The organism is Leclercia sp. UBA5076 (genome assembly GCF_002416465.1).
GTDB lineage: Bacteria > Pseudomonadota > Gammaproteobacteria > Enterobacterales > Enterobacteriaceae > Enterobacter.
The window spans coordinates 170,552-227,970 of record NZ_DIAO01000020.1; the positions used below are offsets into that span (position 1 = coordinate 170,552).

The 57,419-nt window shown below is 56.9% G+C and carries 52 protein-coding genes (2 of these 52 running past the window's edge); 25 read left to right on the plus strand and 27 right to left on the minus strand.

Annotated features, from left to right (window positions below):
• Positions 1-807: the 5' portion of a 2,3-bisphosphoglycerate-independent phosphoglycerate mutase gene (gpmM, locus tag B3X29_RS20795; protein WP_156653693.1), read on the minus strand. The gene continues 741 nt to the left of window position 1, outside the view; only the first 807 of its 1,548 coding nucleotides appear in the window; its start codon is at positions 805-807; its stop codon lies beyond the left edge, outside the window.
• Positions 808-1,055: 248 nt separating this feature from the next.
• Here gpmM and B3X29_RS20800 point away from each other — a divergent pair, with 248 nt between their 5' ends.
• The 5 genes from B3X29_RS20800 to cysE all read left to right on the plus strand — a co-directional run bounded on the left by B3X29_RS20800 (position 1,056) and on the right by cysE (position 4,173).
• A complete protein-coding gene (locus B3X29_RS20800) occupies positions 1,056-1,487 on the plus strand; it encodes a rhodanese-like domain-containing protein (RefSeq protein WP_103177737.1) in 432 nt (143 codons plus the stop codon).
• A gap of 14 nt (positions 1,488-1,501) precedes the next feature.
• Positions 1,502-1,753: a glutaredoxin 3 gene (gene grxC, locus B3X29_RS20805; RefSeq protein WP_103177738.1), complete on the plus strand. Its 252-nt coding sequence runs from the start codon at positions 1,502-1,504 to the stop codon at positions 1,751-1,753.
• Between the two features lie 32 nt (positions 1,754-1,785).
• A complete protein-coding gene (gene secB, locus B3X29_RS20810; protein WP_032615746.1) occupies positions 1,786-2,253 on the plus strand; it encodes a protein-export chaperone SecB in 468 nt (155 codons plus the stop codon).
• Positions 2,253-3,272, plus strand: coding sequence for an NAD(P)H-dependent glycerol-3-phosphate dehydrogenase (gene gpsA, locus B3X29_RS20815; RefSeq protein WP_159340407.1), 1,020 nt, complete (start codon positions 2,253-2,255; stop codon positions 3,270-3,272). Before secB ends, gpsA begins: the two co-directional genes overlap by 1 nt.
• Before the next feature lie 79 nt (positions 3,273-3,351).
• Positions 3,352-4,173: a serine O-acetyltransferase gene (cysE, locus tag B3X29_RS20820; RefSeq protein ID WP_159340406.1), complete on the plus strand. Its 822-nt coding sequence runs from the start codon at positions 3,352-3,354 to the stop codon at positions 4,171-4,173.
• A 39-nt stretch (positions 4,174-4,212) separates the two neighbouring features.
• Here cysE and trmL read toward each other — a convergent pair whose 3' ends face one another.
• From trmL to B3X29_RS20860, 8 genes are all read right to left on the minus strand, one after another.
• Positions 4,213-4,686: a tRNA (uridine(34)/cytosine(34)/5-carboxymethylaminomethyluridine(34)-2'-O)-methyltransferase TrmL gene (gene trmL, locus B3X29_RS20825; RefSeq protein ID WP_159340405.1), complete on the minus strand. Its 474-nt coding sequence runs from the start codon at positions 4,684-4,686 to the stop codon at positions 4,213-4,215.
• A gap of 86 nt (positions 4,687-4,772) precedes the next feature.
• A complete protein-coding gene (lldD, locus tag B3X29_RS20830; protein WP_103177742.1) occupies positions 4,773-5,960 on the minus strand; it encodes an FMN-dependent L-lactate dehydrogenase LldD in 1,188 nt (395 codons plus the stop codon).
• Complete coding sequence (gene lldR / locus B3X29_RS20835) at positions 5,960-6,730, minus strand: transcriptional regulator LldR (RefSeq protein ID WP_114316219.1); 771 nt, start codon at positions 6,728-6,730, stop codon at positions 5,960-5,962. Before lldR ends, lldD begins: the two co-directional genes overlap by 1 nt.
• Positions 6,727-8,382, minus strand: coding sequence for an L-lactate permease (gene lldP / locus B3X29_RS20840; protein ID WP_103177744.1), 1,656 nt, complete (start codon positions 8,380-8,382; stop codon positions 6,727-6,729). Before lldP ends, lldR begins: the two co-directional genes overlap by 4 nt.
• 271 nt (positions 8,383-8,653) lie before the next feature.
• The gene (locus B3X29_RS20845; protein WP_103177745.1) at positions 8,654-9,016 is read right to left on the minus strand and encodes a YibL family ribosome-associated protein; all 363 of its coding nucleotides are present in this window, start codon (positions 9,014-9,016) and stop codon (positions 8,654-8,656) included.
• A 59-nt stretch (positions 9,017-9,075) separates the two neighbouring features.
• Positions 9,076-9,666 carry a mannitol operon repressor MtlR gene (gene mtlR / locus B3X29_RS20850; protein ID WP_103177746.1) on the minus strand — a complete coding sequence of 197 codons (591 nt, stop codon included), beginning with the start codon at positions 9,664-9,666 and terminating at the stop codon, positions 9,076-9,078.
• On the minus strand, positions 9,663-10,811 hold the full coding sequence (mtlD, locus tag B3X29_RS20855) for a mannitol-1-phosphate 5-dehydrogenase (protein WP_103177747.1): 1,149 nt from the start codon (positions 10,809-10,811) through the stop codon (positions 9,663-9,665). Before mtlD ends, mtlR begins: the two co-directional genes overlap by 4 nt.
• 110 nt (positions 10,812-10,921) lie before the next feature.
• Complete coding sequence (locus B3X29_RS20860) at positions 10,922-12,829, minus strand: PTS mannitol transporter subunit IICBA (protein WP_103177748.1); 1,908 nt, start codon at positions 12,827-12,829, stop codon at positions 10,922-10,924.
• A gap of 658 nt (positions 12,830-13,487) precedes the next feature.
• Here B3X29_RS20860 and B3X29_RS20865 point away from each other — a divergent pair.
• From B3X29_RS20865 to selB, 5 genes are all read left to right on the plus strand, one after another.
• Positions 13,488-13,844, plus strand: a complete 357-nt coding sequence (locus B3X29_RS20865) for a DUF3302 domain-containing protein (protein ID WP_103177749.1) — start codon at positions 13,488-13,490, stop codon at positions 13,842-13,844.
• A gap of 2 nt (positions 13,845-13,846) precedes the next feature.
• Positions 13,847-14,983 carry an HlyD family secretion protein gene (locus B3X29_RS20870; RefSeq protein WP_156653696.1) on the plus strand — a complete coding sequence of 379 codons (1,137 nt, stop codon included), beginning with the start codon at positions 13,847-13,849 and terminating at the stop codon, positions 14,981-14,983.
• Positions 14,984-15,076: 93 nt separating this feature from the next.
• Positions 15,077-15,685 carry a glutathione S-transferase gene (locus B3X29_RS20875; protein WP_159340404.1) on the plus strand — a complete coding sequence of 203 codons (609 nt, stop codon included), beginning with the start codon at positions 15,077-15,079 and terminating at the stop codon, positions 15,683-15,685.
• Between the two features lie 103 nt (positions 15,686-15,788).
• Entirely contained in the window at positions 15,789-17,174 is a 1,386-nt protein-coding gene (gene selA / locus B3X29_RS20880) for an L-seryl-tRNA(Sec) selenium transferase (protein ID WP_159340403.1), read from the plus strand.
• Positions 17,171-19,027 carry a selenocysteine-specific translation elongation factor gene (gene selB / locus B3X29_RS20885; RefSeq protein ID WP_159340402.1) on the plus strand — a complete coding sequence of 619 codons (1,857 nt, stop codon included), beginning with the start codon at positions 17,171-17,173 and terminating at the stop codon, positions 19,025-19,027. The genes selA and selB overlap by 4 nt, the downstream gene beginning before the upstream one ends.
• On the opposite strand, the gene B3X29_RS20890 is transcribed toward selB, so the two are convergent.
• Complete coding sequence (locus B3X29_RS20890) at positions 19,024-19,911, minus strand: ROK family protein (protein ID WP_159340401.1); 888 nt, start codon at positions 19,909-19,911, stop codon at positions 19,024-19,026. The genes selB and B3X29_RS20890 overlap by 4 nt on opposite strands.
• A 166-nt stretch (positions 19,912-20,077) precedes the next feature.
• On the opposite strand from B3X29_RS20890, the gene aldB reads away from it, so the two are divergent.
• Entirely contained in the window at positions 20,078-21,616 is a 1,539-nt protein-coding gene (gene aldB, locus B3X29_RS20895; protein ID WP_103177755.1) for an aldehyde dehydrogenase AldB, read from the plus strand.
• Here aldB and B3X29_RS20900 read toward each other — a convergent pair.
• Positions 21,586-22,575 (minus strand): LysR family transcriptional regulator, encoded by a 990-nt coding sequence (locus tag B3X29_RS20900; protein ID WP_159340400.1) that lies wholly within the window; start codon positions 22,573-22,575, stop codon positions 21,586-21,588. The genes aldB and B3X29_RS20900 overlap by 31 nt on opposite strands.
• A gap of 119 nt (positions 22,576-22,694) precedes the next feature.
• On the opposite strand from B3X29_RS20900, the gene B3X29_RS20905 reads away from it, so the two are divergent.
• Positions 22,695-23,435, plus strand: coding sequence for a MipA/OmpV family protein (locus B3X29_RS20905; RefSeq protein WP_103177757.1), 741 nt, complete (start codon positions 22,695-22,697; stop codon positions 23,433-23,435).
• A gap of 50 nt (positions 23,436-23,485) precedes the next feature.
• Here the strand turns inward: B3X29_RS20905 and B3X29_RS20910 are convergent, their stop codons facing one another.
• Positions 23,486-25,453 (minus strand): glycoside hydrolase family 127 protein, encoded by a 1,968-nt coding sequence (locus B3X29_RS20910; protein ID WP_156655426.1) that lies wholly within the window; start codon positions 25,451-25,453, stop codon positions 23,486-23,488.
• Between the two features lie 10 nt (positions 25,454-25,463).
• Complete coding sequence (locus B3X29_RS20915) at positions 25,464-26,864, minus strand: MFS transporter (protein WP_159340399.1); 1,401 nt, start codon at positions 26,862-26,864, stop codon at positions 25,464-25,466.
• Positions 26,865-27,090: 226 nt separating this feature from the next.
• Between B3X29_RS20915 and B3X29_RS20920 the strand changes: the two genes are divergently transcribed.
• Both B3X29_RS20920 and B3X29_RS20925 read left to right on the plus strand, forming a co-directional pair.
• Positions 27,091-27,909: an AraC family transcriptional regulator gene (locus B3X29_RS20920; RefSeq protein ID WP_103177760.1), complete on the plus strand. Its 819-nt coding sequence runs from the start codon at positions 27,091-27,093 to the stop codon at positions 27,907-27,909.
• Positions 27,910-28,034: 125 nt separating this feature from the next.
• Positions 28,035-28,505, plus strand: a complete 471-nt coding sequence (locus B3X29_RS20925) for a 4Fe-4S dicluster domain-containing protein (protein WP_103824345.1) — start codon at positions 28,035-28,037, stop codon at positions 28,503-28,505.
• 4 nt (positions 28,506-28,509) lie between these two features.
• Here B3X29_RS20925 and avtA read toward each other — a convergent pair whose 3' ends face one another.
• On the minus strand, positions 28,510-29,766 hold the full coding sequence (avtA, locus tag B3X29_RS20930) for a valine--pyruvate transaminase (protein WP_103177762.1): 1,257 nt from the start codon (positions 29,764-29,766) through the stop codon (positions 28,510-28,512).
• Positions 29,767-29,938: 172 nt separating this feature from the next.
• Complete coding sequence (locus B3X29_RS20935) at positions 29,939-31,969, minus strand: alpha-amylase (protein WP_156653701.1); 2,031 nt, start codon at positions 31,967-31,969, stop codon at positions 29,939-29,941.
• A gap of 313 nt (positions 31,970-32,282) precedes the next feature.
• Here B3X29_RS20935 and B3X29_RS20940 point away from each other — a divergent pair, with 313 nt between their 5' ends.
• A complete protein-coding gene (locus B3X29_RS20940) occupies positions 32,283-33,110 on the plus strand; it encodes a protein bax (protein WP_103177764.1) in 828 nt (275 codons plus the stop codon).
• A gap of 39 nt (positions 33,111-33,149) precedes the next feature.
• Here B3X29_RS20940 and xylR read toward each other — a convergent pair whose 3' ends face one another.
• The 4 genes from xylR to xylF form a co-directional block, all read right to left on the minus strand.
• Positions 33,150-34,328, minus strand: coding sequence for a D-xylose utilization transcriptional activator XylR (xylR, locus tag B3X29_RS20945; protein WP_103177765.1), 1,179 nt, complete (start codon positions 34,326-34,328; stop codon positions 33,150-33,152).
• A 42-nt stretch (positions 34,329-34,370) separates the two neighbouring features.
• Complete coding sequence (xylH, locus tag B3X29_RS20950; RefSeq protein ID WP_159340398.1) at positions 34,371-35,552, minus strand: xylose ABC transporter permease XylH; 1,182 nt, start codon at positions 35,550-35,552, stop codon at positions 34,371-34,373.
• Positions 35,530-37,071, minus strand: coding sequence for a xylose ABC transporter ATP-binding protein (locus B3X29_RS20955; RefSeq protein ID WP_103177767.1), 1,542 nt, complete (start codon positions 37,069-37,071; stop codon positions 35,530-35,532). Before B3X29_RS20955 ends, xylH begins: the two co-directional genes overlap by 23 nt.
• 71 nt (positions 37,072-37,142) lie before the next feature.
• Positions 37,143-38,135, minus strand: a complete 993-nt coding sequence (xylF, locus tag B3X29_RS20960; protein WP_103177768.1) for a D-xylose ABC transporter substrate-binding protein — start codon at positions 38,133-38,135, stop codon at positions 37,143-37,145.
• 370 nt (positions 38,136-38,505) lie between these two features.
• Here xylF and xylA point away from each other — a divergent pair, with 370 nt between their 5' ends.
• The 3 genes from xylA (at position 38,506) to yiaA (ending at position 42,009) form a co-directional block, all read left to right on the plus strand.
• On the plus strand, positions 38,506-39,828 hold the full coding sequence (gene xylA, locus B3X29_RS20965) for a xylose isomerase (RefSeq protein WP_114316199.1): 1,323 nt from the start codon (positions 38,506-38,508) through the stop codon (positions 39,826-39,828).
• 101 nt (positions 39,829-39,929) lie between these two features.
• Positions 39,930-41,384, plus strand: coding sequence for a xylulokinase (gene xylB / locus B3X29_RS20970; protein ID WP_159340397.1), 1,455 nt, complete (start codon positions 39,930-39,932; stop codon positions 41,382-41,384).
• Between the two features lie 202 nt (positions 41,385-41,586).
• Entirely contained in the window at positions 41,587-42,009 is a 423-nt protein-coding gene (gene yiaA / locus B3X29_RS20975; RefSeq protein ID WP_409454956.1) for an inner membrane protein YiaA, read from the plus strand.
• A gap of 31 nt (positions 42,010-42,040) precedes the next feature.
• Here yiaA and B3X29_RS20980 read toward each other — a convergent pair whose 3' ends face one another.
• Positions 42,041-43,036: an acyltransferase gene (locus tag B3X29_RS20980; protein ID WP_159340395.1), complete on the minus strand. Its 996-nt coding sequence runs from the start codon at positions 43,034-43,036 to the stop codon at positions 42,041-42,043.
• Positions 43,037-43,219: 183 nt separating this feature from the next.
• On the opposite strand from B3X29_RS20980, the gene B3X29_RS20985 reads away from it, so the two are divergent.
• From B3X29_RS20985 to B3X29_RS21000, 4 genes are all read left to right on the plus strand, one after another.
• A complete protein-coding gene (locus B3X29_RS20985) occupies positions 43,220-43,522 on the plus strand; it encodes a YsaB family lipoprotein (protein WP_103177773.1) in 303 nt (100 codons plus the stop codon).
• Between the two features lie 159 nt (positions 43,523-43,681).
• On the plus strand, positions 43,682-44,593 hold the full coding sequence (gene glyQ / locus B3X29_RS20990) for a glycine--tRNA ligase subunit alpha (protein WP_003860141.1): 912 nt from the start codon (positions 43,682-43,684) through the stop codon (positions 44,591-44,593).
• A gap of 9 nt (positions 44,594-44,602) precedes the next feature.
• Entirely contained in the window at positions 44,603-46,672 is a 2,070-nt protein-coding gene (glyS, locus tag B3X29_RS20995) for a glycine--tRNA ligase subunit beta (protein ID WP_159340394.1), read from the plus strand.
• Positions 46,673-46,911: 239 nt separating this feature from the next.
• Entirely contained in the window at positions 46,912-48,531 is a 1,620-nt protein-coding gene (locus tag B3X29_RS21000; protein ID WP_159340393.1) for an ABC-F family ATP-binding cassette domain-containing protein, read from the plus strand.
• Positions 48,532-48,572: 41 nt separating this feature from the next.
• On the opposite strand, the gene B3X29_RS21005 is transcribed toward B3X29_RS21000, so the two are convergent.
• Positions 48,573-48,863 (minus strand): HTH-type transcriptional regulator, encoded by a 291-nt coding sequence (locus B3X29_RS21005; RefSeq protein ID WP_103177777.1) that lies wholly within the window; start codon positions 48,861-48,863, stop codon positions 48,573-48,575.
• A gap of 332 nt (positions 48,864-49,195) precedes the next feature.
• Here B3X29_RS21005 and B3X29_RS21010 point away from each other — a divergent pair, with 332 nt between their 5' ends.
• Both B3X29_RS21010 and cspE read left to right on the plus strand, forming a co-directional pair.
• Complete coding sequence (locus tag B3X29_RS21010) at positions 49,196-49,906, plus strand: DUF3053 domain-containing protein (protein WP_103177778.1); 711 nt, start codon at positions 49,196-49,198, stop codon at positions 49,904-49,906.
• Positions 49,907-50,254: 348 nt separating this feature from the next.
• The gene (cspE, locus tag B3X29_RS21015; protein ID WP_032615822.1) at positions 50,255-50,467 is read left to right on the plus strand and encodes a transcription antiterminator/RNA stability regulator CspE; all 213 of its coding nucleotides are present in this window, start codon (positions 50,255-50,257) and stop codon (positions 50,465-50,467) included.
• 54 nt (positions 50,468-50,521) lie between these two features.
• On the opposite strand, the gene ghrB is transcribed toward cspE, so the two are convergent.
• The 6 genes from ghrB to B3X29_RS21045 all read right to left on the minus strand — a co-directional run bounded on the left by ghrB (position 50,522) and on the right by B3X29_RS21045 (position 56,484).
• A complete protein-coding gene (gene ghrB / locus B3X29_RS21020) occupies positions 50,522-51,496 on the minus strand; it encodes a glyoxylate/hydroxypyruvate reductase GhrB (protein WP_159340392.1) in 975 nt (324 codons plus the stop codon).
• 27 nt (positions 51,497-51,523) lie between these two features.
• Complete coding sequence (locus tag B3X29_RS21025) at positions 51,524-52,804, minus strand: MFS transporter (RefSeq protein ID WP_103177780.1); 1,281 nt, start codon at positions 52,802-52,804, stop codon at positions 51,524-51,526.
• 96 nt (positions 52,805-52,900) lie between these two features.
• Positions 52,901-53,839, minus strand: coding sequence for a sugar kinase (locus tag B3X29_RS21030; protein WP_159340391.1), 939 nt, complete (start codon positions 53,837-53,839; stop codon positions 52,901-52,903).
• Between the two features lie 3 nt (positions 53,840-53,842).
• A complete protein-coding gene (locus tag B3X29_RS21035) occupies positions 53,843-54,592 on the minus strand; it encodes a sugar phosphate isomerase/epimerase family protein (protein WP_114385542.1) in 750 nt (249 codons plus the stop codon).
• 102 nt (positions 54,593-54,694) lie between these two features.
• Positions 54,695-55,711 carry a LacI family DNA-binding transcriptional regulator gene (locus tag B3X29_RS21040; protein WP_156653707.1) on the minus strand — a complete coding sequence of 339 codons (1,017 nt, stop codon included), beginning with the start codon at positions 55,709-55,711 and terminating at the stop codon, positions 54,695-54,697.
• A gap of 110 nt (positions 55,712-55,821) precedes the next feature.
• Positions 55,822-56,484, minus strand: a complete 663-nt coding sequence (locus B3X29_RS21045) for an OmpA family lipoprotein (protein WP_103177784.1) — start codon at positions 56,482-56,484, stop codon at positions 55,822-55,824.
• A gap of 168 nt (positions 56,485-56,652) precedes the next feature.
• Between B3X29_RS21045 and B3X29_RS21050 the strand changes: the two genes are divergently transcribed.
• On the plus strand, positions 56,653-57,419 hold the 5' portion of the coding sequence (locus B3X29_RS21050; RefSeq protein ID WP_159340390.1) for a molybdopterin guanine dinucleotide-containing S/N-oxide reductase. It continues 1,561 nt past the right edge of the window; 767 of the gene's 2,328 nt are visible here — the first part of the coding sequence; its start codon is at positions 56,653-56,655; its stop codon lies beyond the right edge, outside the window.

Below are 57,419 nucleotides of genomic sequence, written 5' to 3' on the forward strand. Positions count from 1 at the left end.
TTCGCGGGCGCGGTCAGCACGGAAGTTCATGAAAATCAGCGCATCGCCATCTTCCATCGCGGCATCAGCCTGGCCTTCAGCACGGATCACGGTCGCTTTCACGAATTCGTCGTTTTCATCGCGGGCATATGCGGCTGCCAGCGCGGCAACGGCGGTATCTGCCTGGAACTCGCCTTTGGCTTCTACCAGCAGATTGTAGGCCTGCTCTACGCGATCCCAACGGTTGTCGCGGTCCATGGCGTAGTAGCGGCCAATGATAGAGGCTACGCGGCCTTTGCCCAGTGCGGCAAACTTCTCTTCAAAGGCTTTCAGGGAGGATTCAGCGCTGCGTGGTGGGGTATCGCGGCCATCCAGGAAGGCGTGCAGATAGATTTTGTCTGCTCCTTTCTCTGCTGCCAGCTCCACCATCGCCATGATGTGATCTTCATGGCTGTGAACGCCGCCCGCGGAGAGCAGACCCATAATATGCACCGCTTTGCCCGCGGCCGCCGCTTTCTCAACCGCGCCAGTCAGCACCGGGTTAGCAAAGAAGGTGCGTTCTTTAATTTCAACATCCAGACGGGTCAGGTCCTGATAAACAATGCGGCCTGCGCCCAGGTTGACGTGTCCAACTTCGGAGTTGCCCATCTGGCGATCGGGCAGACCCACTTCCAGGCCGGAAGCATCAATCAGGGTGTGCGGACGTTTTGCCCACAGCGCATCCATGACCGGGGTTTTAGCGTTGAAAATGGCGTTATCCTGCTGATCTTCGCGATAGCCATAGCCGTCAAGAATCACCAGTACCATAGGTTTTTTAGAAACCGACATTGCGACAACCTCTTTGCTCAAAAGACAAAAAATTTGCGTAATTTTACTACAGCTGAATCGATCAAATAGCCGCAGAAGATCAAAGAAACCGCGGGGGCAGGGCTAAGGTTAGGCCATTTTTGCTCTTTTTTTTCGTGGCAGTACGCAGAAAATGGATTAGCTTATTGTCGCTGGCTGTATTTGCCACAACGCACAGGTATACTCCTGTCCTGGTTTTTTATTCACTTAGTCGGGAGTCGTTACCCCCCATGCAAGAAATTATGCAATTTGTCAGCCGCCACCCCATACTTTGTATCGCGTGGATTGGTCTACTGGCGGCAGTACTTTTCACCACGTTCAAAGGCCTCACCTCGAAAGTGAAGGTGATCAACCGCGGCGAAGCAACGCGTCTTATCAACAAAGAAGATGCAGTGGTTGTCGATCTGCGTCAGCGCGATGATTTCCGCAAAGGCCATATTGCAGGGGCGATTAACCTGCTGCCGACCGACATCAAAGCTAATAACCTTGGCGAACTGGAAAAGCATAAAGATAAACCGATTATTGTCGTTGACGGCACCGGTATGCAGGCTCAGGAGCCCGCAAACACGCTCGTCAAAGCTGGCTTTGAGAAAGTCACTGTCCTGAAGGACGGTATCTCTGGCTGGAGCGGCGAAAATCTGCCTCTGGTTCGCGGTAAGTAAACAGGAGTCTGAACATGGCCAATATCGAGATCTACACCAAAGCGACCTGTCCGTTCTGCCATCGTGCAAAAGCGCTGCTGGACAGCAAAGGCGTTACCTTCCAGGAACTGCCGATTGATGGCGACGCTGCAAAGCGTGAAGAGATGATTAAACGTAGTGGCCGTACGACGGTTCCGCAGATTTTTATCGATGCGCAGCACATTGGTGGCTGTGATGACTTGTATGCGCTTGACGCGCGTGGTGGACTCGATCCGCTGCTGCGCTAAGGCGTTTTAGGACAATTAAAAAGGGCTTTTCCATGTCAGAACAAAATAATACCGAGATGACTTTCCAGATCCAGCGCATCTACACCAAAGATGTCTCCTACGAAGCACCTAATGCGCCGCACGTTTTCCAGAAAGACTGGCAGCCAGAGGTTAAACTTGATCTGGATACCGCTTCCACCCAGCTGGCGGAAGATGTGTATGAAGTCGTGCTGCGTGTTACCGTAACCGCCTCTCTGGGCGAAGAGACTGCATTCCTGTGTGAAGTACAGCAGGGCGGCATCTTCTCTATCGGCGGCATCGAAGGTAATCAGATGGCGCATTGCCTGGGCGCATACTGCCCGAACATTCTGTTCCCGTATGCCCGCGAATGCATCACCAGCCTGGTTTCCCGTGGTACGTTCCCGCAACTGAACCTTGCGCCAGTGAACTTCGATGCGCTGTTCATGAACTATCTGCAGCAGCAAGCTGGCGAAGGTACTGAACAACATCAGGATGCCTGATGAGTACTGTCAATGCGTCAATGACTGTGATCGGTGCCGGCTCTTACGGCACCGCTCTTGCCATCACCCTGGCAAGAAATGGACACGAAGTGGTTCTCTGGGGCCACGATCCCAAACATATCGCGACGTTACAAGCCGATCGCTGCAACGTCGCGTTCCTCCCCGATGTGCCTTTCCCTGACTCACTGCATCTTGAAAGCGATCTTGCGACGGCGCTTGCCGCCAGCCGCAATATTCTGATCGTGGTGCCAAGCCACGTGTTTGGCCAGGTGCTGCGACAGATTAAACCGCTGATGCGTGACGATGCGCGTGTGGTATGGGCGACTAAAGGGCTGGAAGCCGAAACCGGACGCCTGTTACAGGATGTCGCCCGCGAAGCGCTGGGCGATGCCATTCCGCTGGCGGTGATCTCCGGCCCAACCTTTGCGAAAGAGCTGGCGGCAGGGCTGCCGACGGCCATTTCACTTGCCTCGACCGATGAGGCCTTCGCTGACGATCTGCAGCAGCTGCTGCACTGCGGTAAGAGCTTTCGCGTTTACAGCAACCCCGATTTTATCGGCGTACAGCTGGGCGGTGCGGTGAAGAACGTTATCGCTATCGGCGCGGGCATGTCCGACGGCATCGGCTTTGGCGCCAACGCACGTACCGCTCTGATCACCCGTGGTTTAACTGAAATGTCCCGTCTTGGCGCGGCGCTCGGTGCCGAACCGGCCACCTTTATGGGGATGGCAGGGTTAGGCGATCTGGTGCTGACCTGTACCGACAACCAGTCCCGTAACCGTCGTTTTGGCATGATGCTCGGCCAGGGCATGGATGTGATCGGCGCGCAGGAGAAGATCGGCCAGGTGGTGGAAGGCTACCGCAATACCAAAGAAGTCCGCGAGCTGGCACACCGCTTTGGTGTCGAAATGCCAATAACCGAGGAAATTTATCAGGTATTGTATTGCGGAAAAAATGCGCGCGAGGCAGCATTGACCTTATTAGGTCGTGCACGCAAGGACGAGCGTAGCAGCCGTTAACCGCAGGAAAGCGTTGTCCCCTGAATGACCCGGCTGGCAAAGAACTGGCCGGTCATTATTATTACGTCTGGAGTAAGCAATGCCGTGTGAAGAACTGGATATCGTCTGGAACAATATTAAAGCCGAAGCCCGGGCTCTGGCTGACTGTGAGCCCATGCTGGCCAGCTTCTACCACGCGACGCTACTCAAGCACGAAAATCTCGGCAGCGCCCTGAGCTATATGCTCGCCAATAAACTGGCTTCACCGATCATGCCGGCAATCGCCATCCGTGAAGTGGTGGAAGAGGCCTATGCGGCTGACCCGGAGATGATCGCCTCCGCCGCCTGCGATATTCAGGCGGTACGCAACCGCGACCCGGCGGTGGACAAATACTCCACGCCATTACTCTATCTGAAAGGTTTCCACGCCCTGCAGTCCTACCGTATCGGCCACTGGCTGTGGAACGAAGGTCGCCGCGCGCTGGCCATCTTCTTGCAGAATCAGGTCTCGGTGAGCTTCCAGGTGGATATTCACCCGGCGGCGAAGATTGGCCGCGGCATCATGCTCGACCACGCAACGGGTATTGTGGTGGGTGAAACGGCGGTGATTGAAAACGACGTCTCAATCCTGCAGTCCGTTACCCTGGGCGGGACCGGGAAAACCAGCGGTGACCGTCACCCGAAAATTCGTGAAGGGGTGATGATTGGCGCAGGCGCGAAGATCCTCGGCAATATCGAAGTTGGGCGCGGCGCGAAGATTGGCGCCGGTTCGGTGGTGCTGCAACCTGTCCCGCCGCATACCACCGCCGCAGGCGTTCCGGCACGTATCGTCGGCAGGCCGGACAGCGATAAACCGGCGATGGATATGGATCAGTTCTTCAACGGTATCCACCATACCTTTGAGTATGGCGACGGGATTTAACCTGTAGGCCGGGTAAGCGAAGCGCCACCCGGCAAGAAATCAGCTACGTAATATCGCGCCAGGGTATCCCAGCTGGCGCCAGGCTTCATACACCACCACCGACACCGCATTCGACAGGTTCATACTGCGGCTGTCCGGCATCATCGGAATACGAATTTTTTGTTCAGCAGGCAGGGCATCAAGAATGGTGGCCGGCAGGCCGCGCGTTTCCGGGCCAAACAGCAGATAATCCCCTTTCTGATAGCTCACGGCGCTGTGGGCAGGCGTGCCTTTCGTTGTCAGGGCAAAGATCCGCTCCGGCTTTTCCGCGTCCATAAAGGCAGCCAGATCCTGATGGCGCACCACGGCGGTGAATTCGTGGTAATCCAGCCCGGCGCGGCGCAGGCGCTTGTCGTCCCACGTAAAGCCCATTGGCTCGATGATATGCAGACGGAACCCGGTATTGGCGCACAGGCGGATGATGTTGCCGGTATTAGGTGGAATTTCTGGTTCGAATAGAACGATGTTAAGCATGCTGCCCCCTTAAATAGCGCGGGCAGAATATCATCCCCTCTCCCCTTTGGGGAGAGGGTCAGGGTGAGGTATCAGACCGCACTCATCTACGCCGCGTTCCCCTGCGCCAGCGGCGCCAGCCCGGCAGGGAGTTTACTCAACTCCTGCACCAGCATCTCCTTGCTGATTTCCGGGATGGTTTTCGCTCCGGTGAGCGTCATCGCCACCTTCATCTCTTTCTCGATCAGGTTGAGCAGATTGGCAACGCCTGCCTGGCCGTGGGTCGCCAGCGCATACAGATAGGCGCGGCCCAGCAGGACGGTATCGGCCCCGAGGGCAATCATACGCACCACGTCCAGGCCGTTGCGGATGCCGGAGTCCGCCAGAATCGCGATATCGCCCTTAACCGCATCGGCAATGGCGGGCAGGGCGCGGGCCGAGGAGAGCACGCCGTCGAGCTGGCGGCCGCCGTGGTTCGACACCACAATCCCGTCGGCGCCGAAACGGACCGCATCGCGGGCATCTTCCGGATCGAGGATCCCTTTGATCACCATCGGGCCATCCCAGAACTCGCGGATCCACTCCAGGTCTTTCCACGAGATGGACGGATCGAAGTTATTCGCCAGCCAGCCAATGTAATCTTCCAGCCCCGTCGGCTTACCCAGATAGGTGGAGATATTCCCCAGATCGTGCGGGCGGCCGTTGAGCCCCACATCCCACGCCCATTGCGGATGCGTTACCGCCTGCCAGTAGCGGCGCATCGCCGCATTCGCGCCGCTCATTCCGGAGTGAGCATCGCGATAGCGTGCGCCGGGGGTCGGCATGTCCACGGTAAAGACCAGGGTGGAACAGCCTGCCGCCTTCGCCCGCTCCAGCGCATTGCGCATAAAGCCGCGGTCGCGCAGGACGTACAGCTGGAACCACATCGGGCGCTTAATGGTGGGAGCCACCTCTTCAATCGGGCAGACGGAAACGGTTGAAAGCGTAAACGGAATGCCTTTCGCATCCGCGGCGGCGGCGGCCTGCACTTCACCCCGGCGGGCATACATGCCGCACAGCCCGACCGGGGCGAGGGCGACCGGCATGGAGAGCGTTTCATTGAACAGCTTCGTCTCAAGACTCAGGTCGGACATATTCTTCAGCACGCGCTGGCGTAGGGCCACTTCCGACAGGTCTTCCACGTTGCGACGCAGGGTGTACTCGGAATAGGCCCCTCCATCGATATAGTGAAACAGGAACGGTGGCAGGATGCGCTGGGCGGCGGCGCGATAGTCACTGGCTGCGGAAATGATCATCAGTTCTTCTCCCTGGAAATAACAGTATCGCCCGGTAGGCGGGTAATACGCGCCTGCCGGGCCTGATCTTCATCAAATTGTTTAATGGTGGTGTGGACGAAGCCCAGATGCGCCATCATCGCGGCGCGTGCGGCTTCGGCATCACCTGCCAGAATGGCGTTGAGGACCGCTTCGTGCTGCTCGGTCAGCCGGGCAAAAACCGGCGGCACCAGATACATGCGCTGGCGACTCTGCTTTACGGACGATTGCAGCAGGTCGAAGAAGCCGCGCATGGTCTGGAGCAACACGACATTGTGTGAGGCCTCGGCAATGGCCAGATGAAACCGGACGTCCGCCTGCGAGGCGATATCCGGATCGCTGCTTTGGGTGGCCTCGAAGCAGGCTTTGAGCTTCTCTTTATCCGCTTCGGTTGCCCGCATAGCCGCATGCCAGGCGGTGCTGGTTTCTATGGCGTGACGGGCTTCGAGGATGTCAAAGCTGTAGTCCGGGTCGTTCTCCATCAGAGTTTTCAATGGCTGAACAATGTTCTGCCCGGACCAGTCATCGTCCTGCCAGCGCACAAAGGTGCCGCCACCGCGACGGCTCACCAGCACCCCTTCGCTGACCAGGGTCGCCAGGGCTTCGCGCAGCGAGTTACGCGATACGCCAAGCCGGGCGGCAAGCTGGCGTTCGGCGGGCAACTTCATGCCCGCTTCCAGCTGCATCTCTTCAATCAGCGCCCGCACGCGAGTAGCAATCTCGTCGGACAGGCGTCTGGGCATCACTATCATGGGATCATCCAGGTTAAGACATAGGCCTGCAGGGTGGTGATGACCCCGACCATGCAGGTAAATATCAGGCTGTGTTTAACGGTAAAGCGGAACAGGTCGGACTCTTTCCCCACCAGGCCTACCGCCGCACAGGCAATGGCGATGGACTGCGGGGAGATCATCTTGCCGGTGACGCCCCCGGTGGTGTTGGCCGCCACCAGCAGAACATCCGACACGCCAATCTGCTGCGCGGCTGTCGCCTGCAGGGCCGCGAACAGGGCGTTCGATGAAGTATCTGACCCGGTCAGGAAGACCCCCAGCCAGCCGAGGAACGGCGAGAAGAAGGTGAAGGCTGAACCGGTATGGGCCAGCGCCAGGGCCAGCGTTGACGACAGGCCGGAGTAGTTCGAGATAAACGCGAACGCCAGCACCATGCCGATGGAGTAGATCGGCAGCATCAGCTCTTTAAGGGTCGCGGCAAAGGTCTGCACCGCGGCAACAGGCTTCATGCGCAGCCACATCACGGAAAGGAGGGCGGCAAACAGAATGGCGGTACCGGTGGCCGAGAACCAGTCGAACTTGAACACCGCCGCGTACGGCGTGGCGTCATGTACCACCGGCGGCATACGGGCAACCATCTTGTCGAGGAACGGCACGGAGATATTGACCACCATGTCATACAGCGCGCCGTTCGGAGCGAACAGGGCTTTAAACGGCGGGATACTCCACAGCGTCACGGTCGCGGTCAGGAACAGGAACGGCGACCAGGCGCGGACGATTTGTCCTGCGGTATAACCCGTGCGGGCCAGAGTCTGATCCACGTGCGAGGCGCCCATATCGGCAAAGCGGAAGATACGCACCGGCTGCCAGCGTTTCAGGAACAGCGTCAGGCAGACCAGCGAGACCAGGGAAGAGATAATGTCCGGCAGTTCCGGGCCAAGGAAGTTAGAGCTCAGGTACTGGGCGATGGCGAACGAGCCACCCGCGACCATTACCGCAGGCCAGGTCTCTTTAATGCCGCGCCAGCCGTCCATAATCGCCATGATCCAGAACAGCACGATAATGGTCAGGAACGGCAGCTGGCGGCCCACCATCTGGCCGATCTCGAAACTGTCCAGGCCGGTTACCTGCCCGGCCACCAGAATCGGAATGCCCATCGCACCAAACGCCACCGGCGCGGTGTTGACGATTAGGCACAGACCCGCGGCATAGAGCGGATTGAAGCCAAGACCGACCAGCAGGGCGGCGGTGATCGCCACCGGGGCACCAAATCCGGCAGCCCCTTCCAGGAACGCGCCGAAGGAGAAGCCGACAATCAGCATCTGCAGACGCTGGTCCGGGGTGATGGAGAGGATCGACGAGCGGATAATGTCGAACTGCCCGGTCTTCACCGAGATTTTATAGACAAAGACCGCTGCAATGATGATCCAGGCGATGGGCCACAGGCCGTAGAAGAAGCCATATACCACCGAGGCCAGGGCACGATCGACCGGCATTTTGTAGAAGAACAGCGCTACCAGCAGGGCGATGGCAACGGTGTACGTCGCCGCAAGGTAGCCCTTCAGCTTGAGCTTAATCAGCGCGAAGAAGAAGAACAGAATAGGTAGCGAGGCGATCAGGCTAGATAGCCAGATATTTCCTGCCGGATCGTAGTTTTGTTGCCAGAGGCTCATTGCAGGTCTCCCGAGGACCACACCTTCTGTGAGGCGGTGAGTCTGTGCTCATCTCTGCGTCACATTATGTGTAAAATTGGTCCTGCCAATAGTGTGATGTAGGGTTAATGACAACAAATGGTTAACCAAATGTTATTGGTCGGCAATATGTTTGTGAGCAAAGATTATAGAAATGTGAACCAAGGAAGGGTTGTTCAGTGAATTGGTAGGGCCAATGTGGAGAGGGAAGAAAGCGGTAGGCCGGGTAAGCATCGCGCCACCCGGCAAAAAATCAGAACTCGGTCTTACTGAAACCGGTCATCTCTTTCAGACCCATTTCACGACCCAGCTCGGTCATCGGATGGACAACCACCAGGCCGCGCACGCTTTTCTTCAGCTTGCCCATATCGGCCTGCTCTTTCTTGGTGATCGCACGGCGGAACGGCAGCTTAGTGAGCTTTTGCGCCTCTTTGCTCAGCTTCTGGCTGTGCACGCTGCGCAGACGTTCGATCTCAGTTTCCAGCGTCGCTTTCTCTTTTTCCAGCTCGGCGTACTTCTCTGCGGCATCAACCAGAGAGAGGCTGGCCTGCTGGTGGCGGATCAGATCCAGACGATCGCTCAGACGTTTAATTTCACTCTTTTCGACTTCTTTCATAACAAATGGCTCTAAAAACAGGGGGAATTACCACAAAGGATACACGAATGTGCGCAGGCTTACTTCTGAAACGCTTTTTTTAAGCTGATTCGGGAAATCAGCTCGGTCAGGGAGAGTACCATGGTGGAGCGAACAATCTGCTGATAACGCTGTTTCTGCATGGCGTAAAGCTCAGGATCGCTGGTATCAAAATGCGGCGCCGGGGGCAGGGCGGTAACGCAATGCAGCTCGCCCAGCGGACCGAGGATCTCGTCGTCGGTAAACGAATAGTCGTTGCCGTCGTGATTGAGCTCCTCGCGCAACGCCATCAGCAGTTCCGCATCTTCATACTCGTGACGGCTGATGACGCCCAGGCCATAGATCAGTTTCAGACGCACGGATAAATCGCCCAAGGGGCCGTCGCCGTCGAGCAACGGTTCAACTGCGTATTTCACTGCGTAGTCGTCTTTGCGAAACACCTGAAGTACCAGGATATTCACCGCCTCGGTTAATAACTCGACGGCGGATATCAGGAAACTTCGAACGGTTTTGCCAGCATTCAGACGCTCCAGCACACGGTTTTCAAAGGCCTGGGTTTGTTCCATTATTGCCTGCATATCTGACAATCTATCTTCCGGGCGCAGGATGACCTGCGCCAGTTCCTGCATCATTTGGTTGCGTTATAGTCGTTCACCGCCTCCACGACCACGTCGCTGTTGGCATCCAGACCGGATACCTGCGCCAGCGCGGCCTGTGGACCTTTCTCAGCAATTAACTGCGCCAGCTCCTGCGCCTGCGGATCTTCTTCGCTGCGGTAGTGCATCGCGGCGGCAATGCCTTTGACCAGGTTGGCGTGCGGCAGACCATATTCCAGGGTGCCGAGCAGCGGCTTAATCAGGCGATCGCCCGCACTCAGTTTGCGCAGCGGCTGACGGCCAACGCGCTCAACGTCATCTTTCAGATACGGGTTTTCAAAACGACCGAGGATTTTCTGAATGTATGCCGCGTGCTTATCGGCATCAAAACCGTAGCGTTTAATCAATACCGCGCCGCTCTCATCCATTGCACCTTTTACCACGGCGCGGACCTTCTCATCGAGAATGGCGTCACGAATGGTCTGATGACCGGCTAATTTACCGAGGTAGGCGGTTATAGCATGCCCGGTGTTCAGCGTGAAGAGCTTACGTTCGACAAATGCCATCAGGTTATCAGTTAATTCCATGCCAGCAATGTCAGGCAGTGGGCCTTTAAACTGGGTTTTGTCGACAATCCATTCGCTGAAGGTCTCGACGGTCACTTCCAGCGGATCGTGCGTGGCAGAGGCGGACGGTGGCACAATACGGTCTACGGCGGAATCAACAAAGCCAACGTGCTCTTCAACCCAGGCTTTATCTTCATCGGCTACCGCGGCCATCACGTGGCCTTTCAGCTGGCTGGTTCCACGCACCATGTTTTCACAGGCGATGATATTCAGCGGGGCGTCGTTACCCTGGGCCTTACGTTTGGCCAGACCTTTCGCCACCGCTGGCGCGATGCGCTCCAGCACCACCGGACCGACGGCGGTCGTCACCAGGTCAACCCCGGCAATCAGATCGATAACGTCGTCGCCAATGCTGCTGACCGCGTTGACGCCGGTCACGGTTTCAACCTGCTCGTTTTCGCCAACCACATGCACCTGATAGCTATGACGTGCATTCAGGGCATCAAGTACCGTCTGGTTGACATCGGCGAATGTCAGCGTAATGCCCGCGTCTGCCAGCAGTTTACCGATAAAGCCACGACCGATGTTACCTGCGCCAAAATGTAATGCTTTCATAGTATTAACCTTCATCAATGTTTTTACCCGAGAGGGCTGGGGTGAGGAACCACGCGAATTTCCCCTCACCCTAGCCCTCTCCCCAACGGGGAGAGGGAGGTTTGCTTAACTTACTTGTTCAGCAGCGCCAGAACTTCTTCTACGCTGGTGGTGTTAGCCAGACGTTCGATAACACTCTCATCGTCCAGGGCATTGGTCAGGCTGGTAATCACCTGAATGTGCTCGTTGTTACGGGCCGCGATACCAATTACCAGACGGGCGATGTCATCTTCTTCTTCACCGAAGCGCACGCCTGCCGGGTACTGACAGAACACCACGCCGGTTTTCAGAACGCGATCTTTCGCTTCAACCGTACCGTGCGGTACCGCAATGGATTCGCCCAGGTAGGTCGGGGTCAGTTTTTCACGTTCCAGCATCGCTTCAACATATTCTGGCTGAACGTAGCCGCCTTTCACCAGCTGCTCACCGGCAAAGCGAATCGCTTCTTCTTTATTGCTCGCGGTACGGCCAAGGAAGATGTTCTCTGCACCCAGACGGAACAGGTGGCTGTTGCTCTCGTCAAAGCTGTCCTGCAGGCTGGTACGCACTTTCACTTCGTTTTCTTCGTGACGCTGTGCCGCTACCAGGCGTTCGGTCAGGCTGGTATACAGGCCGCTGTCGAGGAAGTTGGTCAGCGAAATGTGCTGCGCCTGCGGTACCTGGCGCATCGCACGCTCGGTCAGGTCGCGGTGGGTGATGACCAGGTCAACATCCGGCGGCAGGCTGTTAATGGCGCTGTTGGTGACGGAGATCTGAGACAGACCGGCATCCGCCACTTTCTTACGCAGTACGCCTGCACCCATGGCGCTGGAGCCCATACCGGCGTCGCAGGCAACGATGATTTTACGAACATGGCTCAGGTCGTTAGAGACATCGCCCGCAGCCAGCGGCGTTGCGCCTTTAGACTGGGCTTTCATGTCCTGCATACGACGGGTTGCCGCTTCGATATCGTCCTCTTCTTTCACCTTGCTGGTTTTCAGCAGGATAGACGCCACGATGAAGGAGACTGCCATAGCTGCAAAGATTGCCGCGAGGTTAGCGAAGTAAGCACCTTTCGGGGTCATCGCCAGTACTGCCAGGATAGAACCCGGAGAGGCCGGAGAAACCAGACCGCCACCCAGCACGCTCAGGGTGAACACACCGGTCATACCGCCGAGGATAACGGCGAGGATCAGACGTGGGTTCATCAGCACGTACGGGAAGTAAATTTCGTGGATACCACCCAGGAAGTGGATGATTGCCGCACCGCCCGCAGACTGTTTCGCACTGCCGCGACCGAAGAAGATGTACGCCAGCAGGATGCCCATACCTGGACCCGGGTTCGCTTCAATCAGGAAGAAGATAGACTTGCCGAGATCGTGAGACTGCTGAATACCCAGCGGTGAGAAGATACCGTGGTTGATGGCGTTGTTAAGGAACAGAATTTTCGCCGGTTCAACAAAGATGGACGCCAGCGGCAGCATGTCGTGGGCAACCATGAAGTTAACGCCCGCCGCCAGCAGTTTGGAAAGTACTTCAACTGCAGGGCCAATGCCGAGGAACGCCAGAATCGCCAGGATCATACCGATGATGCCGGCAGAGAAGTTGTTCACCAGCATTTCGAAGCCGGATTTGATCTTGCCATCAACCCAGACGTCAAATTTCTTAATTGCCCAGCCGCCCAGTGGACCGGCAATCATTGCGCCGAGGAACATCGGCATATCCGCACCGACAATAACACCCATGGTGGTGATAGCACCGACCACGCCGCCACGGTCACCGCCAACCAGACGACCACCGGTATAACCGATGAGCAGCGGCAGTAGATAGGTGATCATTGGGCCTACAAGTTTTGCCAGCGTTTCGTTAGGCAACCACCCTGTCGGAATAAATAACGCGGTGATGATACCCCACGCGATAAACGCGCCGATATTTGGCATCACCATGTTGCTGAGGAAACGACCAAAGCTTTGAACTTTGATCTTGAAATCGGATGACATAAAACACCCCTTCTTTTTGTTTACGCAGGCCTTCGGCCCGAGGTTTGTTGTGAATGCGGTGGCAGAGGTAGCCTGCACTGTTCTGATGTCGTGAAATCTGGCACTTAATTGTTTCACTGTCCAGATGGGCAAAATTTATGTGATCTGAATCACGTAAATGTGGGGGGTGTGGTGAGGAATGGCGTGATGAATATCACAAAATTGATGTGTAAAAAAAATACAATGGACGTGAAGGCGACAATATAACCCCTTAAATGTGAAGTAAATCACATTTAGAAGTCGCGAGTTTGTTTCTGGAGTGTGATCAAAACCACAAAAAATTTTTATGCGGATTTCTCTGGATGTGATCGCAGACAACTTCTGCTTTGGCGAACAGCGCCAGGATGTAAGTCAACAACACTTATCGCCAAAATTAAATATCTGTGATGTGGTGTGGCAAAAAGTTATAAGCTAAAGTAATCCATATTGTAAATTTAAGTCTATTATTATTCAGGATATATTTTGTCACGCTTATAAACTTGCATGGAGATATAACGAAAAACCATACTCCCCGGCTCTGAAATATTAATATCACGATCGTGTACTTACCAGTGAATTAATATGCTTGCTTACCATTTAATTACTTAAATGAGTTGTTGATTTATTTAGCGAGGCAAATATGTTTCTCAACTATTTTGCGCTGGGTGTGTTGATTTTTGTTTTCCTGGTTCTTTTCTATGGAATCATCGCTATCCATGACATTCCTTATAATATGGCCAAAAAGCGCAACCATCCTCATGCCGATGCGATCCATACGGCGGGATGGATAAGCCTGTTTACGCTCCATGCCATCTGGCCATTTCTGTGGATTTGGGCCACGCTCTACCAGCCAGAGCGCGGCTGGGGAATGCAGAACCACATTCAGCCCCCGGACCGTAGCCCCGACGTAGATGCGCTGGCGAAGCGCGTAGCCGAGCTGGAACAAAAACTGGCCGCCGTGCCGCCCGTTGCTGACAAGAATACGCCGGAGCGATAATCATGGATCTGTTGATCATATTGACCTATGTCGCGTTTGCATGGGCCATCTTTAAAATATTCCGTATCCCGGTAAACCAGTGGACGCTGGCGACCGCAACGTTAGGCGGCGTATTTATCGTGGCCGGCCTTATTTTATTAATGAACTATAACCACCCCTATACGTTTACGGCGCAGAAAGCGGTTATCTCAATTCCGATTACGCCGCAGGTTACAGGGGTAGTAACCGAAGTGACCGATAAAAATAACCAGCTCATTAAAAAGGGCGAAGTGTTATTTAAAATCGACCCGGGCAGGTATAAAGCGCGCGTCGATCGGCTCCAGGCCGACCTGGTGACGGCGACACACAATATTGATGTTCTGAAAGCCCAGCTTACGGAAGCACAATCGAATACCACCCGCGTCTCCGCCGAGCGTGACCGTCTGTTCAAAGACTATCAGCGTTATGTGAAAGGCAGCCGGGCGAAGGTGAATCCGTTCTCTGAAAGCGACATCGATAACGCGCGGCAAAACTACCTGGCGCAGGACGCCATGGTGAAGGCGTCGGTGGCGGAACAGGTGCAGATCCAGAGCCAGTTAGAAAGCATGTCTAACGGCGAACAGTCGCAAATCGCCTCTCTGCGCGCCCAGCTGGCCGAAGCCACCTACAACCTGGACCAGACCATCATCCGGGCGCCGAGCAACGGCTACATCACCCAGGTGCTGATTCGTCCGGGGACCTATGCGGCTTCACTGCCGCTGCGTCCGGTGATGGTGTTCATTCCTGAGCAGAAACGGCAGATTGTGGCGCAGTTCCGCCAGAACTCGTTGCTGCGTCTGAAACCGGGCGATGAAGCTGAAGTGGTATTCAACGCCCTGCCGGGCCAGGTGTTCTCTGGCAAGCTCACCAGCATTCTGCCGGTGGTGCCGGGCGGTTCTTACCAGGCGCAGGGCTCGCTGCAGTCCCTGACGGTAGTGCCGGGTACCGACGGCGTGCTGGGCACCATTGAACTGGAGCCGAACGCCGACGTGGACGCTCTGCCTGACGGTATCTATGCCCAGGTGGCGGTTTACTCCGATCACTTCTCGCATGTTTCCGTGATGCGTAAGGTCCTGTTGCGTATGACCAGCTGGATGCACTACCTCTATCTCGACCATTAATCCCCTGAAAGGCAGGCATGCGCGATGCATCGCCTGCCTTTTTTCTTTGCCTGAGCCATACTTATGCTTTTGTTGGCGGATAAGGAGCAGGCAATGAAACTCATCGGCAGTTATACCAGTCCCTTTGTACGTAAAATCTCCATTCTCCTGCTGGAGAAAGGCATCACTTTTGAATTTGTTAATGAACAGCCCTATCAGGCTGAAAGCGGTGTCGCGCAGTACAATCCCCTGGGCAAAGTCCCGGCGCTGGTAACCGATGACGGTGAACACTGGTTCGATTCCCCCATCATTGCCAGCTATATCGAACTGCTGGATATCGCCCCGGCGATGATCCCCCGTGAACCGAAAGCGGCGCTGGCTATCCGGCAAATCGAGGCGCTGGCGGATGGGATCATGGATGCGGCGTTAGCCTCCGTGCGTGAACAGGCCCGCCCGGCGGCGCAGCAATCCGAGACCGAGCTGCTGCGTCAGCGCGAGAAAATCGCTCGCAGTCTCGATCATTGTGAGCAGCTGATCCGCGACGGGAAAATTGCCACCGACAGCGTCAATCTGGCGACCATCGCCATCGCCTGCGCCATCGGCTACCTCAATTTCCGCCGGGTTTCACCGGGCTGGTGCGTCGATCGTCCGCTGCTGGTTAAGCTGGCGGAAACCCTCTTCCAGCGTGAAAGTTTCGCCCGTACCGAACCGCCAAAGGCTTGATGTCGTCGATAACACTTCCTTGCCGGACGCGGTACAATCGCTCCTGACATTGACTCCCTCTCCCGTCGGGAGGGGGGAAAATACCTAACTGTCAGGCATATTCATGACTACTCAGCACGCTCTCTACAGCCAACTCCCCGCGACCGATCGTCTGCTTCGCGATGCCCGTCTTACTGCCATTATTGCCCGGTTTGGTCACAGCCGAACGGTGGAGACCTTGCGTCTGTTACAGGACGAAGCCCGCGCCGGGATCCGCGCCGACAACCGCCTGCCAGCGTGGTGCGACGACTGGGCCCAGGAGACCGAAAAGCGGCTGGCGCAGGATGACGCCACGGGCCTGCGCCCGGTCATCAACCTGACGGGCACCGTGCTGCATACCAATCTGGGGCGCGCGCTGCTGGCAGAGGAGGCGGTTGCCGCGGTCACCCAGGCGATGCAGGTGCCAGTGACCCTGGAGTACGATCTCGACGGTGCCGGACGCGGCCACCGCGACCGCGCGCTGGCGGCGCTGCTGTGCCAGCTCACCGGGGCGGAAGATGCCTGCATTGTGAATAACAACGCTGCGGCGGTGCTGCTGATGCTGGCCGCGACGGCAAGCGGCAAAGAGGTGGTGGTCTCCCGCGGTGAGCTGGTGGAGATTGGCGGCGCGTTTCGCATCCCGGATGTGATGACCCAGGCCGGGTGCCAGCTTCGCGAGGTGGGCACCACCAACCGTACCCACGACCGGGATTACGCCGCAGCCATCAATGAAAACACCGCTCTGTTGATGAAGGTGCATACCAGTAACTACCACATCGAAGGCTTTACTCATGCCGTCGACGAAGCCGAGCTGGTGCGCATCGGGCAGGAGAAAGAGGTGCCGGTGGTCGTCGATCTGGGCAGCGGTTCGCTGGTGGATCTCAGCCGCTATGGCCTGCCGAAAGAGCCGATGCCCCAGGCGCTGATTGCCGCCGGTGTCAGCCTGGTGAGCTTCTCGGGGGATAAGCTGTTAGGCGGTCCGCAGGCGGGGATTATTGTCGGTAAGCGCGAGCTGATTGCCAGATTGCAACAGCATCCACTGAAACGCGCCCTGCGGGCGGATAAAATGACCCTCGCCGCGCTGGAGGCGACCTTGCGCCTCTATCTTCATCCGGAGACGCTGGCCGAACGGCTGCCGACGCTGCGCCTGTTGAGCCGCGATGCCGCCTCCATTCACCGTCAGGGGGAGCGGCTGCTGACAGACATTGCTGCACACTACCCTGACTTCGAGGTGCGGGTGGAAGATTGCCTGTCGCAGCCGGGCAGCGGGTCGCTGCCGGTGGATCGTCTGCCCGGCGCGGCACTGACCTTTACCCCGCGTGACGGGCGCGGCGGCCAGCTGGACGCGCTGGCATTGCGCTGGCGCTCGCTGCCCGTGCCGGTGCTCGGACGGATCAAGGACGGGCGCCTGTGGCTGGATTTACGTTGCCTGGAAGATGAAGCACTGTTTCTGGAGATGTTGTTGAAATGATTATTGCCACTGCCGGTCATGTTGACCATGGCAAAACGACGTTGTTGCAGGCGATCACCGGCGTCAACGCCGACCGACTGCCGGAAGAGAAAAAGCGCGGTATGACCATCGATCTGGGTTATGCCTACTGGCCGCAGCCGGATGGCCGGGTGCTGGGGTTTATTGACGTGCCGGGGCACGAAAAGTTTTTATCCAACATGCTGGCGGGGGTGGGCGGTATCGATCACGCCCTGCTGGTGGTGGCCTGTGATGACGGGGTGATGGCGCAGACGCGCGAGCATCTGCAGATCCTCAGTCTGACCGGCAACCCGCAGCTGACGGTGGCGCTGACCAAAGCCGATCGCGTCGATGAGGAGCGGGTGGAGGCGGTGCGCGAGGAGGTGCTGGCGACCCTGCGCGATTATGGCTTCGCGGATGCCACGCTGTTTGTCACCGTCGCCACCGAAGGGCGGGGAATCGATGCCCTGCGCGATCATCTGCAACAGCTCCCTGAGCGCGCCCATGCTGACCATCACCGTTTTCGGCTGGCTATCGACCGCGCCTTTACCGTGAAAGGGGCGGGGCTGGTGGTGACCGGCACGGCGCTGTCTGGCGAGGTGCGCGTGGGTGACAGCCTGTGGCTGACCGGAGTCAACAAGCCGGTACGTATTCGCGGGTTGCACGCGCAGAATCAGCCTGTCGAACAGGCGCACGCCGGACAGCGTATTGCCCTGAATCTGGTGGGTGATACGGAAAAAGCTGAGCTGAACCGCGGCGACTGGCTGCTGGCCGAAGCGCCGCCGGAGCCGGCCACGCGGGTGATTGTCTCCCTGCAGAGCGATGTACCGCTCGCGCAGTGGCAGCCGCTGCATATTCACCATGCCGCCAGCCACGTGACGGGACGTGTCTCGCTGCTGGAGGGGGCGCTGGCGGAGCTGGTCTTTGACACCCCTCTGTGGCTGGCCGGCAACGATCGGCTGGTGCTGCGCGATATTTCTGCCCGCGTCACCCTGGCCGGGGCGCGGGTCGTGACGCTTAATCCCCCGCGTCGCGGAAAGCGTAAGCCGGAGTACCTGAACTGGCTGGCGACGCTTGAGACGGCGACGGATGACCGCAGCGCCCTGCTGGCGCACCTGGAGCGTGGGGCGGTGAATCTGGATGACTTTGGCTGGGCACGCCAGCTCAGCGGAGAAGGACTGCGTCAGCTGACGCAGCAGCCGACGTTCATCCAGGCCGGAAACAGTCTGTTAAACACCCCGGTTGCCGCACGCTGGCAGCGTAAAATTCTCGATGTGCTGGCAATCTATCATCAGCAGCATCAGGATGAACCTGGCCCCGGGCGCGAGCGCCTGCGTCGCATGGCGCTGCCGATGGAGGATGAAGCCCTGGTGCTGCTGCTGATCGAGCGGATGCGCGAGAGCGGGGAGCTACACAGCTACCACGGCTGGCTGCATCTGCCGGATCATAAAGCGGGCTTTACCCCGGAGCAGCAGGCCGTCTGGCAAAAAGCGCAGGCGCTGTTCCGCGACGACCCCTGGTGGGTACGCGACCTGGCGCGTGAAACCGCCACTGACGAACAGACCATGCGTCAGGTGCTGAAGCATGCGGCGCAGCAGGGGCTGATCACCGCGATCGTCAAAGACCGTTACTATCGCCACGATCGCATCGTCACCTTTGCGAATCTGATCCGGGCGCTGGATAGCGAGCGCGGCTCCACCTGCGCGGCGGATTTCCGCGATCGGCTGAACGTCGGGCGTAAACTGGCGATCCAGATCCTGGAGTATTTCAACCGCATTGGCTTTACCCGCCGCCGCGGTAACGATCATCTCCTGCGTGACGCACAGCTCTTTACCGGCGAGTCGCCGCAGCCTTAAGCCTCGCTTCTGGCAAGTTTCTGTTTTGCCAGCCATACGGCTCCCAGCCTGCCCGCCTGGTTACCCAACTGACAGGGCAGGATGGGCACCTGCAGCGCCTCCCACTCTTCAAAGGTCTGCAGGTGTCTGTCGAGCAGCTTATAAATTTTCTCCTGCTCGCTGATGCCGCCGCCAATCAGCACCACCTGCGGATCAAACATGGAGATGACGCTGTAGACTCCGCGGGCCAGAAACAGGGCCCACTCTTCGACGGCTTCGCGCAGATGCAGGTCGTTCTCCATACGCTCGAACAGCTCTTCGCCTTTCGGCATCTCCTCTTCGGAGACGGCCAGCGCCCGGCGGCAGGTCTCCATCAGCCCTTTGGCCGAGGCGACGATATGCATCCCTTCGCCGTTCTTGCCGACCGGGATCACCCCGAATTCCCCGGCGCGGTGGTGCGAGCCGCGCCAGAGATCGCCCTCCACCACAATGCCGCCGCCGATCCCGGTACCGAGCGTAATGCAGACAAAGTTTTCATATTCACGCCCCGCGCCGCGCCAGCGTTCGCCCAGCGCAGCGCAGTTGGCGTCATTCTCGGCGATAACCGGCAGGTCCGTCAGCTCTGAGAAAAGCGCATACAGGTTGACGTTGTCCAGATAGTCGAGCGCGCCCGCCTTTGCGGCTTCGCCGGTATGGGTATTGATGTGGCCAGGAAAACTCACGCCGATAGCCGCGATCTCGTGTTCGTTCTGGTAAGCCTCGACCACCTCGCGCCACTGTTGCTTAAAGCTCTCTTCATCCTCTGGGGTATCAAACTGATCGGTGGCGATTTCGTTGCCGTTCTCGTCGATCACGCCATGTTTAATGTGGGTTCCGCCCACGTCAAAGCCGATAAAAAGCCGCATTTATCCTTACCTCCGCCCGGGTTGTGCGCTTTAAGTATGGCTCAGCGCCGAAAACCAAACGTAAAGTAAGGTAATGCGTGAAGGGGCTCGCAAAGCAGGCGACGACTGGCGATGTTTTCACCGCCGCGGTCTACCTTTGAAAGACACTACACACAAGGAGACAGTCATGACGAATAACCCTCCATCAGCACGTATCCTGCCTGGCGAATATGGTTTTCCTCTCAAACTTAAAGCCCGTTATGACAACTTTATCGGCGGCGACTGGGTTCCTCCGGCCGACGGCGACTATTATCAGAACCTCACCCCGGTGACCGGCCAGCCGCTGTGCGAGATCGCCAGCTCCGGGAAACGCGATATCGACCTGGCGCTGGATGCCGCCCATAAAGCGAAAGAGAAGTGGGCGCACACCTCGGTACAGGATCGCGCGGCGATCCTGTTCAAAATCGCCGATCGTATGGAGCAGAATCTGGAGCTTTTAGCCACGGCGGAAACCTGGGACAACGGTAAACCGATCCGCGAAACCATGGCCGCCGACGTGCCGCTGGCTATCGACCATTTCCGCTACTTCGCCTCCTGTATTCGTGCGCAGGAAGGGGGGATCAGCGAGGTGGACAAAGATACCGTGGCCTATCACTTCCATGAGCCGCTGGGTGTGGTCGGACAGATCATTCCGTGGAACTTCCCGCTGTTGATGGCCGCCTGGAAAATGGCGCCCGCGCTGGCGGCAGGCAACTGTGTGGTACTGAAACCGGCGCGCTTAACCCCGCTGTCGATCCTGCTGCTGATGGAAGTGGTGGGCGACCTGCTCCCGCCGGGTGTCGTGAACGTGGTCAACGGCGCGGGCGGGGAGATTGGTGAATATCTGGCGACCTCCAAACGGATCGCCAAGGTGGCCTTTACCGGCTCCACCGAAGTGGGCCAGCAGATCATGCAGTACGCCACCCAGAACATCATCCCGGTCACGCTGGAGCTGGGCGGAAAATCCCCGAACATCTTCTTCGCCGATGTGATGGATGAAGAGGATGCCTTCTTTGACAAGGCGCTGGAAGGATTTGCGCTTTTTGCCTTCAACCAGGGTGAAGTCTGTACCTGTCCAAGCCGGGCGCTGGTGCAGGAGTCCATTTACGAACGCTTTATGGAGCGCGCCATCCGCCGCGTGGAGTCGATCCGCAGCGGTAACCCGCTGGACAACGGTACCCAGATGGGGGCCCAGGTCTCGCACGGACAGCTGGAGACGATCCTCAACTACATTGATATCGGGAAGAAAGAGGGGGCGGACATCTTAACCGGCGGGCGGCGCAAGATGCTGGACGGGGAGCTGAAAGAGGGTTACTACCTGGAGCCGACCATCCTGTCCGGTAAAAATAACATGCGCGTCTTCCAGGAGGAGATCTTTGGCCCGGTGCTGGCGGTGACCACCTTCAAAACCATGGAGGAGGCGCTGGAGCTGGCCAACGATACACAGTATGGCCTGGGCGCAGGCGTCTGGAGCCGCAACGGCAATCTGGCCTATCAGATGGGACGCGGGATCCAGGCCGGACGCGTATGGACCAACTGCTATCACGCTTACCCGGCCCATGCCGCGTTTGGCGGATATAAACAGTCAGGTATTGGCCGCGAAACGCACAAGATGATGCTGGAACATTACCAGCAGACCAAGTGCCTACTGGTGAGCTACTCCGACAAGCCGCTCGGGCTGTTCTGACCCTTCAGCGCAGGTCGCCGCTGGGTGGCCTGCGCTATCTGCTTACGCAGGGTATTCAGCACGCCGTCGAGTACATACTGCACCCGCCACGGTTGATAGTCACGTTTACGGAAGATAGCCACCAGATCCAGCCACCACTCCTCCTGATGCGCGAAGCAGGGCACCAGAACACCCTGTTCGATCTCTTTCTGCAGGCTCTGTTTGGGCGCAAAAACGATCCCCAGATGATTGCGCGCCAGCTCCAGCGCCGTCTGGGTGTTGTCGCAAATATAGTTCCCGGTGACTTTATAGTCATGTATCTGATTGCTGTGATTCGCGCGGAAACGCCAGATGTTGGCATCGTCGATAACCATTGAATCAATAAGAATGCAGGAGTGGTTAATTAAATCCTCAGGATAACTAATAGGATGCTTTTTAATATATTCCGGGGTGGCGAAAGCGGTAACCGAATATGTGGTTAAGGTCGTGGCGACCAGACTTTCATCTTTGGGTTGGGCATAGGTAATTAAAATATCACAATCGTCGGGGAACACGACGCCTTCGAGAAACTCGCTGCCATTCAGGTTATAGGTTTTCAGGCTAATGCGAATATCGCCAATATTGTCGATCTCATGAATCACATGGCGGGCCAGCCAGGTAATGATACCCGTTGGCCCGTAAATAGTCACTTTACCGCGTTTTTCATGCTTATAATCTGCAATAAAATTAACCAGTTGTTCGTTCTTTTCCAGCGAAGCGTTGATAAAGGGCAGCAGCGACTGGCCAAACTGGGTCAGCGCCAGGTGACGGGTGGTGCGCTCGAAAATCTTCAGCCCGACGCGAGTTTCGAAATCCGAGAGATATTTACTGACGTTGGCCTGGGCCATACCCAACAACGCGGCAGCATCTCCAATGCTGTGAGTGGCGGCAATGACGGAAATAATTTTTAATTCGCGCGGTTTGATTTGCAGCTTGTGCATTGCCTGATGCTCATCTATATGAATTTATATATAATATTATACAAATATCAAAATTGCATTGCGATTTTTGTAACCATTATTATGCGCCGGGTCGCAGGAAATTTAATGGATTACAAACAATGACGTTTAAAAAGAGTTTACTCATCGCCACGGTTTTATTTGCGGCTGCTCCCGCAATGGCGGATGAATTTTCAGTTGGCGCGGGCGCCGTTTTTAATGAGTCACCGTATAAAGGTTATAACGAGAATGTTTTCGCTGTTCCATTAATGCACTACGAAGGGGAACATTTTTACGTGCGTCAGGCTACCGGCGGCTGGATTGTCTGGAAAGATGCCAAAAACGAACTCAGCCTGACCGCCTCCTGGATGCCGCTGCACTTTGATCCGGACGATAACGACGACTCTGCGATGAAGCAGCTGGACGAGCGCAAAGCCTCCGCGATGCTGGGCGGCGCCTATTATCACCATGAAAGCTGGGGTAGCCTGAAGTTGGCGATTGCCGCCGATGCGATGGATGAGAGCGGCGGCGTGATGGGCGAAATCTCTTATTTCCGCCCGTTCCGCATGGCGCGCCTGACCCTGACGCCATCGGTGGGGGTCTTTTACTACGATGAAAGCTTCAACGATTACTACTACGGCGTCTCGCAGAAAGAGTCCCGTCGCAGCGGTTTAAAGCAGTACAACGCAGGCGAAACCGTGACCCCTTATGTGGGTGTGGCAGCTAAATACCCGCTGACACAGAATCTCTCTCTGAATGCCAGCGCCGTCTATACCGTGCTGCCTGACGATGTGAAAAACAGCCCGATGATCGACCGTGACGACAGCTTCGCGCTGATGACCGGTCTCTCCTGGACGTTTTAAGGTAGTAAAAATCAGCCCTCTGAGATGAGGGCTGATTCTGTTTTCCGGCTTTAGCGTGCGGCGTTCGCCTCATCCACCCAGATCCGCATCTCCCCTTCGCCCCGGTTAGCCCAGCTAAACCACGGAATAAAGGTCAGCGTCTGCGCCTGTTGCGTGGCGGGGGCACGATCGTACTGCCACAGCGGTTGGTGTTCAGCGTCCGCGGCGTGGCGGGCATACCCTTGCGTCTGGATCAGCATCTTATGGGCAAAAATCCCTTTGCCTTCAACGAGTCTGAATTCGCTGTCGGCTGGCAGGGTAAGGTTGTGCAGCCCCGCGCCGTTATCCGCCTCTTCAAGACAGTAGACCAGTGGCCCGCGCTGCAAAGCCACTTTTCCGGCCTGCTGGCGCACCTGCGGATTACCGTAAACCCGGCGGACCGGCATCGGCAGGGTTAACACCAGCTTATCGCCTTCCTGCCAGCGGCGGGTCAGGTAGATATAGCCCTGACGCATCTCACCCGTGATGGGTTTGCCATTCAGCGTGAGCTGTGGATTGTCGCACCAGTCCGGCGCACGTAAGGCCAGGGTATAGTCGACGTCCACCGAGGAGGCGATTTCGATGACGACCTGCTCCTGCCACGGGTAGTTGCCGCTGATCCGCAGCTGCAACTCCTGCTCACCCACCGGGAAAGCCATGCTGTTGCCGATGTAGAGGTTGATAAACAGGGCATCGTCGCGAACGGTATAGATGTAGTGACCAATCGAGGCCAGAACGCGGGCGATGTTTGGCGGGCAGCAGGCGCAGCCGAACCAGCGCTGGCGAACCGGCTTCACGTGATCGTAGACATGGTTAAATTTCAGCGTCTTCGGATGCACTTCCAGCGGGTTGACGTAGAAGAAGTGTTTCCCGTCCAGCGCCATGCCGCCAAGCACGGTGTTGTACAGCGCCCGCTCCATAACGTCGGCGTACTGGCTGTTGGCTTCCATTTCCAGCATGCGACGGGCAAACATCATCAGGCCGATGGAGGCGCAGCTTTCAGCATAGACGGTGTCGTTCGGCAGATCGTAATCGCTGCTGAAGGCTTCGCCGCTGCTCTGGGAACCAATCCCGCCGGTGATATAGAGCTGGCGCTGGGCCATGTTATTCCACAGGCGCAGGCAGTCCTGGCGTTTACTCTCATCCTGACTTAAACGGGCCAGGTGCGCGACGCCAGTCATCAGATAGACGAAACGCACCGCATGACCAATCGCCGTTTGCTGTTCCGCCAGCGGCTGATGCGCCTGGCTGTAGGCTTTATCCTGTACCATCCACGCCGGGCCGTAGGTGTTCCAGTACGAGGTTTTGCCCCGCTTTTCATATTCGATGTCGTAGAAGTGCGGCTGGGTGCCACGCGCTTCAACGAAATATTTCGCCAGCGCCAGGTAGCGCGGCTCCTGGGTGACATCAAACAGGCGCATCAGCGCCAGCTCGATCTCCGGGTGGCCGGGATAGCCGTGTAGCTGCTGCTCGCCCGGACCAAAAACGCTGTCGATATGGTCGGCCAGCTTACAGACCACCTCCAGCAGACGGCGTTTGCCGGTGCCCTGGAACCAGGCTACGCCCGCTTCAATCATATGCCCGGCGCAGTAAAGCTCGTGGCACTCCGCCAGGTTTGTCCAGCGCTCCTCCGGCGCTTTTACCGTAAACCAGGTATTGAGATAGCCATCGTCGCACTGCGCGGCGGCTACCAGCTCAATCACCTCATCGGCGGTTTTTTCCAGCTCCGCGTCGGGCTTCTGGCACAGCGACCAGGCGACCGCCTCCAGCCATTTCGCCACGTCGCTGTCCTGAAAGACCATCCCGTAGAATTCACCATTTTGCTGACCCGCCGCGATGCGAAAGTTGCTGATGGCATGGCTCGGTTCCGCCTCCTCAATGCGATCGTTCAGGGCATCCCACTGGTAGGGGATGACCACATCGCGCACCAGCTGTTGATACTGACCCAGAAACGGGTCGCTAATTTTCAGTTTATGCAGGTCGGGTTCCATTATGGACATCATGTTCTCCTCAGGCGTGAGCGTGACGCTGGCGCAGGTCGGTGGCAATGCGCGTCATCATCGGGTTATTGAGTCGGCACTTGCGGATCGCCAGCGCCAGCAGCAGATGGAAAAGGGCGGGCAGCAGGGTCTCCATGGCGGTAATGCCCTGTAATGAGGCGGGCGTCTGGTTGCCTGCGCCCGGCTGGTAGGCGACGAAAATAAACACCAGGCTGATGATCCCGGCGCTGGAAGCCCAGGCCAGCTTGATGAAAAAGAGGTTAAAGGCGAAGTTCATGCCGGAGGAGCGTACGCGGGTTTTCCACTCGCCGTAGTCGTCAGCAAAGGCCATCAGTGCGAAGTGCAGCGGCAGGGTAAAGCCGAGGATCACGCCGTTCGCCAGAATGACCACCAGCCACAGAGTCTGGTAAGCCGGGCCGCCGGGCAGGAACCACATCCCCACCGCCAGGGCTGCCAGCACCAGGTTGGTGTAGTAGTAGAGTTTGACGGTGTCGCTGCGACGTGACAGCAGGTTAACGATCACCGCGCCCAGAATAGAGGCAAAGGTCACCATCGTGAAGAAGAGCGAGGTGTAGGCGGTGCTCCCTTCCAGCACGTAAGTGATGAAATACATGTAGCCGCCGCCACGAATGTTGAAGACGTTAATCAGCAGGAAAGACATCACCAGCATCAGCAGCAGCTGGTCGTTGTTACGCAGACCGGCGAGGTGCTCCTTAAGGGTAAATTTTCCCATCATCGCCAGCGGTACGCGCTCGCGAACCCAGAAGAAGCAGCACAGGAACATCACCACCGCAATGGCGCACAGCACACCCACGCCGAACTGATATCCCTGCGCCACGTTGCCCTGGCCGAGAAGTTCAACCAGCCACGGCAGGCCAACGGAGACCAGAAAACCGGCCACGCCGCACAGCACAAAACGCCATGACTGGCAGGAGAGCACTTCGCTGTGGCGGGTGGTCATGGTGTTGATCAGCGCGCAATAGGGCACATTGATGGCGGTATAGCCCACCGAGAGCAGCAGATAGGTGCCGAAGGCCCAGGCGATTTTGATCCCCATGCCCGCGTCCGGCACGGTGAAGGTCAGCACGCCGATAATGCCAATCGGCAGGGCGACCCACAGCTGCCAGGGGCGAAAGCGTCCCCAGCGGCTCTGGGTACGGTCGGCGATGATCCCCATCACCGGGTCGGATATCGCGTCGAAGATGCGCAGGGCGATAAACAGCGTGCCGACCAGCGCCGGGGTTAAACCAAAGACATCGGTATAGAAAAAAGTGAGAAAGTTCATGATCAAACAGGTGATCACCGTGCCGCCAGCATCACCCAGGCCGTAGCCTATTTTTTCTCGCACCGTCAGGCGATCGTGGATGGCCTGCTGGGCGATCTCTGTCTGTGTAATCGGGGTAGAAGTCATGAGGTAACTCCTCGGGTTATTGAATTTTTTATGTTGTTTTGCAGAGTACCTGACTAATTTTGCACTGTTCCCTGGGGGCAACAAGGGAAGGGAAAAGTATAAAAAGGTGAGGATTCCGACCTTGTGCGTAAAATGTGATTTTGATCGGGACGAATGGCAAATAGCTGTTAATAATCAGGGATAAAGAGAGAACATTGGCTCATAAATAGCGAGAAATTGAATAACCATGCTCGAATTATCCATAGCGCTTCCGATCAGGGTGCAGAATGGCGGCTATTTTATCTCCCGGGGCGTCGGGCGACATCCGGCGCGCAGGCTCGACTCCTGGGAGGTCATCTTTGTGGAAAAGGGGACATTAACGATCCAGGAGGATACGACGCTGTTTGAGGTCCATGCTGGAGAAAGTCTGCTCCTGTGGCCCCACCGCCGACACAAGGGGATTGAAGATTTTCCTGCCGATTTACGCTTTTACTGGCTGCATTTTGAAGTTCACGAGCAGGCCGCGCCGTCATCCCTGAGCACGCTGCTGTCGGTGCAGCAGCACGGCAAAACCGGCGATCCGCAGGCGATGATTGCCCTGTTCCGGCAATTTCTGACCGAACAGGAGAAGCTCCAGCGCAGCCCGGCGCTGGAATTTATTCTGCTGCTGATCCTGCAACAGCTCTCAGTCATGCCCGGGCAGGAGCTCGCCCCGGACGAAGCGGGCGTCAGCCTGGCGTGGAAGGCGCGGCAGCTGATCAGCACGCAGTTTCACCGGCCGCTCTCCACGTCGCAGCTTGCCCGGGAGCTGCACTGCAACGCCGATTATCTGGGGCGGGTGTTTCGTCGGGTCTTTCATCTGACGCTCACCGAGGCTATCCACCGTCAGCGCGTCAGGGCCGCGGAGAAGTTACTGCTTAATGATGCCGTGTCGCTCAAGGAGGTGGCGGTGCGCTGCGGGTTTAACGACACCGGATATTTCCGGCAAATTTTTCGTAAGCATACCGGGTTAACGCCCGGCGTCTGGAAGCGCCGCTACTGCAAGGAGCACATCAATTCCGCCTGAGCGCTGTGGCAAATGGCCAGTATTCGCGGCAGGACGCACAAAAGTGACTTTTTGCCCCGTCTGATCAAAGCGCGTGCCCTGAACACTCTGGCAACCTGACTTTTTCAACAAGGATGGAGCAGGCGATGAACCCGTTTATTGTTGCGGACCCGGCGAAATGTATTGGCTGTCGCACCTGCGAAGTGGCCTGCGTGGTATCGCACCAGGAGAACCAGAATTGTGCCGCTGTGACGGCAAAGACCTTTACCTCCCGCATCCGGGTGGTGAAAGGCGGAACGTTCACTACGGCGGTCACCTGCCACCAGTGTGAAGATGCCCCCTGCGCCAACGTCTGCCCGACGCAGGCGATCCAGCGTGAGCAGGGGGTATGGCGGGTAGAGCAACAGCGCTGTATCGGCTGTAAAAGCTGCATGATTGCCTGCCCGTTCGGGGCGATGCAGGTGACGGGAGAGGCAGAAGCGGTGCAGGCGCTGAAGTGCGACCGTTGCGCGCACCGCGAAGGTGGACCCGCCTGCGTGGAGGCCTGTCCAACCCGCGCGTTAAGTTGCGTCGATCCTGCCAGATTACGTGCCGAACGGCTGCGTTATCTGGCATAAATCATTACTGACCGTTTTCCCGCCAGGCGAGGTCGATCTCCTCGGCGAGGATCTTCACGCCCGCTTCGATTTTTTCTGGGTCCGGGACATAGTTCATGCGCATGCACTGGTGGGTATGCGGCCATGGCTTGTCCAGCCCCGGGAAGAAATAATCCCCCGGCACCATCAATACACCGCGCTTTTTCAGACGCTGATAGAGCAGTTCGGTGGTGATCGGCAGATCCTTAAACCACAGCCAGAGGAAAATTGCCCCTTCGGGTTTGTGGATCAGACAGCGCTCTTCCGGGAGATAGCGGCGGATAGTCGCAATGGTCTCCTGGACGCGCTGATAGTAGAAGGGCTTAATCACCTCGTTGGACAGGCGCAGCAGATCGTTGCGCTTAATCATCTCGCACATCATTGCCGGGCCGATCCCGCCAGGGGAGAGGCTGATGATGCCGTTCATGTTGGTAATGGCGGTGATAATTTTCTCATTGGCGATGATAATCCCGCAGCGGCTGCCCGGCAGACCCAGCTTGGAGAGGCTCATGCACAGCACAATGTTCGGGTTCCACAGCGGACGCGCTTCGCTGAAGATAATGCCCGGGAAGGGGACCCCGTAGGCGTTATCGATCACCAGCGGAATATCATGCTGGTTCGCCAGCGCATCCAGCTTAATCAGCTCTTCATCGGTGATGACGTTGCCGGTCGGGTTGGTGGGGCGCGAGACGCAGATCATCCCGGTCTCTTCGCCAATATGCAGATGCTCAAAATCGACGTGATATTTGAACTGGCCTTCCGGCAGTAGCTCGATGTTCGGGCGCGCAGCGACGAAAAGATCGTCCTCAAGGCCGGAGTCGGCATAACCGATGTACTCCGGCGTCAGCGGGAAGAGCACCTTTTTGGTGGTGCCGTCGGCACGTCGTCCCGCGAAGAGGTTAAATAAGTAGAAAAACGCGCTCTGGCTGCCATTTGTCAGAGCAATGTTCTGTGGATCAATCTCCCAGCCGAGGGTGTCGCGCAGCATCTCAGCCAGGGCAGCAAGCAGCTCGGTTTTGCCCTGTGGGCCGTCGTAATTGCACAGCGCATCTCTGGCTTTGCCATTTTCCAGCATGTCCGCGAGGAGCGTCTGAAAATAGGCGTTCATCTCAGGGATTTGTGCCGGGTTACCGCCGCCGAGCATGATGGCGCCCGGTGTGCGCAGCCCGTCGTTGAGATCCTCCATCAGGCGGGTAATGCCTGAATGGCGGGTGAATTTGTCGCCGAAAAGTGAAAAAGTCATAGCAGGTGATCTGTCGAGCGTGTTCTAAGTGTGGCTCACCATAACGCTACAACTGCGCAGGTGCAAATCAGCGTCGAAACGAAGATGTGTGACTTTATGTTGTTAGTTTGCTATCAGGTAGCAACTTATCCTGCACCCCTCTCCCGTAGGAGAGGGATTTTGCCCCAGCCGATCAGCGATTACCCGCCCACACCACCATCACCTTGTCGCCCTGATGCTCGCGGACAAAGCCGTAGCCCTGAGGCATCGTCAGCGTGGTTTGTCTGCCTTCACCGATCGCCGGATGGCGGGCGCGGAACTGCCCGAGCCGCTGCCAGTGGGCGACGGTTGCAGCCTGCGAGCCGTTGATATCCTGCCAGTTCATGTCCGATCGCGTGCCCTGTAAGGGATCGGAGCCCGTCGGGCCGAACGGTCTTGCAGATTCATCGCCATAAAAGATCTGTACGCTGCCCGGCGCCAGCAACAGCAGCTCTGCCGCACGCTGGTCACCCTCGCGGAACAGACGGGTATCGTGAGAGGAGAGATAGCTCAGGACGTTAAAGCTCTGCAGCTTTTCCGCCATCTGCTGCCAGGTCAGGTCAATGTCCGCCAGGCAATCTACCGCTTTGGCCGCCTGCTCCTGGTAATCAAAATTGATCATCGCATCGAAGCCGTGACGGTAGTAATCGCTCTGCATTACCCCGTGCCCCCAGGATTCACCGGTCATCCAGAACGGGGCATCGTCGAGTTTTTTCTCCGGGTTGGCCGCTTTCCATGCTTTAAGGGCATCGCTGGCCTGGTCTTTCAGCTGCTGCCAGCCCGCCAGCTCAACATGCTTGGCGGTATCAACGCGGAAACCGTCGATACCGTATTCACGCACCCACTGACTCAGCCAGTGGGTGAGGTAATCCCGGGGCGTGTAACCGTCAATGGCCTTCGCCCGGGTGTCGGGCTTGTGGCGATAGAAATTCGGTAAGCCTGATGGGGTGGTCGATTCCGTCTTCAGGTCCGGCAGGAAGGCCAGCGACATGGTCAGATCGTCGAAGCCGGGGTTGTCATAATCGCCGATATCGGTGCGTACCCACTTCTTGCCCCACCAGTTTTCCCAGCCCGCTTTATCGCTGAAGTTGATGTAGTCATTAAAGCTGTGCCAGCTCTGGCCGGCCCCCGGTTTCCAGTCAGTCCAGCGTTCGCCCAGGGTTTTCTTCAGCTCTTCGCCCTGCAGATAGAGCGATCCGAACTGGTACGCCTGCATGTCCGCCAGCGTCGCGTAACCGGTGTGGTTCATCACCACGTCAAACAGGATGCGGATCCCCCGGCGGTGAGCTTCATCTACCAGCTGACGTAAATCATCCTCCGTACCCATGTTGGCATCGAGCCGGGTCCAGTCCTGGGTGTAATAGCCGTGATAGGCGTAATGGGGGAAATCGCCTTTCGTTCCGCCCCCGACCCAGCCGTGGATCTGCTCCAGCGGGGAGCTGATCCACAGGGCGTTAACGCCAAGCTGTTGCAGATAATCCAGTTTGCTGGTGAGTCCTTTCAGGTCGCCGCCGTGGAAGGTGCCGATCTCCTGCATGCCATCTTTATGGCGCCCGTAGCTGTTGTCGTTGCCCGGATCGCCATTTTCAAACCGGTCGGTGAGAACAAAATAGACGGTGGCGTTTTGCCAGCTGAACGGGGCGGGCTTGTCCGTTTCTGCCCGCTCCAGTAACAGCAGGCCGTTACTCCCCGGTGCGGGTTGCAGGGTAATTTTACCCTGCTGCACCGTCGCGGTCTGTTTGCTGTAAAAATCACGCACCACGCTTCCTTCCGGGAAGGTATTGCTGACATCGAGCGTCAACGGTTTGCCGTCCCATTTGGGGCACTGGCGCACTACCGATGCCACCGCCTGTTCGCTGGCGCTGGCAACGGTCAACATCAGCGTTGGCGTGCCGGAGCGGGTATCAATTCGTGCCTGATAATCCCCGTCGCGGAAGATGCGCCACTGCGCCGGATCGCCCTCGCACGGCTTCAGTGACATCATCTCGTTGAGTTTTATGGCGTTAGTGGGTTGCCAGCACGCCTTGTCAAAACTCAACGTTAGCGGGCGGGTACCCTTCGTCAGCTTTGCCTGTGCCGTGAAGACCCCCGATCCTTCAGCGGTAAAGGCTGGAAAGCCGGGGGCGGACCAGTCGGCGCTGGCCAGTGCAGGCAAGAACAGAAGAGCGAGAGCAGAACGTTTCATACCATTTTCCTGTCACAGCATTTTGCTCAGTTTGCCATCTATTCTAGTGGGCAAACTCATCCCCTGGCGCTATCGCGCAGGGAGGAGCAACGAGGGTGAGTGATCTCACGCTAAGTACGCTATTTAACTGCGATATTGAGCACGTTTTCGCGAGAATGATGCTGAAACGCGCAGATTCCAGGTGACAGGGTTTCGGATTTGGACTATTTCTAATGGTGCTCTTCTCGTCTATTTTTGCTAGGATTTGAGATTCGCCTCTCAATTTTCGAAAAAAATAAGGTGTTGGAATGTTTCTATCCGACCAGGAGACCTAATGATATCGACTCCCATTCGACGATATGGGGCTGCGATACTCATGTTACTCACCACGGCATTTTCTGGTGGGGTGCTTGCAAAGACGCACACGGATACAACGAGTAAGAAAGCCCACGTCATAAAGACGACAGCAAGTAGTAAGGTTAGCAGTAAACAAGAGTATTCTCGCAATAGTGCAAAGAGTAGTTCACTTCCTGATTTGCGAAAATACCCTTCCGGAACACCAAGGAAAAAAGCGTTTCTCCGGACGGTAATGCCTTACATTACAAGTCAAAATGCCGCGATTACGGCGGATCGTAACTGGCTTATTTCCAAGCAGTACGACAGCCGCTGGTCGCCGTCCGAGCGTGCGCGCCTGAAAGAGATAGCCAAAAACTATAAAGTGAGCTGGAACGGGAACACACGTCGTGTACCGTGGAACACCTTGCTTGAGCGTGTGGATATCATCCCAGGCAGCATGGTCGCAACGATGGCAGCAGCCGAAAGTGGCTGGGGTACCTCTAAGCTGGCTCGTAGCAATAACAACCTGTTTGGCATGAAATGTGCGAAAGGTCGTTGTAACAATGCGCCGGGCAAAGTGAAAGGTTACTCGCAGTTTGAATCGGTAAAAGATTCCGTGAATGCGTATGTTGTTAACCTGAACACGCATCCGGCCTATAAATCCTTCCGTAAGTCGCGTGCGCAGCTGCGTAAAGCAGATCAGGAAGTGACGGCGAGCACGATGATCCACAAGCTGAAAGGTTACTCAACCCAGGGCCAACGCTATAACAACTATCTGTTTGCGATGTACCAGGATAACCAGCGCTTAATTGCCGCTCATATGTAATCTTAAAAAAAGGCCTTCCATCCGGAAGGCCTTTTTTATTTATATCAGTACTTCACTGTAGCGATCGCGATACTCTTTCGGCGTGGTGTCATACTCTTTTTTAAAGACCGAATAGAAATACTGCAACGACGGATAACCGCACATCTGGGAAATCTCATTAATGGAGAGCGAGGTCGAAATCAGCAGGCTGCGGGCTTTCTCCAGTTTCTCTGCATGGATAACCGCATGGATCGTCTCGCCCACCTCTTCTTTAAAGCGCTTCTCCAGATTTGAACGCGAAATCCCTACCGCATCCAGCACCTGATCCACTTTGATGCCTTTGCAGGCGTGGTTACGAATGTAGTGCATGGCCTGAATGACGGCAGGGTCGTTCAGCGAGCGGTAATCCGTTGAGCGTCGCTCCACCACACGAACCGGTGGCACCAGCAGACGTTGCAGGGGAAGATTTTCGTTATCCAGCAGCCGGTGCAGCAGCTTGGCCGCCTGATAGCCCATCTGACGTGTTCCCTGCGCCACGGACGACAGCGCCACGCGTGACAGGTAGCGGGTGAGCTCTTCATTATCGATCCCGATGACGCACAGCTTCTCCGGCACCGGAATATGCAGATGTTCGCACACCTGCAGCACGTGCCGGGCGCGGGCATCGGTCACGGCGATAATGCCGGTCTGCGGCGGCAGGGTTTGCAGCCAGTCGGCGAGACGGTTCTGCGCGTGCTGCCAGTTTTCCGGGGCCGTTTCCAGCCCCTGATAAACCACGCCGCGATACTTCTCCTTTGCGACCAGCTGACAGAAAGCATATTCCCGTTCCGCCGCCCAGCGTTTTCCGCTGGAGGTGGGCAAACCATAAAAGGCGAAGCGGTGAACCCCTTTTTCTTTGAGATGTAGAAACGCGCTCTCTACCAGGGCGTGGTTGTCGGTGGCGATATAGTGAACGGCAGGGTAGTGTTCCGGCTGGTGGTAAGAGCCGCCGACGCCGACGATGGGGACGTCGACATCGACCAGCAGTTGCTGGATAACGGCGTCGTCAAAATCCGCGATGACGCCGTCGCCCAGCCAGTCTTTGATATTTTCGATTCGCGTGCGGAAATCTTCTTCGATGAAAATATCCCACTCGGATTGCGACGCCTGCAAATATTCCCCAACGCCCTCGACGACCTGACGGTCATAAGCTTTGTTGGCATTGAATAACAACGTAATGCGGTGACGCTTCTCAAACATGGCGCTATTTTTCCAGTATCAGTGACAGATGAAAAGGCATCCTCAGGCGCGCCGTTTGGTAGCGGAATCCATCCATACCGCCAGCAACAAAATGGCACCCTTGACGATATACTGCCAGAATGTCGGGACGTCCATCATACTCATTCCGTTATCCAGCGACGCCATAATAAATGCCCCCATAACTGCCCCTGCGACGCTACCGACACCTCCGGCAAGACTGGTTCCGCCGATGACACAGGCGGCGATGGCATCGAGTTCGGCAATATTCCCGGCAGACGGCGAGCCCGCACCCAGACGCGAGCTTAAGATCAGGCCCGCTACGGCAACCATCAGGCCATTAATGGCAAAGACGGCAAGTTTGGTGCGTTCAACATTAATACCTGACAGACGTGCGGCTTCAAGGTTGCCGCCGATGGCATAAATACGCCGGCCAAAGGCGGTGCGGGTCGCCATAAACATGCCTGCCAGTAATAACAGAACCAGTATCAGCACCGGCGTTGGCACGCCACGATAGTCGTTCAGCAGCCAGATTGCCCCCAGCACGACCACCGCCGTCAGCGCCTGACGCCCAACGACAGAGGTGGAAGGCGTTGTGGCTAACCCTAACGCCTGCCGGCGCATTCTGCCGCGCCATTGCCAGGCGACAAACGCCATCAGGCCAATCGCGCCGAGGGTAAAACCGACTCCGCCGGAGAGATAGCTCTGCCCAATCTGCGACATGGAGGCGCTGGTGGGGGAGACGGTGGTGCCGTTGGTGATACCAATCAGAATGCCGCGGAAGGCCAGCATTCCCGCCAGCGTGACGATAAACGACGGTACTTTGCGGTAGGCCACCCACCAGCCGTTCCAGGTGCCGAGCAGTAGACCGAGTAACAAGGTGACGACCACGGTGAGCGGCAGCGGCCAGCCCAGCCAGACGTCGAAAATCGCCGCCACGCCCCCCAGCAGGCCCATCATTGAGCCCACGGAGAGGTCGATTTCCGCGGAGATAATCACAAACACCATCCCCACCGCCAGAATGCCGGTAATGGCGGTCTGGCGCAGCAGGTTGGAGACGTTACGCGCGCTGAGATAGGAGCCGTCGGTCATCCAGGTGAAGAACAGCATGATCGCCACGATAGCGGCAATCATGACAAACACCTGCAGATTGAGCGCTTTTAGCCCGGAAAACAGACCCGGTGCGGGTGCCGTGACTTTTAACTCAGAGGGGTTGCTTTTCGACATGGCGTTCGCTCCTTAGTGCGGCTTCCATCACCTGTTCCTGCGTCAGGTTCTGGTTTATCAGGTTGGCTTTCAGTTTTCCTTCGTGCATCACCAGTACCCGGTCACTCAGACCCAGCACTTCGGGAAGCTCCGAGGAGATCACAATCACGGCGATACCCTGCTGGACCAGCTGGTTGATCAGCTTGTAGATTTCGTATTTCGCACCGATATCAATCCCGCGGGTCGGTTCATCGAGGATCAGAATGCGCGGGTTGAGCAACAGGCAGCGGGCGAGGATCGCCTTCTGCTGATTGCCCCCGCTCAGGCGGCCAATCGCCAGCTCCGGGGAGGAAGTTTTGACTTTCAGCTGCTGTAAAGAGTGAAGAATGCAGTGCTGTTCCGCGGCATCATCCAGACTGCTCAGCGTGCCGCTGAACTGATCTAATGCGGCAAGGGTGATGTTTTTGCCCACCGCCATCACCGGTACGATGCCATCTTTTTTGCGATCTTCCGGCACCATCGCGATACCCTGGGCGATGGCCTGCTGACAGTTTTTGATCTCTACCTGCTGCCCATCAATAAAGATGCTGCCCTCCCAGCGGCCAGGCCAGACGCCGAACAGACACTGCACAGCCTCGGTGCGCCCGGCGCCAACCAGCCCGGCCACCCCCAGGATCTCACCGCGATGCAGCGAGAAAGAGACATCATTGACCCGTTTAATATGGCGATTCACCGGATGCCAGGCGGTAAGATGCTCCACGCGCAGCACCTCTTCCCCCAGGGTGTGGGGTTCGTTCGGGTAGAGCGCGGTCAGCTCACGGCCCACCATCATGGTAATAATGTCGTCCTCGCTCATCCCCTGCGCTTCCCGGGTGCCGATATGCTGCCCGTCGCGAATTACGCATACCGTGTCCGAAATCGCTTTCACTTCGTTGAGCTTGTGGGAGATATAAATGCAGGCAATCCCGTGGTTTTGCAGGTCACGAATGATGTCCAGCAATACCGCGGTTTCCTGTTCCGTCAGCGATGCTGTTGGTTCATCGAGGATCAGCAGACGCACCTGTTTGTTCAGGGCCTTGGCGATCTCCACGAGTTGCTGCTGTCCCAGACCTAAATCGCCCACCCGGGTGTCGGGGGAGATCGTCAGACTGACCTGCGCCAGCAGCTTCTCGCAGCGCAAGGTCATGGTGTCGTAATCCAGGACGCCGTGGCGGGTTACCTCGGCACCGAGGAAGATATTTTCCAGCACGGTCAGATGCTTCACCAGCGCCAGCTCCTGGTGAATGATGGCGATCCCTTTGCGCTCGGTGTCGCGGATATGCGTGGCCTGCAGCGTTTCGCCGGAAAAGACAATTTCACCCTCGTAGCTGCCGTGAGGATAGATGCCACACAAAACCTTCATTAAGGTGGATTTGCCCGAGCCATTTTCGCCGCATAACGACATGATCTCGCCGGGGTTTAAGCGCAGGCTGACGTTGTCGACGGCCTTCACCGCGCCAAACGCTTTGGTGATACTTTTCATTTCAAGTAAATAAGACATAACTGCTCCACATGACCCGAAGGAAAACAGTACAAGTCGATGTGCCCCCGCAAGCCGGGGGCGATGATGGATTACAGTTCGCTCTTTTTATGGAAACCGTCTTTCACAACGGTAGCGTCAATGTTCTCTTTATTGACTTCGATAGGGGTAAGCAGTCGGGAAGGCACATCTTTCAGGCCGTTGTTTAAGCTGGCGTCCGCTTTAGGCTGTTGGCCATTGCCAAGCTCAACGGCAATTTCTGCGGCGGTAGTGGCAAGCTCGGTGATCGGCTTATACACCGTCATGGTCTGGGTACCTGCCACAATACGTTTCACCCCGGCGAGGTCCGCATCCTGTCCGGAGATCGCCACTTTTCCGGCCAGCCCCTGGGCGCTGAGTGCCTGAATAGCGCCGCCTGCGGTCGCATCGTTAGAGGCCACCACGGCATCGATTTTGTTATTATTGGCGGTGAGGGCGTTTTCCATAATTTTTAACGCGTTTTCAGGTAACCAGCCGTCCGCCCACTGATCGCCAACGATCTTGATTTTGCCTTCATCAATATAGGGCTTCAGCACCTTCATCTGTCCGGCGCGGAAGAGTTTGGCATTGTTGTCCACCGGGGAGCCGCCCATCAGGAAGTAATTGCCCTGTGGAACTTTGGCGACCAGGCTTTGCGCCTGTAATTCGCCGACCTTTTCATTGTCGAAGGAAATATAATAATCAATGTCCGCATTATTAATCATGCGGTCGTAGGCCAGCACTTTAATCCCTTCGCGCTTGGCTTCTTTTACCACGTTACTTAAAACCTGACCGTTATAAGGAATAATAACCAGCACATCGACGCCGCGGTTTATCATATTTTCGATTTGCGACATTTGCGTTTCTTCATTGCCATTGGCAGACTGGACGAAAACTTTCGCGCCTAATGCTTCTGCCTTATTGACAAAAATATCGCGATCTTTTTGCCAGCGCTCCAGACGGAGGTCATCTATCGCCATGCCGATTTTAACTTCTTTTGCATGACTCGCCGTACTCGCCAGCAGCAGCGATGCACAAAGAGTGAGGCACAGGTTCTTTATCTTCATAATTGTATTGCCTTTTGTAGGGTTAGGTTGCTGAGATAAAAGAAACAATCATTGCAAGAGACGTAGCAAATTCTTAACGGGGAATGGCAGGCTGGCAATTACAGATTTTTATCTTCTCGTTATGATATTTGGTTTATTTTCGAATTTATGACCGCGATCGAATTTTAAATTACATAAGCTCTTAATTACACGTGATTATGGAATTTGTGCAGTGAAATTTGTTTGTCTGCAAATTGATTTTGCGAGCCAGCGCACGTTTGTGCATTCTCTCAATAGCAGTGTGAAATAACGTAATTGAGCAACCTGCGATCCCTATTCAGTATTACTTCAGTATCAACTCTTTGCTGTATCCCTGATTATGGAGCTCACTATGCAAGCTTATTTCGATCAACTCGATCGCGTTCGTTATGAAGGTCCGAAATCCTCAAATCCTTTAGCGTTTCGTCATTACAACCCGGACGAGCTGGTGCTGGGTAAGCGCATGGAAGATCACCTGCGTTTCGCTGCCTGCTACTGGCACACCTTCTGCTGGAACGGTGCCGATATGTTTGGCGTGGGCTCATTCGATCGTCCGTGGCAGCAGCCAGGTGAAGCGCTGGAGCTGGCAAAACGCAAAGCGGATGTCGCCTTTGAGTTCTTCCACAAGCTGAATGTCCCTTATTACTGCTTCCACGATGTGGACGTTTCACCGGAAGGCGCTTCGCTGAAAGAGTATCTGAATAACTTTGCGCAGATGGTCGATGTGCTGGCCGAAAAACAGCAGCAGAGCGGCGTGAAGCTGCTGTGGGGCACCGCCAACTGCTTTACCCATCCACGCTATGGCGCAGGCGCTGCCACCAACCCGGACCCGGAAGTCTTCAGCTGGGCGGCCACGCAGGTGGTGACGGCGATGAATGCCACCCATAAGCTGGGCGGGGAAAACTATGTGCTGTGGGGCGGACGTGAAGGCTACGAAACGCTGCTCAATACTGACTTACGTCAGGAGCGCGAGCAAATTGGCCGCTTCATGCAGATGGTGGTCGAGCATAAACACAAAATCGGCTTCCAGGGTACGCTGCTGATTGAGCCAAAACCGCAGGAGCCGACCAAGCACCAGTATGACTACGACGTGGCGACGGTGTATGGCTTCCTGAAGCAGTTCGGGCTGGAAAAAGAGATCAAGGTGAATATCGAAGCCAACCACGCGACGCTGGCGGGTCACTCGTTCCATCACGAGATCGCCTCCGCTATCGCGCTGGGCATTTTCGGCTCCGTAGATGCCAACCGCGGCGATCCGCAGCTCGGCTGGGATACCGACCAGTTCCCGGTCAGCGTGGAAGAAAACGCGCTGGTGATGTACGAAATTATCAAAGCGGGTGGCTTCACCACCGGCGGCCTGAACTTTGACGCCAAAGTGCGCCGTCAGAGCACCGATAAATACGATCTCTTCTATGGTCATATCGGGGCGATGGATACCATGGCGCTGTCGTTGAAAGTGGCTGCCCGCATGATTGAAGATGGCGAGCTGGATAAGCGCGTGGCGAAACGCTACGGCGGCTGGAACAGTGAGCTGGGTCAGCAAATTTTGAAAGGCCAGTTATCACTGACCGAACTGGCGAAGTACGCTGAACAGCATAACCTTGCGCCGCAGCACCAGAGCGGTCATCAGGAACTGCTGGAAAATCTGGTGAATCATTATCTGTTTGATAAGTAACCGGGTATTGCCGGGCAGCGCGACGCTTGTCCGGCTTACGGTTAGCCCAGGCCCGGAACCGCTGCAAGCGTCCGGGCATTTCTGTTAAAGGAGTCACCGCAATGTATATCGGGATCGATCTTGGCACATCGGGTGTGAAAGCCATTCTGTTAAATGAACAGGGCGACGTGCTGGCAACGCAAACAGAAAAACTGCACGTTTCACGGCCACACCCGCTCTGGTCTGAACAGGATCCTGAGGCCTGGTGGCTGGCCACGGATCGCGCCCTGAAAGCGCTTGGCGAGCAACACTCTCTGCGCGAGGTAAAAGCGCTGGGCATTGCCGGACAGATGCATGGCGCCACGCTGCTGGATAAGGATAACCGCGTTTTGCGCCCGGCGATTTTATGGAACGATGGCCGCTGCGGTGAAGAGTGCGCCCTGCTGGAAGAACGTGTCCCGGCCTCGCGGGAGATCACCGGCAACCTGATGATGCCGGGCTTTACCGCCCCGAAACTGCTGTGGGTGCAGCGCCATGAACCCGAAATTTTTAGCCAGGTAGCGAAGGTACTGCTGCCGAAAGATTATCTGCGGTTGCGCATGACCGGAGAGTACGCCAGCGATATGTCCGATGCCGCTGGCACCATGTGGCTCGACGTGGCAAAGCGTGACTGGAGCGAGACGATGCTCGACGCCTGCCATCTCACCCGCGACCATATGCCAGCGCTGTTTGAAGGCTGTGAGCAGACGGGCACGCTGCTGCCGTCGGTGGCGCAGCAGTGGAATATGCCGGCCGTTCCGGTCGTGGCGGGGGGCGGGGATAACGCCGCCGGCGCGGTTGGCGTGGGCATGGCCGATGCCGGGCAGGCGATGCTGTCGCTGGGCACCTCCGGCGTTTATTTCGCCGTGAGCGACGGCTACCGCAGTAACCCTGACAGCGCGGTGCACAGTTTCTGCCATGCGCTGCCGGGCAAATGGCATCTGATGTCGGTGATGCTCAGTGCGGCGTCCTGCCTGGACTGGGCGGCGAAACTGACCGGATTAGAGAGCGTGCCGGCCCTGCTCGATGCCGCGCAGCAGGCAAATGAAAACGCCGATACCGTCTGGTTCCTGCCCTATCTGTCCGGCGAGCGCACGCCGCATAACAACCCCCAGGCGAAAGGGGTGTTCTTTGGCTTAACCCATCAACACGGCCCGGCTGAGCTGGCGCGTGCGGTGCTGGAAGGGGTGGGCTATGCGCTGGCCGATGGGATGGATGTGGTGCATGAGTGCGGGTTACAACCATCCAGCATTACGCTGATTGGCGGGGGAGCGCGTAGCCCTTACTGGCGCCAGATGCTGGCGGATATCAGCGGGCAACAGCTCGATTACCGTACCGGTGGGGATGTCGGGCCTGCGCTGGGTGCGGCGCGGCTGGCGCAAATTGCAATGAATCCGGGCAAGCCGCTGGCGTCGCTGTTGCCACAGCTGGCGCTTGAACAGCAGCACACCCCGGACCCCGATCGTCATGCCCGCTATGCCGGGCGTCGCGACGTGTTCCGCAAAATCTATCAGCAGCTTCTGCCACTGATGTCGTGATACAGCGCCGGGTAGCGGCTTCGCCTAACCCGGCCTATCCATCTCTATATTTTAAATAATTGATTCTAAATAATTATTTATTTGTATGGTTTTTTTCCGAATTCATACTTCTCCGTGTCCTTCATTGCAGTGGATCGCAAGACTTCATCCATAATGCCTTGTTCAGTTCCCTGGTGAGGTTTACGTGAAAATGGAAAGAGACGTGACAAATAGCTCCCCTGCTTTTAATGCCGTATCCTGGCTTGCGCTTCTTGGTGGGATCATTAGTTATCTGGTTGGTTTATGGAATGCAAATATGCAGCTCAATGAGAAAGGGTATTACTTTGCGGTCATTATCCTTGGCTTGTTTTCTGCAGCCTCTTATCAGAAAACCGTTCGTGACAAATATGAAGGGATCCCGACGACGTCGCTCTACTATATGACGTGCCTTACGGCATTCATTATCGCCGTCGCGCTTTTAGTGGTGGGTTTGTGGAATGCCACTCTGTTGCTAAGCGAGAAGGGCTTTTATGGTCTTGCGTTCTTCTTAAGCTTATTTGGTGCGGTGGCCGTGCAAAAAAACGTGCGGGACAGTGCGGCGCAGACTTCGTCTGATACGATCGCAGAAGAGAAAGAGATCGCCTGATACAGCGCCACCGGGCAAACAAGCCGCACACTCAGCTCACAAACCTGCGCGTATCAATGCGCTGTAGCAGCATCGACAGCAACAGGCTGACCGCCACCGTTATGGAGAAGATCCAGACGATATCCAGAAGCGGCCAGCTTTTTAACTCCACGCCACGGGTGCGCAGAGCGTGGATCACCAGCGCGTGAAAACCGTAGATCCCAAGCGAGTTCCGTGAAATTAACCCCAGCAGCGGCAGGGCGCGCGCATTGAGCGTGTTTTTCACCAGGGTAAATAACGAAACCGCGCAGATAAAGACCATCGGGCCGCAGTAGAGATACCAGGTATCGGCGAAGGTGCCACGCCACTGCAGTTCATGCAGCGTACCGCGGGAGATTATCGCCACCGCGGCAATAAACAGGGCGGCGCACAGGGCATTCAGCCAGCGTTTGCGGGTATCCATCATACCCAGGGCGCGGCCCAGCATGCCGTACAGCACGTAATAGAAGGTGTCGCCGTTGATATAGAGATTGATGGGCAGCCATTCAAACCCGCCCATTTTTTGCGAGACCGTATTGGGGTTCGCCACGATGCCAATCACGACCATCAGCGCCAGCAGCATTTTGCCGCTCGAGCTTTTCACCTGCACCAGCGGGGAGAGCAGATAAATCACGATAATGGCAAAGAAAAACCACAGGTGATAGAAGACCGGCTTTTGCAGCAGGTATTTCAGCGACAGCTCGCTGTTGATCGAGGTAAAGAGCACGATATAGAGGAACGCCACGGTGCTGTAAAACAGCAGGCACAGACCGATGCGTAAAAAGTGGCGCGGTTGCGCGCTGCGTTCGCCAAAAAAGAGATAGCCGGAGATCATAAAAAAGAGCGGCACGCTCACCCGCGAGGCGGAGTTGAGCACGTTGGCGATATCCCAGTTTATAAGACTGACGGCGGGGGCGTTGGTGATATACCAGGTGGTGGTATGGATCATCACCACCATCAAACAGGCGATTCCCCGCAAATTATCAATCCAGTTAATTTTTTCCTGCATCCATCCCTCTGTTTACACATTAAAAAGAGTCTGACTGTGATATTGATACAGACGCTCGTTGGAAAATTCTGAGTTTGCATCGTCCTGCTTGTGCCGGGGCGGTGAGATTCGCAGAATGCCGGGCCATAATCTATAAACTTTAGAGTTTAAAAATAACAGCCACAGCAGAGGGCGGTAATATAAATGATGATGCGTGCGATATGGCTTTTGCTACCCGCGCTACTGGCCAGCTGCGCGGCTCAGGAGACCACCCCGGCGCAAAAAGCGCAAACCCAAAAAGTCAGCCCGGAGCGTTCCCTGGATATGGAACAGCTGTGTAAGGATCGGGCGGCCCAGCGCTACAATACCGGCGCGCAAAAAATCGACGTCACCGCCTTTGAGCAGTTTCAGGGCAGCTATGAGATGCAGGGCTTCACTGCCCGCAATGAGAGTTTCATCTGTTCTTTTGACGCAGATGGCCATTTTTTACACCTTTCGATGCGTTGAGATAGCCGCTTAATGTGGTGGCTGCGTCTGCAGGGCGCTGTCAGCTATGCTTATTTCCCAATTTTCCCTAAACAACCCCGTTTCGTACTGTATATCTTGCACTCAGCGGGTATACTGAACCCTTCCATTTAAAACCACACGTATCCAGCACGAAATACTATGCAAAAGTTTGATACTAAGACCTTCCAGGGCCTGATCCTGACCTTACAGGATTACTGGGCTCGCCAGGGCTGCACCATTGTTCAACCTTTGGACATGGAAGTGGGCGCCGGCACTTCACACCCGATGACCAGCCTGCGTGCACTGGGGCCAGAGCCGATGGCTACCGCCTATGTACAGCCATCCCGCCGTCCGACCGATGGTCGCTACGGTGAAAACCCGAACCGTTTACAGCATTACTATCAGTTCCAGGTGGTGATTAAGCCATCGCCAGACAACATTCAGGAACTGTATCTCGGGTCGCTGAAAGAGCTGGGTATGGATCCGACCATTCATGACATTCGTTTCGTGGAAGATAACTGGGAAAACCCGACGCTGGGTGCCTGGGGTCTGGGTTGGGAAGTGTGGCTGAACGGAATGGAAGTGACGCAGTTCACCTACTTCCAGCAGGTTGGCGGTCTGGAATGTAAACCGATTACGGGTGAAATCACCTACGGTCTGGAACGTCTGGCCATGTATATTCAGGGCGTAGACAGCGTTTACGACCTGGTCTGGAGCGACGGCCCGCTGGGTAAAACCACCTACGGCGACGTGTTCCATCAGAACGAAGTGGAACAATCCACCTATAACTTTGAATACGCGGACGTGGACTTCCTGTTCACCTGCTTCGAGCAGTATGAGAAAGAAGCCCAGCAGCTGCTGGCGCTGGAGACTCCGCTGCCGCTGCCTGCCTACGAGCGTATTCTGAAGGCCGCCCACAGCTTCAACCTGCTGGACGCCCGTAAAGCGATCTCCGTGACTGAACGTCAGCGCTACATTCTGCGCATTCGTACCCTGACCAAAGCCGTTGCAGAAGCTTACTATGCGTCCCGTGAAGCCCTTGGCTTCCCGATGTGCAACCGAAACAAATAAGAGGCGGCCATGTCTGAGAAAACTTTCCTGGTGGAAATCGGCACCGAAGAGCTGCCACCAAAAGCCCTGCGCAGCCTGGCTGAATCTTTCGCTGCGAACGTGACTGCCGAGCTGGATAACGCTGGCCTGGCACACGGTAAAATTGAGTGGTTTGCTGCCCCGCGTCGTCTGGCGCTGAAAGTGGCTAACCTGGCGGCGTCTCAGCCCGATCGCGAAGTTGAAAAGCGCGGCCCGGCGATTGCCCAGGCGTTCGACGCTGAAGGTAAACCAAGCAAAGCGGCAGAAGGCTGGGCGCGTGGTTGCGGGATTACCGTTGACCAGGCCGAGCGTCTGACCACCGACAAAGGCGAATGGCTGCTCTATCGCGCCCATGTGAAAGGCGAGAGCGCAGAAGCGCTGCTGCCGAACATGATTGCCACCTCGCTGGCGAAGCTGCCGATTCCAAAACTGATGCGCTGGGGAGCAAGTGACGTGCACTTCGTGCGTCCGGTTCACACCGTGACTCTGCTGCTGGGCGATACCGTTATTCCTGCCACCATTCTGGGCGTCGCGTCCGATCGCGTGATACGCGGCCACCGCTTTATGGGCGAGCCGGAGTTCACCATCGACAACGCCGATCAGTACCCGGAAATCCTGCTGGAACGCGGTAAAGTCATTGCTGACTACGAACAGCGTAAAGCCAAAATTAAAGCCGATGCGGAAGAAGCGGCCCGCCAGATTGGCGGTAAAGCCGATCTGAGCGACAGCCTGCTGGAAGAAGTGACCTCTCTGGTGGAATGGCCGGTTGTGCTGACCGCGAAGTTCGAAGAGAAGTTCCTCGCGGTTCCGGCGGAAGCGCTGGTTCACACCATGAAAGGTGACCAGAAGTACTTCCCGGTCTATGCCAACGACGGCAAGCTGCTGCCGAACTTCATCTTCGTGGCGAACATCGAATCGAAAGATCCGGTGCAGATCATCTCCGGTAACGAGAAAGTGGTTCGTCCACGTCTGGCGGATGCGGAGTTCTTCTTCAATACCGACCGTAAAAAGCGTCTGGAAGATCACCTCCCACGCCTGCAAACCGTGCTGTTCCAGCAGCAGCTGGGTACCCTGCGCGACAAGACCGACCGTATCGCAGAGCTGGCCGGCTGGATCGCCCGTGAAATCGGTGCCGACGTTAACCACGCTACCCGCGCCGGTCTGCTCTCCAAGTGCGACCTGATGACCAACATGGTGTTTGAATTTACTGACACCCAGGGCGTGATGGGCATGCACTACGCGCGTCACGATGGCGAAGCGGAAGATGTGGCCGTGGCCCTGAACGAGCAGTATCAGCCGCGCTTTGCCGGTGACGATCTGCCGTCCAACCCGGTAGCCTGTGCCGTGGCGATTGCCGACAAGATGGACACCCTGGCGGGTATCTTCGGTATCGGGCAGCATCCGAAAGGGGATAAAGACCCGTTTGCGCTGCGTCGTGCTGCGTTGGGCGTGCTGCGTATCATCGTTGAGAAGAACCTGAACCTCGATCTGCAGACCCTGACGGAAGAAGCGGTGCGTCTGTACGGCGACAAGCTGACCAACGCCAACGTAGTGGATGACGTGATCGACTTTATGCTGGGCCGTTTCCGCGCCTGGTATCAGGACGAAGGCTATAGCGTGGACACTATTCAGGCGGTGCTGGCGCGTCGTCCGACCCGTCCGGCCGATTTCGATGCCCGTATGAAGGCGGTCTCCCACTTCCGTAGCCTGGAAGCGGCATCTGCCCTGGCGGCGGCCAACAAGCGTGTCTCCAACATCCTGGCGAAGTCCGATGAAAAGCTGAACGAGCGTGTGAACGCCGCGACGCTGAAAGAGCCGGAAGAGATCGCCCTGGCGATGCAGGTTGTGGTGCTGCGCGACAAGCTGGAGCCAGTCTTCGCAGAAGGTCGCTACCAGGAAGCGCTGGTGGAACTGGCCGAACTGCGTGATGTTATCGACGCCTTCTTCGAGAAAGTGATGGTCAACGTAGAGGATAAAGATCTGCGTATTAACCGTCTCTCTATGCTCGAAAAACTGCGCGAGCTATTCCTGCGCGTGGCGGATATCTCGCTGCTGCAGTAAGGGCTTTTGCCCGGCGGCGCTACGCTTGCTAAAAAAACCCGCTTCGGCGGGTTTTTTTATGGCGTGCCGTTGAAAATTTAACCTTGAAACCCTGAACAAAAACCCGCTATCCTGTCCCCGGTTACTTTTTTCCCTCTGGAGCGCCCCCCAAAAATGAACAAACACGACTGATGAATTTCGATCCTTGCTAAACGCCACCGCGTCGGCAGGGGATGTTTTGATTTCATTCAGGAGTGCTTATGGCTCATTTTGCGCAATCCCCTTCTTTTATTTTGCATCAGGTCACCTGCCAGTTTCCGACAGGCGATACCCTTTTTGGCCCGCTGAATCTCTCGCTGGAGCCATCCCTGTGCGCGCTGGTTGGCCGTAACGGCAGCGGCAAGACCCGTCTTCTGCGCCTGCTGGCCGGGCTGGACGTGCCTGCCAGCGGCCATATCGAACGTTTCGGCACGCACCGCTATGTGGCGCAACAGCACGATATTTCCCCCCACACCACGCTGGCTCAGCTGCTTGGCTATGAAGGCCTTTTCGCGGCCCGCAGGCGTATCGACAGTGGTGATTATCTGCCTGAGGATCTGGAGCGTCTCGACGGTTACTGGGATTTAACGGAACGACTGAGCGAGGCGTTTATCGGCGCCGGGCTTGCGCCGTTTGATCCCGACAGGCTGGCCGCTGAACTGAGCGGCGGCGAGCGGGTTCGCGCTCTGCTGTGCGGCGCGTTTACGGCGAATGCGGACTCTCTGCTACTGGACGAACCCACCAACCACCTCGACAGGCAGGGGCGGGCGTGGTTTTACGAGCAACTTGCCCGGCATGCCGGTTGCGTGCTGGTCGCTTCACACGATCGTGAGCTGCTGGCACAGGTGCCGCGCATACTGGAACTCAGCGCGTCGGGGTTACACAGCTACGGTGGCAATTACGCGGACTATCAGCGCCAGCGGAATGCGGAGCAGCAGGCCGCCCGCGCGGCACTGGAGCATGCAACCACCGAGCGCAAACGCACCCGCGCCCGTCTACAAAAGGAGCATGATGACAGCCTGCGCCGGTCGGCGAAAACCCTGCGCACGGTGGATAGTCTTAATATCGCCTCGTTTGAGCGCGTTAAGTATAAAGGGGCAGCAAAGGAGCGTCCGGGCGCGTGGCGCAAACAGCATCATGAGCAACAGGATGCGATGAACGCGGCGGTCACTCAGGCGCGGGAGCGGGTGGAAGAGGAAAATCCGGTGATGTTTACCCTGCCAGGCAGCCAGATTGCGGAGGGGAAACAGGTGCTAGTGCTGGAGGATCTGGTGCTGCCGCACATCACGATGACGCCGCTTAACTGGCGCATGGATGGGCCGATGCGGGTGGCGTTGCGGGGGCCGAATGGCTGCGGGAAATCCACCTTGCTGAAAGCCATCCTCGGCCAGTGCCAGCCAGTTTCGGGACATTGCCGGACGTCGGTCACGGTGGCATATCTCGACCAGCACTTATCGCAGCTGGATCTGACGCAATCTGTTATCTCCCACCTCAATTTGCATAACACGCCGCTGGAGGAGGGGATACTCCGCAGCCGTCTGGCCCAGCTGCAGCTGGGCGCCGATCGGGTGACGCTCCCGCTTTCAGCGCTCAGCGGCGGCGAACGCTTAAAAGCAGCGCTGGCCTGCGTGCTGTGGCGGGAAGAGGCGACGCAGCTCTTGCTGCTCGATGAACCGACTAACCATCTGGATCTGGCCTCGACACGTGCTATCGAGGCGGCGCTGGCAGGCTTTACAGGCGCACTGCTGGTGGTATCGCATGACGACGTTTTTCTGGATGGGCTGAAGCTGACCCATGAACTGGCGTGGCTGAACGGAGAGTGGCGTGGTAAAAGGCGGTGATAGAAACAGAAACCCCCGCAAATGCGGGGGCTAAAATATAACTATTCAGTCAACTGCTTGCGGAGTGCCGGGTTAGCCTGAATCAGGCTCATCAGCTTCAGCTCGGTCATGGAGGGCTTCACTCTTTTTGATTCCCACTCTTGAACCATCGCTACGCTGACACCCATTGCTCGTGCGAAATCATCGGTTTTCATCCCTGTCCCTTTGCGTAAGCGCTCAAATTCCGTAAAGGGGTTGGACTTTTGCGAACGGGTAACCGTCTGCGGTGCATCCTTAAAAACAATCTGTTCCAGACTGCTTAGCAGATCAAACATAGGATCTTTTAATTCCATTGAGAACTCCTCATAAATCACACTGCGGGATCGTGAACATTAGAGAGCAATTTAAGAATAGTCGCTAAAACTGAGAACAGATCGTAACGTGCGTGATTAATTGTTAGAGATACGTTTCGCTGGCTCGCTTTGCGAACCGACTGAGTATGCTAATGACTTGATTATTCTGTAGCGCCATAGCATCAGGTATTTTTTTGTAAATGGTAAGAATTTATATGGCAATAGTCGTTTTACATGAAAAGGGTATCTTGCGGGCCTGACCTGGACTATTCTGTCACCGTTGGGCACGCGTGTGCCGGTGTGCGCTTTTTTGGGTGAAAGGAGTAATAACAATGGCGACAGGAAAGCCCTGCTCTCGCTGGTTTGCGCCGCTTGCGGCGTTGTTAATGATAGTTAGCCTGAGTGGGTGTTTCGATAAGGAAGGGGATCAGCGCAAAGCGTTTATCGACTTCCTGCAAAATACTGCGATGCGTAGTGGCGAGCGTTTGCCAACGCTGACTGCGGATCAGAAAAAACAGTTTGGTCCCTTCGTTTCTGACTATGCCATTTTGTATGGTTATTCACAGCAGGTGAACCAGGCGATGGACGCCGGACTGCGTCCGGTGGTGGATAGCGTGAATGCAATTCGCGTACCGCAGGATTACGTGACCCAGCGCGAACCGCTGAGCCAGTCAAACGGCGCACTGGGTGTGCTGGGCCAGCAGCTGCAGAACGCCAAAATGCAGGCCGATGGCGCGCGCTCTGCGCTGAAGCAGGGCGAAGATCTCAAGCCTGTGTTCGACAAAGTGTATGAAAAAGTGGTGACCAAACCTGCCGAAGCTCTGCAGCCGCTTATTCCAGCAGCCCAGATCTTTACACAGCAGCTGGTGCAGGTAGCAGATTATATTTCCCAGCAGGGCACCCAGGTGAGCTTTGTCTCCAACGGCATTCAGTTCCCGACCTCGCAGCAGGCCAGCCAGTACAATGCGCTGATTGGGCCGCTGGCCGCGCAGCATCAGGCGTTCAGCCAGGCGTGGAGCGCGGCGATGGCCGCAACGGAATAACGTCTGAAAACGTACTCGCATTTTGCCAGGCCATGCTGCGTTTAGCTGGCCTACAAATCTGTAGGCCCGTGCAAGCGAAGCGCCGCCGGGCGCATTCCAGAATAAAAAACCCCGCTGCAAAGCGGGGTTTTTTATCTTCTCTGAAAATAAAGCTTGTCTTTGATCCGCGAACTATGTCTTAATACACCTCGTCGGTTTGTTACACAGACCTAGAGCAGTTTAGTTAAGCAGTCCAGATGCGTTATCTTAGATACCCTTCGTAGTGACCCTTCCTTCATCGCTTAAAAATCTGTAACACATTCCATCATCGCGCCGGAAGGCAAAACAAATTTTTAAAAGGTAATATCTATGTCTGGTAAAATGACTGGTCTGGTAAAATGGTTCAACGCTGATAAAGGTTTCGGCTTCATCACTCCTGACGATGGCTCTAAAGACGTGTTCGTACACTTCTCTGCTATCCAGAACGATGGCTACAAATCTCTGGACGAAGGTCAGAAAGTTTCCTTCACCATCGAAAGCGGCGCTAAAGGCCCAGCAGCTGGTAACGTTGTAAGCCTGTAAGCTTCCAACTCAGCGCAAGAATTTAAAAACCCGCCTCTGGCGGGTTTTTTTCGTTTAAGGCTTAACTTGTGGATTGACGCAGTTTTTATCCACCTTGCCCTGCAGGGCGTCGATCAGGTTTTCCACCGCACAGGCCGCCATGTTATAGCGCGTTTCGTGGGTGGCGGAGCCAATATGCGGCAGCGCGACCACGTTTGGCATTGTCAGCAGTTCCGAGCTGACCGGTAGCGGCTCCTGCTCAAATACGTCCAGCCCCGCGGCGTGGATCTCACCGTTTTTCAACGCTGCAATCAGCGCCTGTTCATCCACCACCGGTCCGCGTCCTGCATTAATAAAGATGGCGGATTTCTTCATCTTCTCAAACTGCGCTTTGCCGAACATATGGTGAGTTTCATCGGTCAGCGGCAGGATCAGGCAGACAAAGTCCGCTTCCTGCAACAGGGTATCCAGGTCACAGGGGCGGGCGTTAAAGCGTTCTTCAGCCTCTTTATGCTGGCGGCGCGCGTTATACAAAATCGGCATGTTGAAACCGAAGTGGGCGCGCTGGGCCAGCGCCATGCCGATGCGGCCCATCCCGACAATGCCCAGCGTTTTGCCATGCACATCGACACCAAACCAGTCCGGACCGATGCTTTTGGTCCACTCGCCGGCTTTAACGCGCTCGGCCACTTCCACCACGCGACGCGCGCTGCTGAGCACCAGCGCCATCAGCGTATCCGCCACGGTTTCGGTGAGTACGGTTGGCGTGTGCATCAGCAGGATGTTGCGGGCATTCAGCGCATCGACGTCAAAGTTGTCATAGCCTACTGAGATGGTCGAGGTTGCACGCAGCGCAGGCATTTTTTCCAGCAGCGCGGCATCCACCTTTTCGCTGGAGCCCAGCAGCCCGACGGCACCCGCGAACGCCTCAGCATGCTGCTGTACCGTCTCCGGGCTCAGGTTGTTAACCCGGGTAACGGTGAAATGCTCTTCAAGGCGCTGCTGCAGGGCATCAGGCAGGGCTTTATACAAAATGATGGACGGCTTCATGCTAATCTCCGTTGATTTTAAAAGGATTCAGGCGTGGCGTGCGCCGACGGGAATATTTTGATTATTAGCAGGCTTAACAATTAAAGTAAGCCACACCGAGGCAAAAAGCGCCACCCCCATAAAGATGTACGAGGCTGACGGGCCGCCGGTCACACCGTTCAGATAGCCCACGAACCATGAACCAAAGAACGAGCCCAGCGCACCCATGCTGTTGATGAGCGCCATCGCGCCGCCCGCCACGTTACGCGGCAGCATTTCCGGGATGATGGCAAAGAACGGACCATACGGGGCATACATCGCCGCACCGGCGATCACCAGCAGCGTATAGGAAACCCAGAAGTGGTTCGCGCCCACCGCCCACGAACCGATAAAGGCACAAGCGGCAATCAACAGCAGCGGCCAGACGAACAGCTTGCGGTTTTGCAGTTTGTCCGACGCCCAGGAGACCACAATCATGGCGATGGTTGCAGCCAGATAAGGCACGGAGGAGAGCCAGCCCACTTCAACCATGCCGAGGTTATCGCCCGCGCTACGGATGATAGACGGCAGCCACAGAACAAAACCGTAAACGCCGATACTCCAGGTGAAATATTGCATGCACAGCAGTACCACGTTGCGGGAGCGGAAGGCTTCGCCGTAGTTACGCACCGCTTTCAGTCCCTGCTGCTCTTTATCCAGCTGCGCCTGCAGGGCCGCTTTTTCATCTTCAGAGAGCCATTTGGCCTGGGCCGGTTTGTCTTTCACCAGCACCCACCAGCAGAAGGCCCAGATAATGGCCGGCACACCTTCAATAATGAACATCTCACGCCAGCCGAAGGACTGGATCAGATATCCGGAGACCACCGACATCCACAGTACCGTGACCGGGTTGCCGAGAATAAGGAAGGTATTGGCGCGCGAGCGTTCGGATTTGGTAAACCAGTTGCTGATGTAGATCAGCATCGCGGGCATGACCGCCGCCTCCACTACGCCAAGAATAAAACGAATGGCCGCCAGCGCCGGGATGTTATTCACCACCCCGGTGAGGGAGGCGCAGGCACCCCAGAGAATCAGGCAGATGAAGATCAATTTGCGGACGCTGCGGCGTTCGGCATAGATGGCGCCAGGGATCTGGAAAAAGAAGTAACCGAGGAAGAAGAGGGCCCCCAGCAGCGAGGAGACGCCTTTGGTGATCCCCAGGTCTTCCGTAATGCCTGCGGCAGACGCGAAGCTAAAGTTCGCACGATCAAGGTACGCCAGGCTGTACGTGATAAACACGACAGGCATGATGTACCACCAGCGTTTTACTGCGTTTGTTGCATTGTTCATAGGCTTGCCTCTGTCGTTGAGGGGGTTACCGCCGTTGTCTGTAGGGTACACGGTGGTTTAATCGTTAGCCCACTCTCCCCTGTAGGGAGAGGGAAGTTATGCGTCCAGTTGCGCCCGGGTGGGTAATCCTTCGCTGTCGCCCTGAACCTGGATCGCCAGCGAGCCGATAACATTGCCGCGCGTGACGGCCTGATGCAGCGTTTTGCCTTCCAGCAAGGCGCTGACCACACCAACAGCAAAGCCGTCTCCCGCGCCGACGGTATCGACGACGTTCTCGACCTTCACTGCCGCCACGGCACCCTGCTCGCCATCGGCGGTTTTATACCAGGCGCCGTCGGCACCGGTTTTCAGGATCACGGCCTTCACGCCCCGGTTCAGGTAAAAATCGGCGATCCCTTCCGGGGTGTTTTCCCCGGTCAGGATGAGGCCCTCTTTCAGGCCGGGTAGCACCCAGTTGGCCTGGAAGGCGAGGTGGTTCAGCTTCTCCACCATCTCCGCTTCGCTTTTCCACAGCACCGGGCGCAGATTGGGATCGAACGAAAGGGTTTTCCCCGCGGCTTTCATGGCGCCCGCCGCGTGATCGAGCAGGGCGTAAGAGCTGGCGGACAATGCGGCCGCCACGCCGCTCAGGTGCAGATGCCTGGCTGCGGTAAACCCGATCGGATTGAAATCTTCAACGGAGAGATGGCTGGCTGCCGAGCCTTTGCGGAAATACTCCACAATGGGATCGGTTCCATCGGTGACTTTTGATTTAAGCTGGAAGCCCGTCGGATAACGGTCGTCTATGGTCACGCCTGCGGTCTCGATCCCCTCTTTTTTCAGGGTGTCGAGCACAAACTGGCCGAAGCTGTCATTGCCGACGCGGCTCACCCAGCTCACCTTCAGGCCCAGGCGCGCCAGCCCGGTGGCGACGTTCAGCTCGGCACCCGCGACGCGCTTCATAAAGCGATCGACTTCGCTTAAGTCGCCGGTGTGGGTAGCCACAAACATGGCCATCGCTTCACCAATGGTGATGACATCCAGACTATTCGGCATCGCTTACGCCTCCCGCAGTAAATTGACGTAATGACGGGTGACCGCCGTCAGATCTGGCCCTTCAAGCGGAAACTCGATCCCGCGTGGGACATCGCCGGGCAGTTGCTCCAGCAGGGCCTGCCAGCGGGTGCTGTCCTGGTCGGGCGGCACGGCGCGATACTGCTGCTGATGAGGAACGGCGGCCTTAACGTGGATATAGCTCACCGCGGGCGCCAGATGCTTCGCGGCTTCTTCCGGTGACTCACCCACCCACAGCCAGTTGCCCATATCAAATGTCAGCGTGACCGGCAGGCTCATTACCCGGCAGGCCGCCTTGAAGCGCTGCATCGGCGCCAGCTGGCCGCAACGCGTCTGGTCGTTTTCCACCACCAGCGTCATGCCGGTGTCATCGAGCAGGGCGCGCAGCGCATCGAGCTGCTGCTTATCGCTGAAGTTGCCGAGGGAGACTTTCAGCCACAGGGCGTTGAGCGTCGCGGCCTCGGCAAGGTAGCGGGGCAGCAGTGGGTTGAGGGTGCCATCCGCGCTAAACAGTGCATCGGGGGCGGAGTAGCAGGCCAACAGGCCGAGCAGTTCAATGGACTCGGCAAGGGTGGGTAAGGTTGCCAGTTCGGCATCGCTGAATAACTCCCGGCGGATCTCGACGCCATCCGCGCCTGCCCCGGCGATAACCGGCAGCATGGCGCGCTGCCCACCCGCTTGCCGTACCTGGTCAGCGCCATACGCGGCGGTGACAACAATAATTTTTCTGCCCATCGGCGGACTCCATCACGTAGCTGATACTCTTTACGCTAGATGGAACCGGTTCCAAAGAAAAGTTCAGGATGCCGGATTTATGATCGCCATCACGAAGGGGGATTAACGCGCCGTGGAACCGCGCACGATCAGCTCCCCGGAGAAGACCTGCTCCCGGACCGCTTCATCGGCGCCGTTGATCCGGCGAATCACCTGCTCGACGGCGGCGAAGCCAATCTGCCAGGTGGGCTGTTTGAGGGTGGTGATGCCGACACCGGCCAGCTCGGCCCACTCCAGCTCGTCAAAGCCCAGCAGACCGATATCGCTGCCCCAGTGCAGGCCGATGCGCTTAAGCGATCGGGCGACCTGTAGCGTTAAGGCGCCGTTAGCGGAGATGACCGCCTTGCGCATGCCGCGATGACGGGTATGGAACTGGCGCAGGGCACTGTCCATCTGTCCGGCTTCATGGAGGGGGATTTCGACGTTCTCGGCGATCACGCCAGTATAACGGGCGAGGGTCGCGCGAAACGCGCTGAGGCGCTCGCGACGGGTGTTGACCATCCCCAGCGGTTCGCTCAGGAACAGAATCGCTTCAAACCCTTGCTCTATAAGATGTTCCGTGGCGGTGGTGGCGGCCTGGGTGTTGTCCAGCCCTACCACATCACAGGCGAAATCCGGGATTTTGCGGTCAATCAGCACCATCGGCAGGGCGGACTGTTGCAGGCGGTTCAGTCCCTCTTCACGCATTCCCACGGCGTTAACCACAATGCCCTCTACCTGATAGCTGCGCAGAAGATCGAGGTAGTGCAGCTCCTGGTCAAGTTCGTTGTTAGTGTTACACACCAGCGGGGTGAAGCCTTTTTCCCGGCAGGCGGCTTCGATGCCGCTGAGGACGTTAACAGAGTAGGGGTTGGTAATATCGGCGAGGATAAGCCCGATCAGGCGGGTTCGCCCGCGCTTCAGTCCCCGGGCCATCAGGCTGGGACGATAGTCGAGATCGGCAATGGCCTGTTCAATGCGGGCTAACAGCGCGTCGGACAGCAGGTGTTTTTCGCCGTTGAGGTAACGGGAGATGCTGGTCTTACCGGTTTTTGCGGCTTTCGCCACATCGCTGATGGTGGGCCGTGTTGATTTGCTCATCGCTGGTTTCCTTGCCTTGGGTGAGCATACCTTAGCGCGAAAATGCCCGGTGGCGCTACGCTTACCGGGACGACTGGCCGGGCAGGCGATGCCGCCACCCGGCACAACACTTACTGAATCGGGCTTAAGGTGATCTCAACGCGACGGTTCTGCGCTTTGCCTTCCGCCGTGCTGTTGCTGGCGATCGGATTCGCCGGGCCCATACCGCTGGTGCGAATACGGGTCGCCGCTACGCCCTGGGTGATCAGCGAGCTGGCCACCGCGTCAGCACGTTGCTGGGAGAGACGCATGTTCAGATCCTGGCTGCCGGTGCTGTCGGTATAGCCCAGCACGTTCACCGCGGTTTTTTCGTACTCCTTGAGCACCATCGCCACGCCGGTCAGGGTATTGGCCCCCGCCGGTTTCAGCGTTGAGCTGTTGCTGTCGAAGGTGACGTTGTTTGGCATGTTCAGAATGATGTTATCGCCGCTGCGGGTTACGCTCACGCCGGTGCCCTGCATTTTGTCGCGCAGCTTCGCTTCCTGCACGTCCATGTAATAACCGACGCCGCCACCCAGGGCTGCGCCTGCTGCGGCGCCAATCAGCGCCCCTTTGCCGCGATCTTTTTTCGAGGAGGAGAGTGCGCCAACACCTGCGCCGACCAGGGAGCCGAGGCCTGCGCCAATGCCTGATTTACCCGCTTCGCGTTCGCCGGTGTAAGGGTTCGTTGTGCAGCCTGAAACAACCAGTGCGCCGCTCACCACGGCGGCAATCATAAGTGCGCTTTTTTTCATCTTCTTTCCTTAAGCTTTTTTATTCTTTGCCACGATGGGCGTGGCGGTTGATTATGACGTCCAGTTACGGAGAAAATTCCGGGGATAACTCTTAAATTTGTGTCTAATCATAAACAGCCTCAATGAAGGCTGAGAAAACCTGCAACCGGCAATCCAGGAGCACACGCTGTGACCACTTCAACGAAAACCATTCTGACTGCAGCCCACTGGGGGCCCATGCTGGTCGAGACCGACGGCGAGACGGTGCTGTCATCCCGCGGCGCGTTGCCGACAACCTATCCCAACTCCCTGCAGACCGCGGTGCGCGACCAGGTGCACAGCAAAACCCGCGTGCGCTGGCCGATGGTGCGTAAGGGGTTTCTCGCCTCGCCGGATAATCCGCAGGGGGTGCGTGAGCAGGATGAGTTTGTGCGCGTCAGCTGGGATGAGGCGCTGACGCTTATCGATGCGCAGCATAAACGCATTCGCCAGAGCTATGGCCCATCGTCCATTTTCGCCGGTTCGTACGGCTGGCGTTCCAATGGCGTGCTGCACAAAGCCGCAACCCTGCTTCAGCGCTATATGAGCCTGGCGGGCGGCTATACCGGCCATCTGGGGGACTACTCCACCGGTGCGGCGCAGGCCATCATGCCGTATGTGGTGGGCGGCAACGAAGTGTATCAGCAGCAGACCAGCTGGCCGCTGGTGCTGGAGCACAGCGAGGTGGTGGTGCTCTGGAGCGCCAACCCGCTCAACACCCTTAAGATCGCCTGGAACGCCAGCGACGAGCAGGGCATCCCCTATTTCGACGCGCTGCGTAAAAGCGGCAAGCGCCTGATCTGCATCGATCCGATGCGCTCCGAAACCATGGATTTCTTTGGCGAGCGCGCCGAGTGGATCGCCCCGCATATGGGCACCGATGTGGCGATGATGCTCGGCATCGCCCATACGCTGGT

Excerpts from the sequence above, each read along its gene's own strand:
- B3X29_RS20800 (WP_103177737.1), top strand. The coding sequence starts at position 1,056 with ATGCAAGAAATTATGCAATTTGTCAGCCGCCACCCCATACTTTGTATC.
- grxC (WP_103177738.1), top strand. The coding sequence starts at position 1,502 with ATGGCCAATATCGAGATCTACACCAAAGCGACCTGTCCGTTCTGCCAT.
- secB (WP_032615746.1), top strand. The coding sequence starts at position 1,786 with ATGTCAGAACAAAATAATACCGAGATGACTTTCCAGATCCAGCGCATC.
- gpsA (WP_159340407.1), top strand. The coding sequence starts at position 2,253 with ATGAGTACTGTCAATGCGTCAATGACTGTGATCGGTGCCGGCTCTTAC.
- cysE (WP_159340406.1), top strand. The coding sequence starts at position 3,352 with ATGCCGTGTGAAGAACTGGATATCGTCTGGAACAATATTAAAGCCGAA.
- trmL (WP_159340405.1), bottom strand. The coding sequence starts at position 4,686 with ATGCTTAACATCGTTCTATTCGAACCAGAAATTCCACCTAATACCGGC.
- lldD (WP_103177742.1), bottom strand. The coding sequence starts at position 5,960 with ATGATCATTTCCGCAGCCAGTGACTATCGCGCCGCCGCCCAGCGCATC.
- lldR (WP_114316219.1), bottom strand. The coding sequence starts at position 6,730 with ATGATAGTGATGCCCAGACGCCTGTCCGACGAGATTGCTACTCGCGTG.
- lldP (WP_103177744.1), bottom strand. The coding sequence starts at position 8,382 with ATGAGCCTCTGGCAACAAAACTACGATCCGGCAGGAAATATCTGGCTA.
- B3X29_RS20845 (WP_103177745.1), bottom strand. The coding sequence starts at position 9,016 with ATGAAAGAAGTCGAAAAGAGTGAAATTAAACGTCTGAGCGATCGTCTG.
- mtlR (WP_103177746.1), bottom strand. The coding sequence starts at position 9,666 with ATGATGCAGGAACTGGCGCAGGTCATCCTGCGCCCGGAAGATAGATTG.
- mtlD (WP_103177747.1), bottom strand. The coding sequence starts at position 10,811 with ATGAAAGCATTACATTTTGGCGCAGGTAACATCGGTCGTGGCTTTATC.
- B3X29_RS20860 (WP_103177748.1), bottom strand. The coding sequence starts at position 12,829 with ATGTCATCCGATTTCAAGATCAAAGTTCAAAGCTTTGGTCGTTTCCTC.
- B3X29_RS20865 (WP_103177749.1), top strand. The coding sequence starts at position 13,488 with ATGTTTCTCAACTATTTTGCGCTGGGTGTGTTGATTTTTGTTTTCCTG.
- B3X29_RS20870 (WP_156653696.1), top strand. The coding sequence starts at position 13,847 with ATGGATCTGTTGATCATATTGACCTATGTCGCGTTTGCATGGGCCATC.
- B3X29_RS20875 (WP_159340404.1), top strand. The coding sequence starts at position 15,077 with ATGAAACTCATCGGCAGTTATACCAGTCCCTTTGTACGTAAAATCTCC.
- selA (WP_159340403.1), top strand. The coding sequence starts at position 15,789 with ATGACTACTCAGCACGCTCTCTACAGCCAACTCCCCGCGACCGATCGT.
- selB (WP_159340402.1), top strand. The coding sequence starts at position 17,171 with ATGATTATTGCCACTGCCGGTCATGTTGACCATGGCAAAACGACGTTG.
- B3X29_RS20890 (WP_159340401.1), bottom strand. The coding sequence starts at position 19,911 with ATGCGGCTTTTTATCGGCTTTGACGTGGGCGGAACCCACATTAAACAT.
- aldB (WP_103177755.1), top strand. The coding sequence starts at position 20,078 with ATGACGAATAACCCTCCATCAGCACGTATCCTGCCTGGCGAATATGGT.
- B3X29_RS20900 (WP_159340400.1), bottom strand. The coding sequence starts at position 22,575 with ATGCACAAGCTGCAAATCAAACCGCGCGAATTAAAAATTATTTCCGTC.
- B3X29_RS20905 (WP_103177757.1), top strand. The coding sequence starts at position 22,695 with ATGACGTTTAAAAAGAGTTTACTCATCGCCACGGTTTTATTTGCGGCT.
- B3X29_RS20910 (WP_156655426.1), bottom strand. The coding sequence starts at position 25,453 with ATGTCCATAATGGAACCCGACCTGCATAAACTGAAAATTAGCGACCCG.
- B3X29_RS20915 (WP_159340399.1), bottom strand. The coding sequence starts at position 26,864 with ATGACTTCTACCCCGATTACACAGACAGAGATCGCCCAGCAGGCCATC.
- B3X29_RS20920 (WP_103177760.1), top strand. The coding sequence starts at position 27,091 with ATGCTCGAATTATCCATAGCGCTTCCGATCAGGGTGCAGAATGGCGGC.
- B3X29_RS20925 (WP_103824345.1), top strand. The coding sequence starts at position 28,035 with ATGAACCCGTTTATTGTTGCGGACCCGGCGAAATGTATTGGCTGTCGC.
- avtA (WP_103177762.1), bottom strand. The coding sequence starts at position 29,766 with ATGACTTTTTCACTTTTCGGCGACAAATTCACCCGCCATTCAGGCATT.
- B3X29_RS20935 (WP_156653701.1), bottom strand. The coding sequence starts at position 31,969 with ATGAAACGTTCTGCTCTCGCTCTTCTGTTCTTGCCTGCACTGGCCAGC.
- B3X29_RS20940 (WP_103177764.1), top strand. The coding sequence starts at position 32,283 with ATGATATCGACTCCCATTCGACGATATGGGGCTGCGATACTCATGTTA.
- xylR (WP_103177765.1), bottom strand. The coding sequence starts at position 34,328 with ATGTTTGAGAAGCGTCACCGCATTACGTTGTTATTCAATGCCAACAAA.
- xylH (WP_159340398.1), bottom strand. The coding sequence starts at position 35,552 with ATGTCGAAAAGCAACCCCTCTGAGTTAAAAGTCACGGCACCCGCACCG.
- B3X29_RS20955 (WP_103177767.1), bottom strand. The coding sequence starts at position 37,071 with ATGTCTTATTTACTTGAAATGAAAAGTATCACCAAAGCGTTTGGCGCG.
- xylF (WP_103177768.1), bottom strand. The coding sequence starts at position 38,135 with ATGAAGATAAAGAACCTGTGCCTCACTCTTTGTGCATCGCTGCTGCTG.
- xylA (WP_114316199.1), top strand. The coding sequence starts at position 38,506 with ATGCAAGCTTATTTCGATCAACTCGATCGCGTTCGTTATGAAGGTCCG.
- xylB (WP_159340397.1), top strand. The coding sequence starts at position 39,930 with ATGTATATCGGGATCGATCTTGGCACATCGGGTGTGAAAGCCATTCTG.
- B3X29_RS20980 (WP_159340395.1), bottom strand. The coding sequence starts at position 43,036 with ATGCAGGAAAAAATTAACTGGATTGATAATTTGCGGGGAATCGCCTGT.
- B3X29_RS20985 (WP_103177773.1), top strand. The coding sequence starts at position 43,220 with ATGATGATGCGTGCGATATGGCTTTTGCTACCCGCGCTACTGGCCAGC.
- glyQ (WP_003860141.1), top strand. The coding sequence starts at position 43,682 with ATGCAAAAGTTTGATACTAAGACCTTCCAGGGCCTGATCCTGACCTTA.
- glyS (WP_159340394.1), top strand. The coding sequence starts at position 44,603 with ATGTCTGAGAAAACTTTCCTGGTGGAAATCGGCACCGAAGAGCTGCCA.
- B3X29_RS21000 (WP_159340393.1), top strand. The coding sequence starts at position 46,912 with ATGGCTCATTTTGCGCAATCCCCTTCTTTTATTTTGCATCAGGTCACC.
- B3X29_RS21005 (WP_103177777.1), bottom strand. The coding sequence starts at position 48,863 with ATGGAATTAAAAGATCCTATGTTTGATCTGCTAAGCAGTCTGGAACAG.
- B3X29_RS21010 (WP_103177778.1), top strand. The coding sequence starts at position 49,196 with ATGGCGACAGGAAAGCCCTGCTCTCGCTGGTTTGCGCCGCTTGCGGCG.
- cspE (WP_032615822.1), top strand. The coding sequence starts at position 50,255 with ATGTCTGGTAAAATGACTGGTCTGGTAAAATGGTTCAACGCTGATAAA.
- ghrB (WP_159340392.1), bottom strand. The coding sequence starts at position 51,496 with ATGAAGCCGTCCATCATTTTGTATAAAGCCCTGCCTGATGCCCTGCAG.
- B3X29_RS21025 (WP_103177780.1), bottom strand. The coding sequence starts at position 52,804 with ATGAACAATGCAACAAACGCAGTAAAACGCTGGTGGTACATCATGCCT.
- B3X29_RS21030 (WP_159340391.1), bottom strand. The coding sequence starts at position 53,839 with ATGCCGAATAGTCTGGATGTCATCACCATTGGTGAAGCGATGGCCATG.
- B3X29_RS21035 (WP_114385542.1), bottom strand. The coding sequence starts at position 54,592 with ATGGGCAGAAAAATTATTGTTGTCACCGCCGCGTATGGCGCTGACCAG.
- B3X29_RS21040 (WP_156653707.1), bottom strand. The coding sequence starts at position 55,711 with ATGAGCAAATCAACACGGCCCACCATCAGCGATGTGGCGAAAGCCGCA.
- B3X29_RS21045 (WP_103177784.1), bottom strand. The coding sequence starts at position 56,484 with ATGAAAAAAAGCGCACTTATGATTGCCGCCGTGGTGAGCGGCGCACTG.